The sequence below is a fragment of the Nostoc sp. 106C genome, assembly GCF_002154725.1.
Taxonomy (GTDB): domain Bacteria; phylum Cyanobacteriota; class Cyanobacteriia; order Cyanobacteriales; family Nostocaceae; genus Aulosira.
Window position 1 is genome coordinate 1 of the sequence record NZ_MTAW01000013.1, and the last position, 57,671, is coordinate 57,671.

A 57,671-nucleotide genomic window follows, 5' to 3' on the forward strand; every position below is an offset into this window, starting at 1 on the left:
ACTCGTTGATATTTATTCCTTCTTTATCTGTATCACAGTTTTAGTGAATTGGTATTAGAGTACTCCAAGTAAAAAAATACCCAATTGTCATTGCGAGCGAAACGGAGTGTAGCGTTCGCGTAGCGTCTCGCAGAGAAGCAATCTCAAACTCTGCGATTGCTACCCTTCGAGAACGCTCCGCGAACATTCCGCTTTGCTTCATAAAGCCCTTCGGGCATGGCTTCGCTTAGCGCAATGACAGGTTTTGGGTCATTTATTGTTTGGAACACTCTTAGGGCTGATGCGAGGAAAAATCATTCTGCAATATCCGCTAATGCGAAGAAACAAGCCTAAGTCCCAGCACGCCTGCCATAATTAAGCCGATACAGAAAAAGCGCCTAATTTCAGCAGGTTCTCCAAATAAAATTACACCCATCACAGCCGTACCTGCGGCTCCGATACCAGTCCAAGTAGCATAGGCAGTACCCACTGGTAATGTGCGGAGTGCTTTTGACAAGAAAGCGAAACTCAGTACCATACAAGCAACAGTAGCGATACTAGGGCCAAGCTTAGTAAATCCCTGTGTATACTTCAGGCCGATTGCCCATCCCATCTCAAGCACACCAGCAATCAGAAGGTAAATCCAAGCCATCGTTTTCTCCCCTATACGTTGCAGAAATTGCCAACTCTCACACATCTACCGCAGCTTTTGCTTTTATTTTTACACTTTTATATTTTTTATCTGCCTGTTCATGGTTTACCCTGTTAAGTGCAAGATGTGAGTCTACCTACTCCTCCACTCTCACCATCTCGACTTATGACCTATTCCATTGATGCCACCCATGACCCAAATTTACGCAGTTGGGTAGAGTCAGCAAATCAAGAAGATACCGATTTTCCTATCCAAAACTTGCCTTTTGGTGTATTCCGCACTCAGGGTAGCGCTGAACCTCCACGCATTGGAGTTGCGATTGGAGAAAAGATTTTAGATTTGGCTAGATGCGATCAACTAGGCTTATTTCAGGAACTTCCCGAACAGCTGCTAGCAGCATGTACAGCGCCTAATTTAAATTTATTGATGGGAATGGGAAGCCAAGCGAGATTAGCGTTGCGTCATCGCTTAAGCGAATTGCTGCGGTACGACACACAACAGAATCTTCCAGAAGCAGAAATTCTCATTTCCATATCTGAAGTTGAGCTTTTATTACCAGCAAATATTGGTGATTATACAGATTTTTACGCCTCAATCTTTCACGCTACCAATGTGGGAAAGCTTTTTCGACCTGATAATCCATTACTTCCCAACTATAAATATGTACCCATCGCCTATCATGGACGGGCTTCCTCAATTGTGCCTAGCAATACTTATATTAAGCGTCCCAGTGGTCAAATAAAAAAACCAGAAGATTCAGCCCCCAGCTTTACACTTTCTCAAATGCTGGATTATGAGTTAGAAATCGGGTTTTTCGTAGGTGCTGGAAATGAGCTAGGAAAAGCTGTATCTATAGAACAGGCAGAAGAACATATATTTGGATTGTGCTTGGTTAATGACTGGTCAGCACGAGATATCCAAGCGTGGGAATACCAGCCCCTAGGCCCATTTTTAGCCAAGAGCTTTGCTACAACAATTTCTCCTTGGGTAGTCACCTTAGAAGCTTTAGCACCCTTTCGCTGTCCAGCTTTTTGTCGCGCTCAAGACGATCCCCAACCCCTACCTTATCTCTCTTCAGCACTGGATACCAGTTTGGGTGGTATCGATATTACGCTGGAAGTTTGGATTCGTTCAACTCTGATGCAAGAACAAGGTTTGCAGCCGTTTCGTTTGAGCCGTGGTTCTTTCCAGCAGATGTATTGGACATTAGCGCAAATGCTTACCCATCACTCAAGTAATGGTTGCAACCTTCGTCCGGGAGATTTACTTGCTAGTGGAACAGTCTCCGGTGCTGAAGCAGGTTCCCAGGGTTGTTTACTAGAAATGACCCAGCGTGGTTCCAAACCTATTGAACTGCCTACAGGTGAAGTTAGAAAATTTTTGTTTGATGGAGATGAAGTTATGCTTCGCGGATACTGTGAAAAAGCAGGTTACAACCGAGTTGGATTTGGAGAATGTCGAGGTAAAATTTTAATTTCCTGACACCAAATCTAGCTAATTATGGTATTAATTAAACGAACCGAATTAAACAGGTTTTAAGCTTTTAACAATTTATTACGAATCACGCTAAATAAAGGGTAAAGCAAAAATCGCTTTAGCTTTTTATTTTTATTTGGGGCATTGTTATTATAATTTTGAGAAGGTAATTCCCAGATATCTTTTATTCCCTGTTCTCGTTCAACTAATAACTGGATATCAGGCGGTAACTGGGAATATTGTCTAACTGACCAAGGTTCTCCATCAGATAATTCTCTTTCTATTCTATGAAACATAATGTTCACCATTTTCAGGAGTAAGCTGTGATTGTTGGGTGTTCGTAGCTAAAGTCCGCAAGTCTTCCAGTAAGGGTCAAAGCCATATTTTCTGACTGTCGCCCGTGTACCATTAACTTCAAAAATGCGGTTAGTGCTATCTAATCCCGCATGAGTAGCTAGCGATCGCGACTTTTGTACATTCTTCATGGCTTCAGTTCTTTAATTACAAACTACAAATTATCAATTACGAATTGTTTGAAAATTCTGTCTTTTACTTACACTGGGCGATATCTTCGCTAAAAGTGCTGTCCCAAAGTTGCTTGACATAAACTTTTGCTGCAATTACACCTGCTTTGGAAAAGGTATCAGCAACTTTTTGCTGAGATGCTTAGGCGTAGCCTGCCGCAGGCATCGCCTCTTAAGACACAGGAAGTAATTCTTGGGGTTGCTGTTGTAGTCTCAACCACCTATGTATTTGGCAACACACGCAAAATTTTAGAGATCGGGGTAAGTGAGACGCGGGAATGCAGAGATATTTTGCCTTGTGCTTTTTAAATCCTTAACTAATCCAATAAATCCGGTTCTTCACGCACAATCCTGTTGTAGAGTGGTTGGAAGCTAAACCAGCCTCCAGAATGCGTTCCCACTTGGCTATGAGCTAAAGTAGCAGTTTCGTGGTCTATGGAAATGGGTTTACCTGCGGCTTGTGCTAAAAGTTGCGCTTGAGCCGAACGCTCGAAACTGATATACCACCAAGCGGCTTCGTCTACTGTCTGCCCTACAGTCAAAAAGCCGTGATTCCGCAGGATTACAGCTTTTTTATCGCTCAATGCTTCAGCAATTTTTTTACCTTCAGAAGTATCTAAGACCACACCCCTATATTCTTCAAATAGGGTGTGGTCTTGATAAAAAGCACAAGCATCTTGAGTGAGGGGATCAAGTAGGCGACCAAGGCTTGACCAAGATTTTCCATGCAGGGAATGGGCGTGTGCTGCTGCAACTATATCAGGTCTTGCTTCGTGAACCTGGGAATGGATAGCAAAGGCGGCGCGATTTACAGGAGCATCTCCTTTAACAACTTCGCCTTCTCTATTGACTAAAACCAGATCAGAAACACGGATATGACCGAAGTATGTTCCAAATGGGTTTACCCAAAAATGGTCAGTAAATTCTGGGTCACGCGCAGTAATATGACCTGCTGTACCTTCGCTGAAACCAAAACGGGCAAATAGGCGAAATGCAGCAGCAAGGCGTTGTTTACGGTAGAGACGTTCTTCTTCGACTCGTTCAAAAACTGGTGGTTGGGGTCTAGCGAATATCGGCATGGTTTTTCCTTTGTTCCTGATGTGGTGCGTTGGAATATCCAGAGCGAAAAGACCTGACACTTCCTTGTTCGGGGTTATATTGGTGTCGTAAAATGCTGCCAGTATCATTCCCCATGACATGAATAGAAATAGAGGGAGTAAATACTGTCGTCGCTTTGACAGAGTGAATGTCTCCATCAGGAGGCAATAGATGGTAAATATCGCCAGTTTTGACTTTATAAACACCGATACTTTCTAACTGGGCACGTCCTTCTAACTCACCGTTATCTAAACGACGGTAGACAGTTTCTTCTTGCCTACCTTTATACAAGCCTACAAGTCCCCAAGATAAATGGTCGTGGACAGGAGTAATAGAATTGGGCGGAATCACCAAACTAAAGATGGTAAGTGAACGATCCTGAGAACGATACAGCAGCCATTGTCCAATCCCGCCCCCCAATCCGCTATTAAGATTTGGTTGGGCAAATTCCTGTGGTAACCAATCTTGTTTTTTCAAGAGTGCGGAAAAATGGGGTACAAGAGCATTAAGGGTTTCTTTGCGGTTATGAGTTGTGCTAGAGCTAATTTTTTTAACAATAGCTACAAACTCACGTAAGTCAGGGCTATCAATAAACCATTCGTCTGCTTCTAAGGATTTGAGAACAGTTGTGTGAGCCATAGGATTTTGGGTGTGAGATTTGGGATTAAGACTTACGCTTTCTCGCTTGATCTGAGCGTTTGGTGCAGTTTTTGATCTAAGTAATGGTTACTGCTTGTTGTTCTTGGCGTTGCACTTGTTGCCTAACTAAGGGGATCGCATCTTCTACAGGATCAAACCACGAATCAACCAAGTAATTTGATTGGCAGAATACACTTGTCTGTAACGAAAGCTGTGCTGTTTTATAAAAGTCACCCCAATTTATTCCTTCATCTCAATGGTTTAGAGTTGAAGCAGCAGTCATATTTATGTAATACGAGAGATTTATAATCTACTTTAACTCGACTGATTTACCGTAGTTTATGAATTTAGCATACCATCTTTTGATTAGTTGCAAAAATCAAGTCAATATTTCTTTATTTGCGAATTAGCGATCGCTCGTCAGAGTATGCGCTAAATAAGGAAGCTGCATAGGTTCTAGATAAATAAGTAAAAGGCACAAACAAGGAAAGAAAAATTTTCGTGCGTCTTGTTGTATGCAGTTCATGACTTAAATCAATAGCTATTCAACAGAAGAAACCCACAGTAAATTCCTGGTTACAAGTACCAGGAAGCAACTTTGCCGACAAAAGTTCAAGCACTATTTAAAGAACAGCGCGATCGCTTTGGCTTTGTTTATACTGTGCTGCAATAAAATATACGGTAAACTTATCGGTTTGCCGTACATTATAATATTTAAATCCTAAAAAATATCGATAGTTGTTGACTCTAATGGCTCCTAGTAAAACGCTGCATCTACCCAACGAACTTTACGAATATCTCTTGTCTGTCTCTTTGCGAGAACCAGAATTACTCTTCAAACTGCGGGAAGAGACGGCGCGTCATCCCAGAGCAAATATGCAGGTAGCGCCAGAACAAGGTCAGTTTCTCGGTTTGTTAGTCAAACTTATTGGGGCAAAGAAGACTCTGGAGTTAGGAGTTTTTACAGGTTATAGTTCTTTGAGCGTCGCTTTAGCCTTACCACCTGAGGGGAAAATTATAGCTTGTGATGTCAGCGAAGAATTTACAGAAATCGCGCGTCGTTATTGGAAAGAAGCAGGGGTGTCAGAAAAAATTCACCTGCGGCTTGCACCAGCTATAGAGACTTTGGAAAAATTACTGGCAGAAGGTGAGGCAGAAACTTTTGATTTTGCCTTTATTGATGCCGATAAAGAGAACTATTATCACTACTACGAACTAGTGCTAAAGTTAATTCGACCTGGTGGGTTGATTGCTATAGATAACGTGCTTTGGTCTGGACGTGTGATACAAGCAGATGTTCAAGACTCAGCTACCAATGCTATCCGAGATTTTAATAGTAAGCTGCATCAAGATGATCGTATAGATTTAAGCTTGATTTCTGTAGCAGATGGACTCACTCTAGCAATCAAACGTTAATTCATCATGACAGATAAATTAGATGGCAAAGTTACAATTATTACCGGAGCTTCTGCTGGTATTGGTGAAGCCACAGCACTAGCACTAGCAGCAGAGGGCGCAAAAGTAGTTCTGGCTGCTCGACGAGGCGATCGCTTAGATGCACTAGCACAAAGAATAAAGAACAGTGGTGGCAAAGCATTGCCTATCATCACTGATGTTACAGATGAGACTCAAGTACAGAATTTAGTCCAGAAAACAAAGGCAGAATTTGGTCAAATAGACATCCTAGTCAATAATGCAGGCATTGCTGCTGTGGGTGCGATCGATGGTGGAAATACTTCAGATTGGAAGGATATGATTAATCTCAACCTGTTGGGACTGCTGTATGTCACTCATGCTGTATTACCAATTTTAAAAGCTCAGGGTGCGGGGCATATCGTTAATATTTCATCTGTAGCGGGTCGGACGGCACGGGTTGGTATTGGTGTATATAATGCAACTAAATGGGGTGTCAACGGTTTTTCAGAATCTTTGCGGCAAGAAGTTTGCAAACAAAATATCCGTGTGACTATTGTTGAGCCTGGTTTAGTTAATACAGAAATTGACGACCGAATTTCAGACCCTATTGCCAAACAAAGCAGTCAAGAACGCCGTCGTTCTATTACGCCTTTAGAAAGTGAAGATATTGCGGCGGCGATCGTTTACGCCGTGACACAACCACAACGTGTCAATGTAAATGAAATTCTCATCCGACCAACACAACAAGATTGGTAAGCTAATACTCATTTTTTATTAGAAAAGGCAGTCCCGATGAAACAAATTTCACGAGCGTTGCATGAAAGTGAGACTGGGATTTCTACTCAGCACTCAGCATTTTCAAGCTAGAGGGCAGGAGGCAGTAGCCAGAAGGGAATGCGCCTAAAAATCTGGCTGGGTTTGTTCTTCAACCCAGCCTACAGATTACAAGCCTATTCTGCCAGATGCTCGTGTATGTTTCTCCAGATATTGCTGATGATATTCTTCTGCTTTGTGGAATTGTGATGCGGGCGCAATCTGGGTCACAATTGGCTTTTTATTGTAGCGAGAGCTATTCTCAAGCCGATCCTTTGAAGCCCTGGCTAGTAATTCTTGTTCTGGAGTATGAAAAAATATTACTGAGCGATATTGAGAATCCATATCTGAACCCTGTCCGTCTGCGGTTGTAGGATTGTGCTTATTCCAAAACACACTCAGCAGTTCCTCATAAGATACTATTGCTGGATTGTATTCCACTTCCACTACTTCGGCATGTCCAGTTTTGCCGCGACAGACATCTTCGTAAGTTGGATTATCAAAGTTTCCGCCACTGTAACCAACTGCTGTAGAAGTTACGCCTTTTACTTGACGAAATGCGGCTTCGACTCCCCAGAAACAGCCTGCTCCAAATGTAACTTTTTGTAAAGTGGTGTTTTGCATATCTTTGACAACTCTTATGTATTGATGCTAAATGAAATTCTTAAAATCAGACAAATATTTGAAAATAAAATATTTGTCTGATTTTTCTATTGATTAGAATGGCAGACTATCCTGATCTGAGTCTGATATAATGCTGAGTTTTATCTAAGAATTTGAACAAAAATATAAATTGTCAATTAATATTCTAGCTGTTGCTAACCATAGGAATATTTCGCAGAATGCTGATGATTTCAATGGGGTCTAACCGTTTAGTATAATCTGGGTCAACAAAAGCATAAATGACTTTTCCATCTGGAGAAACTACAAATGTAGCTGGAATAGGTAGTTCAAAAGACTCATCACCGTTGTATCTGGGTAAAACATGACCTTTTTCCTGTAATATCGATCTGAGGTACTCGGGGATTTGAAACACAATTCCAAATTGACGAGCAATCATATTGCTGCGATCACTTAATACCTCATAGCTAAGTTCATGTTTTTCAACAGTTGATATTGTATGACGAGTAGTTTGAGGTGAAATAGCAATTAGTGAAGCTCCTAATGTTTTAATTGCAGGTAATGCCTGCTGGAGTGCTGCTAGTTCCAAGTTACAAAAAGGACACCAGGAACCTCGAAAAAAGGAAATAACTACAGGCCCACTAACTAAGAGTTTTTGTAATTCTATTGTTTGACCGAAAGCATTGGGCAGAATAAAATTAGGAATCAGATCTCCTATCTTTAAGCTTTGGTCAACAATACCTGAAGAAATTAGCTCATTTTTGAGATACTCTGTAAAATCCATAGTAATTTTCCTGACAGTTAAATTACACTTTTATCTACCTTTTTAGTGCTTCGTAGAGAAATACTGTTGCAGTAAAGATACTGAAAAGTAGACCTTGAGATTGACATTGTTACAGTAATTGTTTTACGTTCCAAGTCGTGACTATTATCTGCTGTTAGCGTTATTTTGATGCAAATTAAGCCATACATTTCATCAGGCGATCGCTTTAAATCTCTGTCTTTATTGAAACGAACGCCTAGAACTGATAGTGGCTCCCAGGGAAACATGTCTGCATTTACTTTACTCAATAAATTGCACATGCCTCATCATAAATGTGCCTGCAATATAGCTAGAGTCTGAGCAACTGTACATCAATAAGCCAATATTTAGATTGATTTGTCACTACAAAATTTTACTGGGGTTTCAATCCATCCCATAAAACAGAAATCATTTCATTAACGATGACTTCTCTTGGTGCAGCATCGGGTAAGGTAGTGGCGAGAGGAAGACTCTCGATCACAGACAGAAAGAATCCGGCTAGCAGTTGGGGACGAACTTCACGAATTTCGCCTCGCTGTTGTGCTTGAGCAAATATTTGACAAATAGGCTCAAAGATAAATTGCGAGGAGCAAGCTGACAGCCTAGCAGTATTTTCCTCATCCAACAAAGGCATATCTGTATGTACCATGCTCAAAAAATGGATGGGAGGCTGAGAAAGGAACCACGCACCAACTGCATGTAGTTGCGATCGCAAATCATCTTCATTTTGCCGAATTGCTTGCTGCAAACCCCGGCGATGGCGCTCAAACACGCGCTCAGTTACGGCTACAAAAAGCTGCTCCTTACTGGGAAAGTGATAATACAAAGATGCTTGACGTATTCCTACCGCATTCGCAATATCCCTCATGGCTACCGTATTGTAGCCATGCTTGCGAAATAGCTGTTCTGCTTCATCAAGTATGCGATCTCTACCACTAGATGAAGCTTGTTTTGGAGAGCGGCGATCGTCTGACACTCTCAAACCTACCTAACGTTTAGTAGTCAACTATCAAATATTATATTACACTGTCAAATAATCTGCTCATTTGTGAACCCAAATCAGCAGATTTATCGTCTGTGGCATAAATAACCTGATCCAGCAAATTTGAGGGCACAGTATTTACAAAAACAACAACCAGCCATTGATAATTGATCCCGTTCTGCCAAAATAAATCCGCTGAAGATTAACACTGAAATAGGAAAGATACTCCGAAACAGGGGCTAACTCACAGCCATTATTTCATGCCAGTAATTCATGATGAAGAGTTAATTCTGTAACCAATGAACCAATTATCTAATTCACCAGAATCATCTACCTTTTCCCGCCGCACACTCCTCAAGTGGTTCGGTATTGGTAGTATTGCTGGAGTAACCGGATACTCTCGTTTCAGTAAGCCACAACCAACGGTTTTTCAAAGAGATACCCTAAAATTACCACGGATGCTGAATCAAGATAAAAGTGTTGTAGTTATTGGGGCGGGATTAGCCGGTTTAGCCTGTGCATATGAATTGAGCCAACGGGGATTTGCTGTGACACTTTTAGAAAAGTCCCCTCAACTTGGTGGGAAAATTGCTAGTTGGCAAGTTGAAGCTGTTGGTGAAACATTCATTATGGAACATGGTTTTCATGGATTTTTTCCCCAGTACTATAATCTGAATAGTTTGGTCACAGAATTGGGAATCAACGAGCATTTTCAATCCTTAAATTTTTATGCAGTTGTTTACCGCGATCGCAAATATCAACCAGAGGTATTTCGTCCCAGCCGTTCAGCCTTTCCTTGGAATATTATAGATTTAGCGATCGCTTCTCCCAATCGCTTGCAATGGGGTATTAATCTAATTAACTTAAAACACTTACAAGTCTTTCAAGCAATTACTGGATTTCAGAGAGAAAAGAATTATCGACGCTTCGATAATATTTCCGTTGCTGATTGGGTAGAAAAGGAATTTCCCCGAGGTTTATACGACTTATATTTTCTCCCGTTTGCTAAATCTAGTTTGAATGCACCAGACTTGATGAGTGTGGGGGAACTCATGCAATTCTTTCACTTTTATTTTTTTGGCAACCCAGAAGGGCTAGCTTTTAATGGCACCAAAGATGATATGGGAACCAGTTTAGTCCAACCCATTGCCAAAGCAATTCTGAGTAATGGTGGTAAAATTATCACAGGTGCAACAGTAAGTGAGATTTCTGCTGTAGAAGGTAAGATTGATTCTTTAAAATATTTGATTGGTACTAATAAAAATAATGTACCTTTTTGGGTGAAGCGTAACTCTGTTGTGGCAGATGAAAAGATAGAATATTTTGGTGCTGCGGATGAAGTTTTTGCTGCACAGATTGGCGCTCAAGAAGCAATTTCTCTTACCTGTACGCACCAAGGTTGTACTGTTAAAAAAACAGATGATGGAAAGTTTCATTGCCCTTGTCATGGTGCAGTTTTTGCAGATGATGGTAAAGTTTTAAAAGGACCAGCGCAAAGAGATTTAAATAAATTCAAAGTAGTGCAACGGCAAGATGAAGAATTACAACTAGTAGCGACAAATCAAGAATCGACATTACCACAGACAATCACAGCCGATTATTATGTTTTTGCGACTGATGTACCGGGAGTACAGCAACTTTTTAAGCGGATTAATGGTGATGTTGAGCAAAAAGTGCGATCGCAAGTGGCAAATTTAAGCATCGCCGATCCTTTTGCTGTGTGTCGTTTCTGGTTCGATCGCGATTTTCACTGGGAACAAAGTAGTTTTACTTCTTTATCTGGCTACCAGCTAACTGATAGTATTACCCTATATCACCGCATTCAAGAACAATTTATTGACTGGGCAAAACGTACTGGTGGAAGTGTAGTAGAGTTACACGCTTATTGTTATAAAGAAAAACAGTTCCCTACCCAGGAGACTTTGTTAACAACATTTGAACAGGAACTTTACGAAATTGTACCGGAATTAAAGCAAGCAAAGGTACTGCATCGAGAATTAGTAAATCAACATAATTTTTCTGGATATCCACCAAATAGTTATGCAGAACGTCCAGAAACTAGCACTGGTGTTTCTAATTTAATTTTTGCTGGAGATTGGGTGAAAATGCCTTTTCCTTGTGGATTAATGGAACGGGCTGTAAGTAGTGGTTTATTAGCAGCTAATGAAATTTTATCTCGTGAGAGTTTGCAAAGGCGATCGCTTTTATCAGTGAATCCAGAAGGGTTATTACAAATTTAAAATATCATTGATAAAGACCACGCGGTAGGGGCACGGCACCAGTAAAATTATTGTATATATCGGAAGATTGCGGACGCCGTGCCCCTACGAAGCTATGTGGTTCCATACCTGGAAACTGGTGTAAATTATTGTAGTGGCGTGACCTACTTAAAATAGTGCATTAATTAGATGGGACTAACCGCCGATGTACGCCGTTGTACGCCGATAAACGGGATTTTTATTAATGTACTAAATTAGCTATACCACGCCAGTTTCATTTTCTGTGTAAGCTAAAAATTTAGTTTATTTACCTGAGTTTAAACCAATCACTCCAATGACAATTAAAATGATCGATATGAGTTTAAAGCTACTAATAGACTCCCGAAAACAAACAATACCGATGATTGCAATCAGCGTAGTTCCTAAACCTGCCCAAAAAGCATAAGCAACACTAACTTCAATTTTTTTTAGCGAAAGTGTAAGAAAAGTCAAACAAATTCCATAAGAAGTAAATACCAATATCGAAGGAATAATTTTAGTAAATCCTTGCGACAGCTTCATACAAGTTGTACCCATAACTTCAAAGAGTACTGCTGTAACAAGGTAAATCCAACTGATTAGCATGTTGATTTTAAATGCTAGGGCATTTAATTATCTCTAAGCAAATAATAAAAATCAATAAGTATAAATATTGATGTTATCTTTAAACTATTTTTCGGTGGCAATGATGTGTAAATCAATATTTTGTTGTCTGATTAGCTCCATTAATCGTTGTGTAAAAGAACCTTTAAACCACCTTCTCCATCGAGGCTGCTGGCTTTCACCAATGACAATTTGAGTGATGTGATGATTTGCCGCAACTTGAGCAATTTCTTGAGCGACGTTTTGACTCTTGACGTGTAAGAATTCGCCACCAAATTCTCTACATAATTTCTCGCACGTATCAATGTGTAAACTTTCTTGTTTGGTCAGGAATCGTTCAGGGTTTGCTACAAAAACGGCATAAAGTCGGGCATTCATGTAATTAGCAATGCGTGCTCCGCGACGAAGTAATTGCACGGAGTTAGGATAGGTAGAGACACATACCAGTACTCGCTCGTGGATATTACAGTTCTGCCCTTCCAAAGTAGAAGTGTTCGCTTCCTCCTCAACTGTATCGGCTACTTCTCGTAGTGCGAGTTCCCGCAAAGCGATTAAGTTACGACGCTGAAAGAAGTTTTCTAGGGATTGAGCTATTTTCTCAGGGGCGTAAATTTTGCCTTCTCGCAGCCGTTCTTCTAGCGTTTCTGGAGTGACATCAATAACTACAACAGCGTCAGCTTCGTCAAGCAGGCGATCGGGAATCCGCTCTCGCACTACAATACCTGTAATTCGTGCAACTAAGTCGTTCAAACTTTCCAAATGCTGAATGTTGACGGTGGAGTAAACATCAATTCCAGCGGACAAAATCACTTCCACATCCTGGTAGCGCTTTTCTCGTGAAGAACCAGGGACATTGGTATGAGCGAGTTCATCAACTAACACAAGTTGGGGAGAACGTTCCACAATTGCATCCGTATCCATTTCCTGCAAAGTAACGTTCTCTCGGATACTGATTATTCTTGGAATCACCTCTAGCCCTGTAGCTTTTTCAGCTGTGTCTTTGCGTCCATGAGTTTCCAAGATGCCAATCACAACATCAATCCCATCTTGCTTGAGCTGATGTGCTTCTTCTAGCATTTTGTAAGTTTTACCAACACCAGGAGCCATACCGATGAAAATTTTATGTTTCCCACGTCGGTAAGGACGGATGTAAGAACTGTCAACAGAGGTTGTAGAGTTATTGAACATGAATAGAAGATTTATCTAGGTCTTTAACGATTTCTTTTAAAAGACTGACTCCAATTTCGCCAAAAATACCTAGGAATCTTCCATCAGTATGTTGGTTAAGAAATATTTTAAACTGCTGATACGAGCATACGGGAAGCAACCTTCATCAAGACACTTCGGATGAGTTCCGTCACCAGACTTGTAAATACGCATGAACCAGTGCTGGACTCACCGCACTGGTTCACGCGTATCTCTACGATTAAGTTCACAAATTAATAGGAGTGCTCTATCTCATGACTTCCTTCAATTAATTTGGGTGCTTTTGTACTAGAACCATATAGCTCAACAAATCTTTTAAACAGCAACATAGTTTGATGATTTGAAGCTAAATTCATATTGAATAAACGCTCAATATTTTTCTCACCAAGATTGCGTAAATAAGGTAAATCTTCAAAGAGAGTTAAGCAAGAGGCAAAATGCAATAAGACTTGCAGTATTGGTTTGGGCCATTCTAAATCACTGTAGATTTCTATAAATAGTTGATGCTCTCTGTGATTTAAAGGTAAGGCATAAAACATCACAACTATTCTTTTATTGTTATAGACCGGAATACTCAATTCAACGGTATAGGGAGTATGTAAGATTAAATCCACCTCAACAATTGGTTGACGCCAAATTCTTAAAGCATTAAGTGGAGAATCTAACATTGTTTGAAATTTGATGACACCACCAATGGCTGTGGGCTGGAAGTGACTGATATTAATCACCCGCAAATTATTCAAACTAAATTTGTGAATGGTTTCTAAATGTTTTAAGTTCAATAAATGATATATTTGGCACAAGTAAGGAAAAGGTAAAATATATTCCTGACTGATCATGTGCCGTTTTTTCAACTCCAACTTGTTGTATTGAGTTGGACATAGATATCCTTGATACAAGGTAGAGTCTACATCATTGTTATCTAAATCATGTTCAGGTCTTAAATATAACCAACTCAAAAAGAAGAATGAGGCTGTAAATAGCTGAAATACTTCCAGAGTAGAGAGATAACCATCAGCAAAGGCTGCTAAACTTCTATCAGTGATTCCAAAAAGCCACGATGGAATACCAGCCAGCCAAATACCATTTTTGAGTTTGAGTATAAAAAGAGCAAGTTCTATTTCTAGAGATTGAGTTCCAGTTTTAGCGACTTCATCATTATCTTTTTGAATGAGATTAATAGACATAGTAGTTCAAAATTAGATATTGCTATTTTTAGGAATTAATAAATTCAATTACTTCGATCCTAACTATGCCTTATGTCAACAACCTCTACCTTCAGTTGTAAATACAATTGGCAAGAATTTTGGTTAACTTAATTTTGTATAAATGCTTTAACTGAAAACAAAAATAACCTTAGATGTGACGTGGAATCAAGGTAGTTTCAGGAATATCTATATTTTATTTTTTGTAGTAAAAATAACAATAAAATAAATTTTTTCCTATAAAAAAGAAGTCTATTTGCAAAATTAGACTAAAGGAATATATAAATAATTAGATAAAAACATTTATATGCTATCTATCACACAAAATTATCTGCTGCTTTAGGGGGATTACTAAGGAGTTAGCAAGTTATTAATCATAATATATAAATTGATAATGAGATAGCGATCGCGACTGTTGTTGAGAAGCCAGCGCAACTATTACTACCTCAACCTATAGAATTGCAAGCGCTAACGCTGTATTATTTTTAAATATTTTAGTAAGCATTTCTCTGAAGACGCCAGCAATGACTATCCGCTATGCGACTGAAGTTGACTTACCTACTATTGTAGCAATTTACAATGCTGCAATTCCTACCCGCATGGCTACTGCTGATTTAGAGTCGGTGACTGTGGAAAGCCGCCTCAATTGGTTTCGGGGGCGATCGCCTTCACAAAGACCGCTGTGGGTGGTAGAAGTAGAGGGTGTAGTTGCTGGCTGGCTGAGTTTTCAATCCTTTTATGGGCGACCAGCCTACAGTAAAACCGCCGAAATTAGTATTTACATTGCCCCAAACTTTCAAAGATGTGGTTTAGGGCGAAAACTCCTAGCGCAAGCAATTCACCAAAGTCCAAATTTGGGTTTAAAGACGTTAATCGGGTTCATTTTTGCCCATAATCAACCCAGTTTAAAGCTGTTTGAAACATTTGGGTTTAAACCTTGGGGACATTTGCCCAACATCGCAGACCTGGATGGTATTGAATGTGATTTAGTAATTATGGGGCTGCGAATTGGGGATGAGGAGACAAGGTGAAATAACAAATGACTAATGCCCTGTATCTATGTAGCTACGCCTAAAGGAAGTAAATATGTCGTGGATGGAGTTGAGCCTCGATACCACAAATGAGGCGGTTGATTGGGTCTGTAGCTTACTTGCAAAAAATAACTTTACCAGTGACCTTCATATCCAGAAATACACAGAATCAGGTTTGGGCAACGATTGGGCTTTTAGCATCTGCTTATACTTACCCTACGATGTCCATGCAGATAAACGTGGGTCAGAAATCGCCAAACTGCTCTCACCGTTAGAACGTACAGGAATTTCTACGGCTCTCCAGATGGCGATAGTTGAAGAAAAACCAGCAGATGCAGAACTAGCAAGTCACCTTGTACGCCGGATTGGGCAAAAGTTCGTTATCTTCTCTGCTGATATGCCATATAGTTCTGAAGCAGCGAATGAAATCATCTTAAGACTTAAACCCAGCCTAGCCTTTGGTAGCGGTTTGCATCCAGCGACTATACTCAGCCTCAAACTGCTGGAACGTCATATTACCCCTGCAATAAATGTTCTCGATTTGGGGTCAGGTTCAGGTATTTTGAGTGTGGCGATCGCAAAACTTGGTGCTAATGTTTTAGCTTTGGACAATGATACTATTGCTGTGCAAGCAACTCAAGACGCTGTATGTCTGAATGGAGTAGAGCAGCAAGTAACAGTAATGGAAGGAAGTCTGGGATCTGGTAGTGACTTCGGACATTGGCTAGGCGGAGATTCTATTAATAATGTGCCTAAAGTTGAGGCTAAAAATCAATTTGACCTGATCGTTGCAAATATCCCAGCTAGAGTACATATTGCCTTGGCTGCTGATTACCAAAAAGCACTGCGTCAGACTGATGTACATCGAGGACTGTTGATTGCCGCTGGTTTTACTATCGATCATGAGGAAGATTTGGTTATAGCATTAACAGAAGCAGGTTTTGAGTTTGCCGATTGTGAGCGACAAGATGAATGGGTTGCACTTGCTTATCGCTTACAGCAGTTTCCAGAGCCAAAGTAGGGGCACGGCAGCAGTAATATTACTGTATGTACCAGAAGATTGTGGATGCCGTGCCCCTACCGCGTGGTTTATGAACTTAGCACATCCGCGAGAATATTTAACGCAATTTGAATTTGGTTGCTATCGATAATTAAAGGTGGACAAAAACGAATTGCGGCTTTACCACAACCAAGCAATAGTAAACCCCGCAAGAAAGCTTCTTGAATTATGCGATCGCGCATTTTACGATCGAGATTACCTTCTTCATCTAATATATCCACCGCTACCATTAAGCCTTTACCTCGCGGTAAGGATAGTCTGGAAAATCTCTGGTGTAATTGGCCAAGACCAGCTTGTAATAACTCTCCCATTTGGCAAGCGTTAGTCATCAAACCCGCTTCCAACAGTCGAAGTGTGGTAATACCAGCAACGCAAGCCACTGGATTGCCGCCAAATGTGGTAGCGTGGGCACCAGGAGGCCAAGTCATTAACTCAGGTCTAGAGAGAATCGCACCCAAAGGCAGACCACTGGCAATACCTTTAGCTGTGGTAATAATATCCGGCATCACGCCCCAATGCTCGATCGCAAATAAACGACCTGTACGCCCCATACCAGATTGCACTTCATCCACTACCATCAAGATGCCATAGCGATCGCATATATCGCGAATCCGTTGCAAAAAACCTTCTTCGGGGACGATGTAGCCTCCTTCCCCTTGAATTGATTCAACTACAATTGCTGCTACCTCATCTGGTGGTAACATCGTCGGGAATAGCTGCTTTTCCAAGTAATCCAAGCTAGCGTGAGTACCGTAGGGAATATGAGTCACTCCAGGTACGAAAGGACCAAAATTGGCTCGCTGCACTGCTTTAGAACCAGTCAAAGACATTGCCCCATAAGTGCGTCCGTGGAATGCGCCCAAAAATGCCACAATCTGCGATCGCTTAGTGTAATATCGAGCTAGTTTAATTGCGCCTTCGTTGGACTCTGCTCCGGAGTTAGTAAAAAATACTCTAGCACCTTGGGGAAAAGGGGCACGAACTGCTAATTTTTCCGCCAGTTCTACCATCGGTTCATAATAAAAGTCAGTCCCCGACATGTGTAGGAGTTGCGCTGACTGGGCTTGAATTGCAGCGACAACTTCTGGGTGGGCATGTCCAGTGTTGGTAACAGCAATACCTGCTGTCATATCCAAGAAAACATTGCCGTCAACGTCTTCCACCATACAGCCTTCACCCCTAGCTATGACTAAGGGATAATCTCTAGTGTAAGAAGGAGAAGTTACAGCGCGATCGCGTTCTATAATTGCTTGGGCACGAGGTCCTGGCAAAGAAGTTACTAAGCTGGGGACACGTGGTAAACCCAGATTTACAGAGATACTTAACATACTTTAGATTTTTTTAAGATAATGTCTGATTAAAAGCCTAGCTTTCAACTATTGCAGTAGCATTTGTTTCTCTTTGTAAAAGATTTATACTCAGCCTGCGTACAGTAAAGCAGCAGCCCAAAAATAGGCTAGTCAGCAAAATTCTACTAAGTTAAAGATTGAGGTAAACGCATCATATAAATAGACGGGGTGACACTAAGAGATTCCCCAAAAAATCTTTCCTGTCTCCCTGTGCCGGACAATCTTATATCATGTCCGCTAAATTTACCATAACAATAACTTCACTATAAGAATGCGTTTTGATTCCTGAAATTATTTGCGTAGGGAGGAAACAGAGAACAGGGAAGAAGGAATAAAACTGTACTGAGTTTTTTTCAAAAATCAAATATGAGTCCTATATGTATTGTTGTGTTTGCTGAGTTGTAAGGGCACAAACAATTTTGTGCCTCTACCATCTAGTCTGTCAATTCAGTACTCAGCACTTTTCATTGAACTCCTCTAAGCATATCGATTTGGCAATTTGGCAGATATTTTAATTGTCAAGTTGATATCTTGAGATTCGCGAATGTCTTTGTGCGACAATACCGACTTGCAGAATCCCTCGGCTAACTACCGGGGGTCTTTTTTTTAAGGGAACAGGGAACCCATTGAAGATCTAAGCTTTCCTGCCTCCTGCCTCCTGCTTGCACTAGCTATGTGAATCTGAGCGTTTACGAAATAACCCTGTCATACTTAAGCCAGTAATCAACAAGCCGACTAATCCCAAACCATTTAACAGTGGATAGATTTTTTCTAAATGAATGATTTCTAGGGTATGAATATGCAGAAGAAATTCACCGAATTCGTCTTGGTGCAGCCATTCATGGGCAATGGTAAAACTCATACCTGTTAGCACAGTTAGAAACAAGGGCAGACATAAAATAATGGCAATTTGGCGATGATATTTGCGAAACGCTCGTTTCATAAGTAATTTCTAGTTAAGTAACCTTTAGGTTATCAAAATCATTTGTCAAAGAGGGCATATTTTTGTGTATGCTTTGTGGCTAAGCCTCTGAGCAGTGCATTTTTGGAAATTAACATGGAACGTGCCATTTCCGCCCTAGGAATATTAGTTTTCATAGGTATATCCTACGCTCTCTCTGTAAATCGCAGTGCTGTACGTTGGCGAACTGTGGCTTGGGGTTTGGGTTTAGAATTTACATTTGCACTGCTGATTCTCAAAACTCCTGGCGGTTTGGCTGTATTTAAAACTCTAGGGGATGTGGTCAGCAATTTTTTGGCTTTCTCTGATGTTGGTGCCAAATTTGTCTTTGGAGATAATTTCAAAGATCATTTATTTGCCTTTCAAGTGTTACCCACTATTATCTTTTTCTCTGCTTTTATTAGTGTCATGTATTACTATGGCATTTTGCAGCGAGTGGTAAGTGGGATGGCTTGGGTAATGATGAAGACGATGAAAACATCAGGATCTGAGTCTTTATCTTGTGCAGGTAATATATTTTTGGGACCAACAGAGTCAGCACTAATAGTTAAACCCTATGTCGCAAGCATGACTCAATCAGAACTCCATGCCGTCATGACGGGTGGTTTTGCCACAATTGCTGGGGGAGTATTGGGGGCTTATTTATCGTTTGGTATCCCAGCAGAGCACTTGATAGCCGCTTTCTTTATGACTGCGCCCACCTCTTTAGTAGTATCAAAATTACTTTATCCAGAAACGGAAGTATCTGAAACTGCTGGTCATGCAAAGCTTGATGTAGAAACAAATTACATTAATGTGATTGATGCTACTACTACAGGGGCAATTGATGGTGTGAAGCTAGCAGTTAACGTCGGGGTAATGATTATTGCCTTTTTAGGGTTACTGGCTGCCTTTAATGCCTTGCTGGGATGGTTGGGGGGATTGGTGAGTTTACCGCAGTTGTCATTGCAGTGGATTTTGTCTTTGATTATGGCTCCTGTCGCTTGGCTGTTGGGTGTACCTTGGACTGATTGTCGGCAAGTAGGAGCATTGTTAGGTACAAAGACAGTTCTCAATGAGTTTATTGCTTTTTTAGATTTAAAAACATTAATTGCCAATGGGAAAATTTCCCAAAGAGCCGTAATTATTGCAACTTATGCATTATGTAATTTTGCGAATATTGGCTCAATTGGGATTATGATTGGTGGTATTGCAGGTATGGCACCCAATCGCCAGCATGACTTAGCTCGTATGGGTGTGAAAGCCATGATTGGTGGACTGCTCGCTAGCTTTATCACCGCTGGTATTGCCGGAATGCTGGTGTAAAAAAAACATTTCTACTTTTTTTTGATATAACCCAATGTCCAGTTATTAGCTTGTTCTAATTCATTTCCTTTCCCTTGAACAATCAGCAAAAGAGCAATTCTTGTATTTAAATATCCTTTAACTAAATAATGTCCAGGTTGCGCATAAGCACCATTACTATAGGAGTTATCGATAGGATCTACAATTCCGCATTCGGTACTGTGATCGGGTAATGTAACCTGCATCAAGTTGTCAGTTTGAAATTCTTTGGAAACTGAAAATACACCATAGACATGATGTTGACCGCGCCAAGGCTGAATTACTATTTTTTTTGGATATAAGTATTGTTTCCCTTTGGCGGCAATAAATTCTGATGGCTTGCACGCAGTAATCTGCGATCGCTTGTTGAAATAAGAAAAGCCAAGGATGCCAACTAAGCTCAGTGCTAATGGTATAAAAATAACTTGGTGTTTGCGCACGTGTTCGATCCAATACTAAGTTTTTCGGTTATATTCTAGCGATCTGAGTAAAAGAGCGATCGCTATCAACTAACTCATTGTCAGAAATTCACAATTCGCTTGTTGAAAATTCAAAATGAAAAACCTAATGTGCGTATGTATCCTATCTACTAACTATATACAAACTAAATTTGAAACTTTCACTTTCAGCTCCTGGTTCGCTCATTTTTTGTAACTGCCCAGGTAGGAAAGTTAGGGATATTCCCGTGAGGGAAGAAAGATGGTAATGTTCACTGAATTTCAGGGAATATTCGTCCCCTGCGTGCGGTACGAGTGGGTTTGGTTTCAGTCATGGCTGATTATATTCGGAATCGCGATACTTATATTTTCTCTCATCCACACATCGCAGATTAAATTCGATGAAAAAAGTCTCGCGTTCGGGGGTGTAGTTCCTCCTCTCCCTCCTGTCTTACTCTTGTGTGCGAGCGCGTTCCTGCTTTTCTGCTTCCAGAATCGCTAATAAAAGGGCTTCTTCCTGAATTTCAAACTCTTCTTCGGGAATTTCTCCCATATCAAAAGCAAGTTGCAGTGCAAGAAGCTGCTTACTGAGATTTTCTTTATCATCAATTTCAGTACTTGCTTGTTCTAAAATTTTTTCCCCAAGCCACGTTACCCCCATTAATGGGCCAGTAATCGGTAATAGTAAAAAGCGCAGAACCATATCATTTTACACTTATGTGGATTTATTAAAGCTGTCCTCGCAAGACCGTAATCATGCTGATGACATAAATATTAGACATTACTTAATCTTATGTTGATGCCAAAATACGTTGGATTTGAGTCCAGTTAAGGCTTATTGGCATCCGTATTTTACATATCCGATGTACAAAAAATTACTTTTTTAGAAAATTCTTATTGAGGAGGTACTTAGAGTTTGACAACAGTATTAAATGCATCTCCCCAGAGATTTGTCAATACCCCTGCTATTCAACGCATCGCTCAACGTGCTTTGCGCTATCTACAGTCAGGTTTTTCAGTACATTTACGTGGTGCGGCTGGAGTCGGAAAAACTACTCTGGCAATGCATCTAGCTGATTTGCTCAACCAGCCTATCATCCTCTTATTTGGAGATGATGAGTTTAAAACCTCAGACTTGATTGGTAATCAGTTAGGCTACACCCGCAAAAAGGTTGTTGATAACTTCATCCACAGCGTTGTGAAAGTTGAGGATGAACTGCGACAACACTGGGTTGATGCCCGATTAACCCTAGCTTGTAAAGAAGGATTTACGCTGGTTTACGACGAATTCAATCGATCGCACCCGGAGGTAAATAACGTTTTACTTTCCGTACTTGAGGAGAGGTTGTTGGTATTGCCAACAAATCAACAGCGAGCAGAGTATATCCGGGTTCATCCCCAGTTTCGGGCAATCTTAACATCGAACCCTCAAGAGTATTGTGGAGTTCATGCAACTCAGGATGCTTTGATGGATCGTGTGATTACCATCGATATGCCTCCACCTGATGAACTAACTCAGCAGGAGATTGTAGTTCAGAAAACGGGCATAGATTCTGAGAAAGCAGACAAAATCGTGCGCTTAGTGCGGATGTTTTGGAGTCGCTCTGGCTCTGGGCAAGGCGGTGGCTTACGTTCCTGTCTGATGATTGCTAGAATTTGTCACGAACACGAAATTTCCGTAAACTTTGAAGATCCTAACTTCCAAGATATTTGTGCCGATATCCTGCTTACTCGCACAAATCAACCTCGTATGGAAGCAACTCGGCTACTGGAAGAGGTTTTGCGTGAATTGTATCGTAGTACAAACACTCAATCTCAGCCAGCAGAAGAGATAACACCAGACAGTCAAAATCAGATTGTATTGGAACAACGAGTACCTTACGAGCATGAAGTCTACAACTACCTATGCAAGTCTCCAGGAAGGCGTTTCTCTGATTTGGCAGCAGAATTAGGGATCGAGCGCAGTCAAATTGTCGCAGCACTCAAGTCTCTCAGAGAGCAGGGAGTATTATTGCAAATGCAGGGTAATGCAGAACTGCCGAACCTATCACAAGTGGCTTTTGATTCTGGCCATTTAATAAACAAATGAGTACTCATACTAACCGGGGAGTTATCACCGCAACTCAGGGTTCTACCTTGGCAGATATTCTCGAACGGGTTTTAGATAAAGGCATTGTGATCGCAGGAGATATTTCAGTTTCCGTCGGCTCTACAGAACTACTCAACATCCGGATTCGTTTGTTGATTTCTTCTGTTGATAAAGCCAAAGAGATTGGAATCAACTGGTGGGAGAGCGACCCCTATCTGAATAGTCAAGCTCGTTCCTTATTAACAACTAATCAACAACTTCAAGAGCGTGTTGCCAGTCTAGAAACAGAACTGCGATCGCTCAAAGCACTCAATCCTCTTAATCATCAGAATGCAGGCGATTAGCAAATCAAAAGGTTCCGATTCCGGTTTAGCACCGTTGTTACTGACGGTTGTCGAACTGATACGCCAACTCATGGAAGCTCAGGTGATTCGGCGTATGGATGCTGGCAACCTCAGCGACTCTGAGTTAGATCGGGCAGCCGAAAGCCTGCGACAGCTAGAACAACAGGTTGTTAAGCTTTGCGAGGTATTTGATATTGACCCAACCGAGCTAAATATTAACTTGGGTGAAATAGGAACTTTACTTCCCCAATCTGGAGGATATTACCCTGGCGAAACCTCTAGTCAACCCTCTATTCTAGAACTCCTCGATCGCCTATTAAATACGGGTGTGGTAGTTGAAGGTGACTTGGACTTAGGACTGGCTCAATTAAGCTTAGTTCATGCCAAGTTAAGACTAGTACTCACCTCTAAACCCCTGTAAATTTTTTATCTACATTCTTATTGGTAAGACATTGTTATGAGTTATGGCTTTTACATTTATGGAATTTTGACCTTGCCTGCTCCGGAAGATTTAAGTTTAGAAGGGTTAGATCGGCAACCCGTACAAATTAAAATTTTGGATGATTTTGCAGTAATCTACTCCGAAGCACAGCAAGAGCGTTATTTAGCAAGCCGTCGTAATCTGCTAAATCATGAGAAAGTCCTTGAGGAAATCATGCAAGCAGGCGATGTCTACGACGGGCTACGCCAACGCAATTTACTACCCGTGCAATTTGGACTTTTGGTTGCAAGCTGGGAAACGTTTTCACAACAATTAATTCGTCCTCATCAAGAAGAATTGACGCAATTGTTAGCAAAGTTATCGGGCCGTCGAGAAGTTAGTGTCAAAGTTTTTTGGGATACCGAGGCAGAAATTCAGGGGTTGTTAGCAGAAAATCCAGATATCAAAACCGAAAGGGATAAATTAGCGGGTCAACCTCTGAATATGGAGCAGGTGATTCAAATAGGACAAGCCATCGAACAAGGAATGAGCGATCGCAAACAAGGCATCATCAATTTATTTCAAGGTACGCTCAACTCCATTGCGATCGATGTGGTGGAAAATACTCCCCAAATGGACACAATGATTTACAACGCAGCTTACCTAATTCCTTGGGAGGCAGAATCCCAATTTAGCGAACAGGTTGAAGCACTCGACCGTCAATTTGAAGAACGTTTGCGAATTCGCTACAACAATTTTACTGCCCCCTTTAACTTTGCTCGTCTACGATTATTCAGTTCTAACTAAACAGCAATAAAAATTGAAAATCAAAAATTATTGAAACTTGGGAATTTTTGGGAAATTAAATTTTTCTTACTTTATAGCAACAAGACACAACAAGATTTTTCACCCAGTCCCCAATCCCCAATCCCCAATCCCCAGTCCCTATTTAAGTAAAATCAATGGACGACATATTTAAAGGATTTGAACAGCTATTAGAAATTGCCAAAGCTTTAGAAGAAAAAGTAGAAAAAGGCGAATTAAAAACTTCTATTCAAATTCGCTCTCATAATCTCAGTAGTATTCCTCGACAAGGCAATATTCCGAGAAAAAATAGTTCCAGCCGAGTTCGCTCCAATTCCACCGATGCAGCAACACCAATGGATGATGCTGAAGTCACTCCCCCATCACCTCGGACAAACTCAAAAGCTTCTTGGCAAGCTGTCGGCGGCTTGGGTGATGTTCTCAAGGAAATCAGAGAATTAGTCGAAATTCCCCTGAAACGTCCAGATTTATTGGCGAAATTAGGATTAGAGCCTCCGCGTGGGGTTTTGCTAGTTGGGCCTCCCGGTACAGGAAAAACTTTAACAGGCCGTGTTTTGGCAGAAGAGTTAGAGTTAAACTACATTGCCATCAATGGCCCAGAGGTGATGAGCAAGTATTACGGGGAAGCAGAAGCTCGTTTGCGAAGCATTTTTGAGAAAGCAACTCGTTCTGCTCCCTGCCTGATATTTATTGATGAAATTGACAGTCTCGCCCCAGATCGCAGCCAAGTGGAAGGTGAAGTTGAAAAAAGACTAGTGGCGCAGTTGCTTGGGTTAATGGATGGATTTGCCAAAACTGAGGGCGTACTCGTACTAGCAGCAACAAATCGTCCCGATTATCTCGATCCGGCGCTGCGTCGTCCGGGACGCTTCGATCGCGAAGTGCATTTTCAAGTTCCCGATCGCAATGGACGACTGGAAATTCTCACGATTTTAACAAGTGCCATGCCCTTGGAGACTGCGGTTGATTTAGGAGCGATCGCTGATTTAGCTGTCGGTTTTGTTGGTGCCGATATCAAAGCACTTTGTCAAAAAGCAGCCTACATTGCCCTGCGTCGTCAAGTCCCCTCGCTCAACAGTTCCATTCCTGAGAACATGACTGTCATGCAGCAGGATTTTCTCGAAGCAATTAAAGAGATAAAACCCTCAGTTCTCAGGTCTGTAGCAGTTGAAGCACCGAATGTCAGTTGGGATGACATTGGTGGTTTGGATGATGTTAAACAAAAACTGCAAGAATCTGTAGAGGGCGCACTCCTCTATCCCGAACTATACGAACAAACCAAAGCCAAGCCTCCGCGAGGGATTTTATTGTGGGGGCCGCCAGGAACCGGAAAAACATTACTTGCAAAAGCGATCGCTTCCCAAGCTAGAGCCAACTTTATTGCTGTGAATGGCCCGGAATTACTCAGCCGATGGGTAGGAGCCGCAGAACAAGCAGTCAGAGAACTCTTTAGCAAAGCTCGACAAGCAGCACCTTGCGTTGTGTTTGTAGATGAAATAGATACCCTAGCACCAGCACGAGGACGATTCAGTGGTGATTCTGGAGTTAGCGATCGCGTTGTCGGTCAACTGCTCACCGAATTGGATGGGTTGCATGAATGTCCGAAAGTATTGTTAGTCGGAGCAACCAATCGTCCAGAAACTCTCGATCCTGCCTTACTTAGAGCCGGAAGATTGGACTTACAAATCAAAATCGATCTACCAGATAGAGCCAGCCGATTAGCGATTTTACGAGTTCACAATCTAGATCGTCCCCTGGTTGATGTCGATTTAGAAACTTGGGCGACAGTTACCGAGGGTTGGAATGGCGCAGACTTAGCTTTGTTGAGCAATCAAGCTGCTTTAAGCGCAATTCGTCGATACCGCGCCCAAGGATTAAGCGACTCCAGTCTGATTCAGATTACCAATGATGATTTTCAAGTTACATATCAAATGCTTGCGAATCAGCACCAATCTGAATAGTGATTCATCTTATAGATCCCCGACTTATTTAAGAAGTCGGGGATCTGAACACCCCCAACCCATCGAAAATTTATGTCAATATACGCCTATGCTCTTTTAGTACCGATCGCATCACCGCTTGTTCTACCTGTAGGGATGGAAAGGAATACTGAACTTGTTTACTCTTCTGGTGTAGCTGCGATCGTAGAGCCGGAAATCTCACTGGAAGCATTACAAGCCACAGATGAGCGTTTACTTCAAGCTGTATTAACCCACGATCGCGTAATTCTAGAACTCTTTCAACAAACTCCCCTTCTTCCCCTACGTTTTGGGAGCGGTTTTAACTCTGTTGAAACACTACTGAAACATCTAGAAAAACACCAAGAGCAGTATCTAGACACCCTAACTCAGCTAAGAGACAAAGTTGAGTACACTTTAAAAGCTACACTTTGTAATTTGCCTGATGAGTCTGACACTATTGATGCTAGGGGGAAAGCCTATTTATTAGCTAAAAAACAACGCTACCAAACACAGCAAGCATTTCAAGCACAACAATCCGAACAGTGGGAACTCCTGAACCAGTTAATTCTCAAAACATATTCAAATGTTATCTGTGAGACTCGACAGCCAGATGTGCGGCAAATTCACTTTTTAGCACAGCGCAACAATTCAACGGTCAGTACGCAGCAATTTTCTCTTTGGCAAGTACAATCCTCGCATTGGCAATTAGCACTGAGCGAACCTTTGCCACCCTATCATTTTATCAAAAATACTATCATATAAATTCATAAAAAATAATATTTAAAACTTTCCAAGAAAAAATCATCTCGTCTTGATTTTTTCTTGAATTTTTTTGTCTAAAAAAATGTTGTAAACTTTTCAGTATTTTTTGATTCTTTGCTATTTAACTTATATTTTTGGGAAAACTAAATACAGGAAGAATAAAACACATTGTGTAAGTTTTACCTACTGCTCGCGCGGAGCAAGATGAAACCAATAATTAGATTTATGTGAGGAAAATAAAATGGCTGTTGAAAAAGTTAACTCATCTTCAAGTCTGGCTGAAGTTATTGACCGCATTTTAGACAAAGGAATTGTAGTTGATGCTTGGGTGCGGGTTTCTTTAGTTGGTATTGAACTGCTAGCAGTCGAAGCTCGGATTGTAATTGCTTCAGTTGAAACTTACTTAAGATATGCAGAGGCAGTTGGTTTAACATCTCAGGCTGCTGTTCCATCTGCTGCTTAACACTACATTAGAAAAGGGGAGTCTTCATGGCTCCCATTTAATGTTTCTAGTTAACAAAATAGGAGATTTCAGCTGATGGCTCTTAAGAATTTATGGGAACAAGAGCGACAAGAGCGATTGCAAATAACTGCTGAACGCCGTCAACAAGTTAATCAGTGGAAACAGCTAACTCAACAAGAATTGCAGCTGCAAGCAGATTTGCTTCATCAAGAATTGAGCAGTTCTGTTACTAGCCTTCACAATAACAGAAAGTTACAACAACAGCAATTTCAGCAAGAGATTGTAGAGCGGCAATTAGAAATATTGCAAATAAAAACAGATGTCTGCCAACGCCAGCAAGAATACCGCCAACAGCGGGCAGCAAAGGCTCAAGCATTATTCCAAGATTTGCAAAATTTCCGGGCAATTTTACATAAAAATGTCTGGGGCGCTCACAATCACCAACAAGTAGTTGCTCCGCCTCCTGCTAAAACAGAGAAATTAGTAGCAACAGTTCCAAAATTGTCAATTTCCCGTTCTTCAATTAAAGCCACTGGTTTTCGTCCTGCTGTCAATACCATGACTAGGAAAGTGCCTGCGTCAAATGCAGATACGCTTAGATCCAAAGTGCAGCAATATATTCAGCAAGCTGAAGGAGCTACTCTAATAGAAATTGAAGAGGTGATAGGCTTAAGCCGGGTGCAAACGATAGATATCTTGCGCTCCTTGATCAAGCAAGGGTTACTAGAACAACGCGATCGCCAATATTTTATTCGGCAACAAGCAATTTCTTGACAAACTTGATTCAAGCTCATTTTTTGTAATTGCAGACTAGTACAACAAGGCAAAAGTCAAAAGTCAAAAGAAAGAATACTTATGCTGCAAGCTTTTTAACTATTCAGATTGTAGGTTTATTTCCGCCGACTTGTACTAGCAGAATGCGATCGCTTGTGTCTTTTGCCTTAAGCAAGCATAGTACGCAATCGATAAGCATTAAAGCTGGCCTATGCTTTGTAATATTCAATATTTCCATCTTTTTAAGGTCTGTATTGACAAGCAAATGTCTCAGTATATGTAACGTTGCCTAAGTAATATAGATAACCTAGTTCTAATTAAAAAAAGAGCTTAAATCTTTGTTCGAGCTTCCAGCTTTGAACTTTAAAAATGTCCGGATTGGAAAGGGATATCACAAGCTGAGATAGCTCAATCGAGGTTTTGGACTGTGCTATTGGCGATCGCACGATGAGGTTAATAAGCTGGATTGTTTGGGGAATTCTAATGTGAATCAATTGATCGAGCAACTTCAAACTAAATTATTCACAGGCAGGCTGAATCTTGGAGCCAGGGATGGGCCAACTTGGACGCTATATTTTCGTTTAGGACGATTAATTTGGCAGGCTGGCGGTTCTAATGCCGATGAGCGATGGCGACGATACTTGTCGCAATACTGTCCTAATTTGGATGTGACAAAGTTGGAGGGGCTTGTCTCTCCCCAAGAAAATTATCGCGAGTATTGCATTCTTGCTAAATTGCGAGAACAAAAATTAATCGAACAACAACAACTTGTTAGCCTGATTACAAACTTAATAGCTGAAGTCTTGTTTGATATAATGCAGTTCGTTGAAGCCAGAAGAAATGGCAACAATCCAGCAGGACAATTGTCATATACTACCGTTGTTGGTGAAGTTCCGGGGTTTCTCCTGGCTGTAATACCAACTGAGGAAGTCTGGAAACAGGCTACACAAGCCTGGCAAGAATGGCGAGATGCAGGACTGGCAAGTTACTCGCCTAATTTATATCCTGTCATTCAAAAACTTGAGCTACTCCAAGGACAAGCATCCTCTAAAGTGATTATTTCTCTAGTTGATGGCACAAAAACTTTACGAGGTATAGGGCAAAAAATCGGCCGGGATGCTTTAGCTTTGACTCGGGTATTGATGCCATTGGTAAAAGCAGGAGCGATCGCTTTCTCACTCACTCCAAGCCCCAGAAAAATTGGAATTAGTCAAGAAACTGGCAACCCATCGAGTGCAGTTAATAATCCCAATTCTTCACTGAAGACAGAAGAGAAAACTGTTATACAAACTGCTCCCCCAGCGGCTAGCAAACAAATTGTCACTCCGTCGAGTGCAGCTAATAATTCCAATTCTTCACTGAAGACAGAAGAGAAAACTGTTATACAAACTGCTCCCCCAGCGGCTAACAAACAAATTGTCACTCCGTCGAGTGCAGTTAATAATCCCAATTCTTCACTGAAGACAGAAGAGAAAACTGTTATACAAACTGCCCCCCCAGCGGCTAGCAAAGCAATTATTGATGTCTCAAGGCCTTTAGTAGCCTGTGTTGATGATAGCCCTACAATCTGCCGTAGTTTGGAGGAAATTATGACCCATCAAGGTTATCGCTTTGTTGGCATTCAAGACTCTTTGACGGCAGTTTTAAAGCTAATTAAAAGCAAGCCCGACTTCATTTTTTTGGATCTTTTGATGCCAAAAGTGAATGGCTATGAAATTTGTTCTCAAATCCGTAAAACCCCAAGTCTCAAAGATGTGCCGGTTGTCATCTTAACGGGGAAAGATGGAATAGTAGATCGGATGCGGGCAAAATTAGTTGGGGCAAATGACTTTTTAGGTAAACCTGTAGAGGCAGAAAAAGTACTCAATATGCTTCACAAGTATTTAACCGTTTAAGTTGAAGCGACAGTCATACCACTGGCTTCTATACATCCCTTTTCAAAACAGTTAATCGTAGGGAAATCTCTCTGTTCCCTAGTCCCTATTTTTAAGCTAGATTTTGGGTTCTATTAAGCTATTATGTCGCAATTATTCTTCTAATTCTCAATTAAATAGTTAGGAATAAAAATGAAAAAAGTTCTATTAGTTGAAGATAGCCTCACAGAATCCGAAAAGATGACACGTTATCTGGAGCAAGGAGGATATTCAGTTTATGAAGTTCGCAGTGGTGAAGAGGCTCAACTGCGGTTGAAACAACAAAAACCTGACTTGATTTTACTGGATTTGATTTTACCAGGCCAAAGTGGATTTGAGTTCTGCCGCAAGTTGAAAGCCGATCCGATAACAAAAGCAATCCCGGTAGTGATTTGCTCAACTAAAAACACAGATGTTGATAGAACTTGGGGCAATATGAGTGGTGCCGATGCCTATTTAGTCAAACCTGTAGATGAAAATACCTTGCTCCAGACTGTTAGTAAATTTATTCGCTAAAGGAAACTGGGGCAATGGTACAGAGCAATGATAGCTTTAGAGCGCTACCCATTAATAGCCAATTTCCACTTGAAAACTCTTCCCAAGGAAACAACCAGAGGTTTTTAAGATTTCCGTTAAATGGAAAGGTAAATGGGTTACTCCCACTAGCCGATCTGCGGGGAGTAATTCAAGTTGCACTCACAGAGATTTTACCAGTGCCGCAGGTAGCAGAATTCTTGTTAGGCATCATGAATTGGCGGGGAGAAGCTATCTGGATTCTTGATTTAGGAGGTTTACTGGGAGCAACACACTGGTGTAGGCGAGAAAATGTACGCAACTCTGGCATGGCGATGCTTGTTCAAGTCCAGAATCAAACTGTCGGGCTATTGGTGGAGCAAGTCAATACCATTGAAGTTTACGATTCCCAAGAGCGATTAGCGATTTCGGCATCGATGTTACCCACCCGACTCAAATCGTTCTTGCAGGGTTACTTTATGGATGCTCAAGGTAGCCCTTTGATGTTAGTTGACACCTATGCTGTGATTCAAGCCCTTCAGTCTATTTAAAACTCTGCATTCTACTTATTAACTCCGACAACCTTAATAGCAAGAAAGATTATGGTAACGCAACCCAATCTTACACCCAACCAACCACACTCAAATTTCAGCAACGGTCATAAGGATACTGGTAATGGGCATACCGTTGATGTACTAGCTAAACAACAAATCTCCTCTACTCTAGAAGAACTGCGAGCTGAACTGGATCAAGCTGATTGGGTGGAAACAGGGCCATTGCGAGACAGAATCCGCAAATTAAAAGAACTGGTAAGTGTGTTGCCTTATCAAGACGGAGGAGATGGATTCGAGGTAGAGCAAGTACAGGCGATCGCCAGCAAAATCCGTCAATTTTCCGATCTAGAAACCTTGCTTACTACTGCTGTCATAGAGGTACAAAGCGCCCTGCAAGCCGATCGCGTGGTGGTGTATGAGTTTACGAATCCGACGCTGGGGATAGTTGCTGCGGAGTCGATGAGGGATGGCTTTACCCCAATGCTCAAGGAAAAACTGCCCGCCATCACTTTTGGGTTAGGTTCTGTCAAGCTTTATCAACAAGAAAAATTAGTAGCAATTCCAGATACCTACACTGCTGGCTTGTCCCCTTATCAAAAGCAGCTCGTGGATCGGTTTCAGATCAGAGCTTGTTTGAGCTTGCCGATTTTAACAAAAGATGGGGTTTGGGGTTTATTGGTAGTGCAACAATGTACTGCACCTCGCCAGTGGCAGAATGCTGAAATTCGGTCATTAAAATTGCTCGCGCAGGAATTAGAAGCGCAACTGCAAGTTGCCATGATTCAAGCTACATTGCAACAAGAAGTAGAAAAAGACCAAATCCTTACTGGTGTAGCAAATAAAATTCTCCAGTCCAAAGATGTGGATACCATCTTTCGCGTTGCCACCCAAGAAGTACGACAGTCCTTAAAATGCGATCGCGTGGCAATCTATCGTTTCAATCCTGACTGGAGTGGAGAATTTGTTGCTGAATCTGCTGGATCTGAGTGGGTTTCTCTGTTAGAAGAACAGCGAAACAATCCAGCAATTGTCAAGAACGTTAACTATTGCAGTGTTAGGAACTTTGCAGACGAAGGGGGATTGGCTGGGACAACAGGGCGATCGCACAGTGCAGATAGCTACATTCAGCACACCCAAGGCAAAACTTTCCATCGCGGACAGATATATCGAGTCACTAATGATATATACAGCGCTGGTTTTTCAGACTGCTATATCAAAATTTTAGAAGCCTATCAAGCCAAAGCATACATTATTGTTGCTATCTTCCAAGGAGAACAATTGTGGGGCTTGCTCGCAGCCTATCAAAATTCGCAGTCTCGTCAGTGGAAAGATAGTGAAGTGCGAATGATGGTGCAGGTTGCAACTTTGTCTAGTATTGCTATTCAACAGTTGCAATATCAGCAACAACTTTATAACCGTTCTGAAGAGTCAGCCAAACTTGTTGAACGAGAACGTACTGTTTTCCGCATTATCGAAAAGATTGGGCAAGCAAAGGATATTCACAACATTTTCCGCACTGCAACCCAAGAGTTGCGGCGATTTTTAAAATGCGATCGCGTTGTCGTTTATCAATTTTATCCCGACTGGAGTGGGGAAGTTATTGCTGAATCTGTGGCTGCTGGTTGGTTGTCACTTTTGGAGATGCAGGAACAAGACGGCATTTTGAAAACAGGTCTGATATCTTCAGAGCGTTGTAGTGTTAAGGATTATGGCTCCCCTGCAAAACTTGATACCGATACATATCTCAAGGAAACCCAGGGTGGAATGTATACCAAAGGAACGCGCTTCCGCAAAGTCAACGATATTTATGCTGCTGGTTTTTCATCTTGCTATATAGAAGCATTAGAGAAGTTCCAAGCCAAAGCGTACATTATTGTTCCTATTTTCCGCGCTGGTAAGCTTTGGGGTTTGTTAGCAGCGTATCAAAATTCTGATGTGCGGAAATGGACTGAGGAAGAGACTGGCGCTTTATTGCAGATTGGCGAACCTTTAAGCATTGCCCTCCAGCAAGCTGAATATATCGAACAGCTACGGTTAAAAAATTTAGAAATGACCCAAGTAGTTGAAGTCGAAAACGCACTTGCACGAATGGCGGATCGAATGCGTCATTCCCAACAGCCAGAAACTATCTACCGCACTACCTTGGCAGAATTGCGGCAGTTGTTTAAATGCGATCGCCTCGCAATATATCGCTTCAACTCTGACTGGAGTGGTGAATTTATTGCCGAATCTGTAGGAAGTGACTGGGTGCCTCTGATTGGCCCCGATATCAAAACCGTATGGGAAGACGAACACCTACAGCAAACCCAAGGCGGACGCTATCGCCACAATGAAACTTTTGTCGTCAATGACATCTATACTGTTGGTCATGCCCAGTGCCATATTGACCTGCTGGAACAGTTTCAGGTTAAAGCCTACACCATCGCCCCGATTTTTGTTGGCAACAAACTTTGGGGTTTATTAGGAGCTTACCAAAATAGCGGCCCCCGCCAGTGGAATTCTGAAGAGGTGCGATTACTGACTAAATTGGGCATTCAGTTGGGATTAACCGTGCAGCAAGCCGAGTACATCGAACAACTGAAAACGAAGAATGCTGAGTTGGCGCGGACAGCAGAAGAAGAACAAGTGCTGACGGCGATGGTGGAAAAAATCCGTCAAGCCCAGGATACAGACACTATTTTCGAGAATGTGCTGCCAAGTTTACGCAAACAACTACAGTGCGATCGCCTAGCAGTATTTCGCTTTAATTCCGACTGGAGTGTGGAGTTTGTTGCTGAATCCGTAAAAGATAAATGGTTGTCTTTAGCTGGTTCCGACATCAAAACAATTTGGATGGACGATCACTTGCAAGAAACTCAGGGCGGACGCTATCGCAATCACGAAACCTTTGTTGTCGATGATATTTACGCTGTCGGTCACGTTCAGTGCTACCTAGAAATATTAGAAAAAATCCAGGCCACAGCTTACGCGATCGCTCCTATCTTTACTGGCAGCAAACTCTGGGGCTTTTTAGGAGCATACCAAAATACTGGCCCTCGGCAGTGGAAATCCAAGGATGTGCAACTGTTGCGAAAACTAGCTTTGCAAATGGGTATAGGCTTGCAGCAAATTAGGTATATCGAACAGCTTAAGAACAAGAATGCAGAGTTAGCGCGAACCGCAGAAGGGGAACGAGCCTTAACAAGGCTGGCGGAAAAAATTCGCCAAGCTCAAGAGCTAGATACAATTTTCCGCAATGCCCTACCAGAATTGCGATCGCACTTGGAATGCGATCGTCTTGCGGTGTATCGCTTCAATCCAGATTGGGGTGGGGAGTTTATTGCCGAATCCGTAAGTCGTGAATGGGTGGCTTTGGTTGGCCCCGATATCAGGACTGTATGGGAAGACGAACACCTCCAACAAACCCAAGGTGGACGCTATCGCCACAACGAGACGTTTGTAATCAATGACATTTACACTTCTGGTCATGCCCAGTGCCACTTGAAAATTCTCGAGCAATTCCAAATTAGAGCCTATATCATCACCCCGATTATTGCCGGCAACAAGCTCTGGGGTTTGTTAGGAGCATATCAGAACGACGGGCCACGGCAATGGCAAGATAATGAAATCAACTTGGTAGCCAAAATTGGTACGCAGTTTGGGGTTGCAGTCCAGCAGTCGCAATACTTACAACAAACCTTAAACAAGAATGAGGAACTGACAAAACTGGCAGAACGGGAAGTAGCAAACGCCCGATTTTCCTATCGCTTGCCAAGTCGGTTAACAGAGATGGCTCAAAGTGATGGTGATGTTCTGGAATTTGTCCAGTTTGCTACTCATGAACTTCGTCAACTGCTGAAAGTAGATCGAGTTGGGGTTTACCGTTTTGAGCCTGATTGGTCTGGAGAATTCGTTGTTGAGTCTGTAACCGGGGATTGGCCGAAGCTTGTGGGGACTAGCCTTGCCAGAGTTAGAGATACGTTTCTCCAGTACAACAAAGGCGGGCGTTATGCGCGCAAAGAAAGTTTGCGGGTTGACAATATCTATACCATCGGTCATGACGAATGCCACATCCAATTGTTAGAAACGTGGGGAACTAAAGCCTACATGATTGCTCCGATTTTTCAAGAAGATCGGCTATGGGGGCTGATGGGAGTTTATCAAAATAGCGCAGCGCGCCAGTGGGAGCAATCAGAGGAAGATGTTCTCAACCAAGCCAGCGTCCAGATTGGTATTGCCCTCAATCTTGCAGAGTACCTAAAACAGGTGCGTACTCAAGAGCAGCAGCTAGCAGAAGCAGCAGAGCGCGATCGCACTGCAAGGGAAAAACTGCAACAAGGAGCAATACGCGTTCTCATGGCTTTAGAACCATCCTTCAGAGGCGATCTCACCGTTCGCGCGCCCCTATCTGAAGATGAAATTGGAACAATTGCTGATGGTTACAACACTACGATCCAAAGTTTGCGAGATTTAGTCCGACAAGTGCAGATTGCTGCCAGCAGGGTGAGTGAAACTTCCAGCAACAACACCACCTCAGTAGTAAAACTATCTGACCAAGCTCAACAGCAAGCAGAACGCCTCGAAAACGCTCTGGAACAATTACAAATGATGGTAACTTCCACCCAGGTAGTCGCTACTGATGCCCAAAGAGTAGGACAGGCGGTTCAAAGAGCTAATAACACCGTCCAAGCTGGCGATTCTCTGATGGAAAAAACCGTAGATGGCATTTTGGAGATTCGGGAAACGGTGTCGGAAACAGCGAAGAAGATTAAACGCCTCGGTGAAGCTTCTCAGAAAATCTCGAAAGTAGTGAGTTTGATTGAAAACTTTGCCACTCAAACTAATTTGCTAGCACTCAATGCGGCGATTGAGGCTACCCGCGCCGGAGAATACGGTAAAGGCTTTGCGGTGGTTGCCGATGAAGTTCGTTCCTTGGCTTATCAGTCAGCGAGTGCCACCACAGAAATTGAGCGACTTGTGCAAGAAATTCAAAGTGGAACCAACGAAGTTACCGCAGCAATGGAAGTCGGGATTACCCAAGTTGTCCAAGGCTCGAAATTGATCGATGAGACTCGTTATTCTCTGAGTGCGATCGTGGCAGCTACCAACGAAATTGGTGGACTGGTACAAGGAATTACTCAAGCAGTTTCCGCTCAAAGCCAGCAATCTCAGATATTGACAGAAGCGATGATGGATGTTTCGGCGATCGCCCGCAAGACTTCGCAAAGTGCAATGCACATTTCCGAGTCTTTTGAGGAACTACGGATGACTTCACAACAACTGGAAACCAGCGTTAGCCAGTTCAAAGTTGACTAAGTAGGTCGTGGTGAATATTTATTCTCAGGATAAGGCATGGGGCAGAGGGGCGGAGGGGCAGAGGGGCGGAGGGGAAAGAACTTGTACAAAAACTCTCCCCTGCTCCCCTGCTCCCTTGCCCCCCTGCTCCCCTGCCTGCCTTAACAGATAAATCTCCTTGACACCAAGCGTATTATGAACACCTATCCCAGTAATCAAGAGCAGTTAGAGCAGGCTTTTCTGGCTGAAGCGGCAGAGTTGTTGCAAACTATTGAGCAGAGTCTTATCGGTTTACTTGATGAAAAAACAACCGAAAAAGTTCACGCCTTGATGCGAAGCGCCCATACTCTCAAAGGGAGTGCTGCCAGCGTTGGACAAGAAACGATTAAAACAATTGCCCATCATTTGGAAGATGTATTCCAGGCGTTATACCCACAAGAACTGGAAATCGATCCAGAATTGGGTGCTTTGCTTCTAGATGCTTATGAGTGCCTGCGAACTCCCTTGAGCGCAACCTTGATGGGCTTATCCTACAACGAGGCAGAAATACTCGATAAAACTGCCTCAATCTTCGCCCAACTCCAACATAAACTAGGCGACTTTTTTGGTCGTGAGGCTCCGCTTCCCAGTTCGGAAGAACTTGGCTTTGATGTGGTAGAGTCAATTTTTTCCGGGAGTGTAACCCAGGATTTGCAACAGCTAGAAGCTGACATCCAAAGCCAAGATTTGCAACAAATTCAGACAACACTCAACTCTCAAGCAGAATTTTTTGCCGAACTAGCAGCATCTTATAGCTTATCTGGATTGGAAGAGATTGCTCAAGCGACCCTAAACGCCCTCAAAGCGCATCCAGATAAAGTACGGCAAATCGCTCAGGTGGCTTTAGAACATTTTAAAGCGGCTCAAGCAGCAGTACTTGCAGGCGATCGCACTCAAGGGGGAAAAATATCTCCACAATTGCGAAAATGGGCAGGGTTAACTACTCTTGTCCCAAAACCTCAAGGGCAGCCAGTTTCAATAAATGCCCAACCAACACAAACAACTACAACTGAGAATCAGCCATCCCCCCTTCTCAGTGCCAGCGAATCAGAATCAATTTGGTCGTTTTTCCCGAAGCGAACCGATCGCTCTGTAGCGAAAGCACCAGAGGTACTCGAACCAATTTCTCAGGATTCGGTAGTAGCCCCCTCTGCCATAGATCGGATTTTACAGTCAATCTGGATAGGAGACCAAGAGACATCCTGCCGCTACTCAGATTCAGAACGGCCAGCCTCTCCACCACCAGCACCAAGCCTCCAGGCTCAGTCATCGGCATCACTTCCCAGTATCCGAGTGGCGATCGAACAGCTTGATCGCCTCAGTCATACGATTGGGGAATTGCTCATCAACGAAAACCAACAAAACCTACAATCTAACCACATCCACAAAGTAGCTCAAGAGACTCTACTACAGTTTTTGCACTGTCAACAACAACTTAGTAAAGTTTCTACTTGGTCGGATCGACAACTGCTTCCCGAACGCGCAAACCAGCGATACCCACGTTGCTCAATTGTCCGTCCTTCCCCAACTGCCCAGGCACAATCTAATTTTGATGCCTTAGAAATGGATAGCTATAGCGAGTTGCACATTCTCCTGCAAAATCTGACAGAAGACATGGTGCAATTAGGAGAACGGATTGAGACTTTTAATACTTTAGTTCAGCAATCTCGCTTCAGTCTCGGCAAGCGCAAACAACTGCTCTCAGGAGCGCAGGAAGATTTGCTGCAAGCGAGAATGGTGCCCCTGGGAACAGTGTTAAATCGCTTTCCCCGCCTCTTGCAACAGATGGTAGCAACTTATCATAAGCCTGTTGAACTCAAGCTTGGCGGCACCAAGGTACTGGTGGATAAAGCCATTTCCGAGCAGTTGTACGATCCTTTGCTACACATGATTCGCAATGCCTTCGATCACGGCATTGAACCAGTAGAAACCCGTAGACAGCAAGGTAAACCAGAAACCGGAACAATTACAATTCAAGCCTATCACCAAGGCAACCGCACTACTATTGAGGTACGGGATGATGGTCGAGGCTTTAACTGGGAATCCATTCGTCATCGAGGTATAGAAAAACACTTTTTAACATCGGAACAAGCCGCCTACGCCTCCGAAGACCAACTAGCAGAGTTATTATTTGAACCGGGCTTTTCTACCGCTAACCAGGTTGGTGAGTTATCTGGTCGCGGTATCGGCTTAGATGTCGTTCGCACGCAATTGCAAGCTTTACAAGGTTCGATTTTGGTGCGATCGCTTTCAGGGCAAGGAACCACCTTCACCCTGCAATTGCCTCTGAGCTTAACAACAGCACGTTTGCTCGTTTGTCAATCTCAAGGTATTACTTATGCCTTGCTGTCTGAAGGAATTAGCCAGGTTTTATTACCGCAGCCAGACCAGATTCAAGTGCAGCAATCTTTACACGGGCAAGGCATCCAAAAATTCTGGCAGTGGGGAGAAGGACAAAATCAGCAACTAGTTCCCATCCGCCCGCTTGCCAATTTGCTGGATTACAAATATCCTTTATTCACCCAAGACCACAATTTAACCCTCAGTCCTTTTCCAGTCAAACAACGCAACACCGTCGAACCTCTGCTACTGTTGCAAACAGAGCAGCAATACCTGTGTTTGCAAGTCGATCAGATTTTAGTCGAGCAGGAATTAGTAATTAAATCCCTCGGCAGAGTCCTGAGTTTACCTAGTTACATCCAAGGTTACAGCGTGTTGGGAAATGGTAGTCTCACCCTCATCGTTGATCCGTTGGAGTTAGTTCGTCAAACCTGGGAGGCAGATATGATGTCGGCTTCCCCGGCATCAAGTCTTGCAACTAAACTATTGCCCGCGCCAGAGCCAGAACAGGCTCTAGAGGGACAGCAATTGGAGTTAACTATAACGCAACCGCAGCAACAGCCGATGGAAGTGAATACAGCCGTTGCTCAACCTAACCGACAGACGGTGTTAGTGGTGGAAGATTCGGTTGTCCAAAGGCAAAGTTTAGTGCAGACGCTCCAGAAAGCCGATTATCAAGTGTTGCAAGCAGGCGATGGTCGAGAGGCGATCGCGCAAATGCTTCAAAACGGTGATGTCAATCTAGTGATTTGTGACATTGAAATGCCACGTATGAATGGATTTGAGTTCTTAGAACACCATCGCCAAGATGAGCGTTTGGCAGAGATTCCTGTGGTGATGCTGACTACCCGTAGCGGCCAGAAGCACCGCCAATTAGCTTTAGCTCTAGGGGCAAAAGCTTACCTGACCAAACCCTATTCAGAACAGAATTTCCTAGCCGCGATCTCCGAATTGGTTAATACCTAAGAGAAGGCAGGAGGCAGAGGGGCAGAGGGGCAGGGGAGCAGAGGAGTAGATGGAGATGGAAAAAGAACCAATTAAAAATCATCAAGACTTGAAAGTTTATCAAATGGCATTCGATGCAGCTATGAAAATCTTTGAACTCTCTAAAAAGTTTCCTGTCGAGGAGCGGTATTCATTAACCGATCAGATTCGTAGATCGTCACGTTCTGTTTGTGCAAATCTAGCTGAATCTTGGAGAAAACGTAGATATGAAGCAGCTTTTGTGGCTAAACTCAATGACTGTGAAGCAGAGGCAGCAGAAACACAAACATGGATTGAATTTGCTGTTAAGTGCAATTATTTGGATGTTGAATTAGGCAGAGAATTATATGGAATCTACAATCGCATCTTAGGTGGTTTGGTAAATATGATTACTGACCCTTCACCTTGGCTAATGAAGCGTTAATATTCTTTCTCCCCTGCCCCCCTGCTCCTCTGCCCCCCTGCCCCCTAACACCGACCGACTTATGCTTAACACTCCCTTTCCGTTTAAGCGATTATCTGGCACTGTGACCGAAAGCGACTCATTACGAGTCGTTGTTTTTGCGATCGCAGACTATTTATTTGCCCTGCCAGTTGGTGCAGTTCTCAAAGTGATTGCTTGTCCTCCTATTAGCAGTACGGTTGAAAGTGGTATCGGGATGGTCGATTTGGGAGCGCAAAGTATCACAATTGTGGATTTGCGCCAGAAGTTAATTCCGGAAATACAAAGCCAACAAACGCACCAAGTTCTCTCTGCGGTTGACACTTCAGGACGCTTTTTACTTCTGACTCAAACCCGCACTGGAGAACTTTGTGGCATTCCTGTGGACAAGCCCCCTGCTTTAATCGATATTCCTTTGTCAGCTGTGCGTCCAGTGCCTTGGTCTTATCGGCAAGTAGCGGAGTTAAACTTTGTTAGCCACATGGCTGTCTTGTCTGTAGCTCCAAACGAAGAACCACTCAAAGTCCTGCTTCTAGGCATGAACCAGATATTGGCTGAGAAGTTGGGCTTGCCCGGAACAACCTCAACCTTGTCTCCTGGAGTGACACCATGCGAACAACGGCAAAGATTTCTGCGTTTTTCCTTGAGCGATCGAGGAAGTGGATTGCTACCATTCCACTCAGTAGTAGACATGATTCATATCGCTAGCCAAGAAATTTCTCCAGCCCCGGCCTTACCAAGTTGGATTTTAGGTTTCTATAATTGGCAAGGACAGATGTTGCGGCTGGTTGACTTAGAACATTTGCTTGGTTATGCACCGCTTTTTAAGCGACAGTCACGACCAGAAAAGCCAATAGTTCTGGTTGTTGAGCTTCAAAATCAGGTAGTCGGGTTTTTAGTCGCTCATGTCTTAGATGTAGAGTGGCAGGATTTACAGCAAGTACAATCGGCACCAACCGACTTTTCCCCCAACAAACTACTAAATTTTGTTCGAGGTATTCTGCCAGGCGATCGCTGGATTTTAGACACCAAAGCGATCGCCCAGACATTGCAATGGCAAACCCACTGATTTAACTTGATGCTGCCAAGGAGTTTTCTGTGACGATCGCAACTTTAGACCCTAATTTTGAAACCCAGCCTGACAATCAAATCCAGATAGAAGAAATTTTGGCTAATGTGGCTGTACTCAAAGCAGTCTTTCAATCTGCTAAGGGGCCAAAGGTCGCTCAATTGCAGCACAAGGTAAGTCAAATCGAAGCTTTTATCCAAGCTTTGACTAAGGATTCGCCCAGCGATAATGATGACAATGTGCAAAGAGCTTTTCACCTCCAGCGAGAACAACTGGCGGCAATTGCTCGGCAAATGCAGCAGGCAAAAGGCCAAACTGCACTTTTGGAAGCTACAGTCACCGCCCTGCAAGATGTTCTCAACGCCGATCGCGTCCTGATTTATCGTTTTGAGGCAGATAATCGCACTCGAGCGATCGCGGAAGCTATACAACCGGGTTGGACATCCTTGCTCAACCAATCCCTACCGATAAATTTGTTTGTTACTAAACCCGATATTAGTGACCCAACTGAAGTATTAGAACTAACCCCGCGCCAACAGCAATTTTGGCAACGCTTTCAGGTGCAAGCGAGTCTGTGCTTGCCCTTAATTGTCAAACAACAGCCTTGGGGTTTGTTAGTTATTCAGCATTGCCTTGCACCCCGACAATGGCAAGAAGCAGAGCGCAGTTTGCTGCAACAAGTAGGAATGATGTTGACAATTAACTTGCACTCGGCTGAAATAGTAGCTCCACCTATTCAACAGCTGTCACCGCCTCCTGAAAAGGTTGAATCCTGCGATCGCTCACAGTTATTATTGCCATTGCAGCAGGTGAGCCAAGCCGTACAAGAAGGAGTAAGAATCGTCGAGCAAGAGCGCGAGTATTTAATGTCTATTCAAGATACTGTTGCTTTTACAAATAAACAGCTGCAATACCTTGGTGAATTTTGTCAGCAAGCTTCTGGCTTTGTTGGTCTTGTGGAAGGCTTGAGTAGCAAAATTCAGATTTTGTCGTTAAATACAGCTATTGAAGCAACAAAAGCTAGCGAACAGGAACAAGGTTTGCTAGCTGCTGCCGAACAGGTGGAAATTCTCGCCCGCCAAGCCCGCGAAAGCACCCTAAATATAGAGGAATGGTTTCAAGAACTCCAAGTGGTAGCAGCAGACGTTACTTCTGCTATCGAACCGTGCGATCGCCAAATCAGTGCAGGGCTGGAGTCAATCGCGCAAATCCAGGAGCAATTGCGAGCGATCGCCGAGATTGCTGCTTGTACCCTCAAATCAATGTCGAAGCCATAGAATTGTCACAAACCAGGAGTTTCGATGAGTACCGATTTTGTCCCCCAACCGCAGAACGACGATCGCTTTCTAGAAGAAGCGATCGATCTGTTACTGTTCTTGGAGCAGGAGTTGCCTAACTATACAAAAGACAGTAACCCTGGTACAGCTTTGGCTCTCATGGAAGCTGCTGGCTCTCTGCATTCTATTGCCATAGCAGCCGAGCTAGATACGATTGCTATAGTTGCGGCTGCACTAGAAGAGATTTTTCAGCTTTTGTATCAGTATCGAGCAACTATTGACGGCACAATCGCCTCTTTGTTGTCGGAAGGATTAGACTGCCTACAAATGCTGCTGATGGCATTTTTAACAGCCTCGAAAATTGACGAAGTAGAAATTCTTGAGCGCATGTCTGCTATTGTTGCTCGTCTGCAAGCAGAGTTTGGCGATTCCCAGGAAACAAACCTTGAGACATCGGGACATCAACCAGTTATTCAGTTTGGCGATTCCTTGGCCGAGGTAGAATCTTCTGCGGCTCTACCAGAGCAAGTTATAGTTAAAAACCAGGAAAGTCTTGACAGAGAACTAGTAAGTGAAACCAAACATGACCTTAGTAGCTTTGGTCAGGTAAATACTGAGCAGCTTCCCGTTAAGGTAGGAGAACTAGCAAACCTAGAGGAGGGAGATTTTCAGGCTTGGTTGGGAGATTTTTTCCTGCCTGCTGAGACATCTGAAGCATCCCTAGTTAAATCTTCGAGCGATCGCCATACACTTTCTTTGCAAGAATCCATTCCCATCGTTGTTGCAACCAGTATTCCAGCCGCCACACCCATTAATATTGAACATCTCGAACAACTAAACGCACTGATTGCAACATTACTAATTAACTATAATCAGCAAGCTTGTCAGGAAGAACAACAGCAACATACGATTGGGCAGTTGCTCCGACAAGTTAAACGATTACAACGCCTGTTGGACAATCTACAGGAATGGTCAGGACGTTTAGCAGCAATTTCAGATACCCTTTCCCCTCTAGCCGCTTCTCGCTCTGGGCAATTGTACAGTACTCTGCAATCTGTTTTAGCCCAAGCATCTCAGGTGGCATCAACTGTTCATTCCCTGAATAACGATCGTTACCAACTCAAACAGGAACTCATACAGCAAGAAAATTTACTTAATCGTTCTGCCGATTTAGTCAAAAAAGTTACAACTATTCCTTTAAAAGAAGCCTTAGAACCCTTGCATCGGCTTTGGTCTCAGTTACAAGCTCTACAAGATAAGTCGGCTAGACTACATTTACAAATTAGCGATATCCAAGTCGATCGGGCGTTAAGCGATCGCCTCCGTGTCCTGCTGTTGCATATAAGTTGCTATCTGCTAGAGCAAAGTATAGAGTCTTGCCAAACACGCCAACAACTAGGTAAAAATAGCAACGGTATTATCGAAATTCAAGTTTACCAGCAGGGAAATCAACTAATTATTGATGGCTGTGATGATGGCGCAGGACTTAACTTATCTCAAATCTATCAACAGGCTTTAGCTCAAGGATTCGCCCTGACAAAACCAGGGGATATCCTACAAGTGAGCGAGCTGATACTTGAACCAGAGGTTTCATCTGTTTTGTGCGATCGTGCTGCCTTAGAGTTAGGAGCAGAATTAACTGAAGTTTGCAAGCAATTAACAGCTATTCAAGGAAGAATAGTATTGAAGTCTAAAGCTGGACATGGTACAGCCTTCTCCCTCCAAATTCCTCTAGATCAAAAAATTGCTCAACTTATCGTCTGCCAAGCCAACTCCAGAGTTTATGCATTTGTTGCCGATTCCGTAGAGCAGATTTGTCTATCCCAGTCCGAACAAATTCTCCAAACTCAAGCGGGACGTATGTTATTTTTGCAGTCTTCTGGCAGCTTTGGTGGCTTCCTTAGTGGCGATCGCGAGCATCCAACAACAGAAATGCTCGTTCCTATCCACTTATTGACTGATGTGCTGATTTGTCCTAATCGCCTTCCCACCCCAGTTACCACTTACAGTACAGATACACTAAATGATTTCAAGCAGAATAAGCCGTTATTAGTATTTCGTTACTTGAACAAACGATGTGCTTTAGAAGTAGATTGCATTATCGGCAAGCAATCCTCTGCAATCCATCCTCTAGGGGAAACAACCCCAGTTGCTCCTTATATCCTAGGAACTAGCCTTCTTGCTAATAGGCAACTTAGCCTTGTTTTGGATGGTCGCCTTTTCACAAAATCTCTAACTTAAACTGTATTGATATTTAACCTCAATTAAAGGATTTTCAAGCAATAAAATCAGCAGTTAAGTTGATCCGCCTTTAATACCAATTCTGTATGAAGATGCGCCAAATTACGACAAACTTATAAATGGGTGCATTGACTAATTGTGTGATGAGTCGTCCATTCCAAATCGAGATTTCACAAAACAAACAAGAATTGGAGAAAGCTCTCAGACATGCGACAACGGCAAACAGCAAAGAAAGATTGCAAATGCTTTATTGGCTAAAGAGTGGTCAACTCAGCAGCAGGCGATCGCTTGCAGAACGTTGAGGGCGCGATCAAGCAACCATAACTCGTTGGGTGAGAAAGTATAAAGATCGAGGAATTAGGGGGTTGCTTGAAGTCAAACATGCACCCGGAAAAGTTCCTCTGATCAGTGGTTCATACCATTTGATAAAAAATATGATGTGGATGTAGTAGCGCGGCAAGTCTAAAATGTTGGGTTGAATCATCAGAGACTATTTTTATTGTTTGGGATTTTCTAGATTTTTTGAACCCAACGTTTTACGGTTGACGCGCTACTACGCATCTAAGCTGCTTAAAAGGCTTATTCTGTAATTATGTCGATATTCCCATATAACACGACATTAAAAAGGCGATCGTAGGCACAACCGAGCAAGGTATCCAGATTTTATATCGTTACTCATCTAGAAATCCAAGCCTCTCGCTGTTGTCCCTGAATCAACTGTACAGTTCCAAACCTTTCCTCAATCTTGCGCGGCAGAGTGTATATGCCAAAGACGTAAACACAATCTTCTTCTGGTTGAGTTGTCAAAACACTTACTCTAGCTTTGTAATCTTGTAAACGCTCGATGAGAATAGATGCACAAATTTCAACATCTTCCATCAGATCATATACTTCCTTTGAAAAGGTGAATCTCTTCTCCAAACTGTTTACAATTTGGTTAATAATCTTTTGTTAAGGCAACGGATTGGTGAAGTGGTAAATGTATGTTCGGCAGCACTTTCCATCTTGTAGTTGCTCTAACTGAGGGATATTTCTCAAGCGGATCTGGCTTGGGTCATACTTCATTTCGTTCCACCAGTAAAAAGAAAGTACTATCCCATGAATAACTTATTGAGATAACTGCGCCCGAGCAAGGAAGTTACGAAGAATAGGCAAGCTGAAATCTTAGTACTTAGTATTCCAATGTTATGGTGTTGAATTTGGGTGTATTGTCCTCTAAGTCAGTATTTGCTTGCTGATGGGTGATGTTCTCTTCAGCAATGATTTGACTATTTAAAATAGCAAGACGCTGCTGAATCTGATGTCGGCGTGCTTCGAGTTTCTGTAATTCCTGCTCTAAACGCTCTTTTTCCAGCATCATTTTGTAAGCATTTAAGTAAACTCTTGCTTGCGAACGTTGAGGAGGCATTGAGCTAAGTTTGGCTTGAATTTGTCCGCGATTTGGAGTGCGATGCATAATAAATTTCTCTTTGGGTATGAAAGTATTTAGTCTAATTAGCCGTTAAAATAAACAGGCGGCGGCTGCTTGGATGCGTTCTAAAGGCTGAACTGAGCGAGGAAGCATTGGTAAGCGAACCATTGTCAAACCTGGAAAATCGCAATTAATGGTTGCTGTAGAAGTAAAGCGGTTGAGAACAACGTAATTCTGGCTCACACCTATTTCTTGCAGAGATTTGAATAGGCGTTGTTGTTCGGCAAGTACACTAGCTTGGTTAAGTGTAACCCCAATAAACTCTGCTTGTTGTGGGTCTTTTAGCACTTTTTGGGCTTTGACTACGCGCTGTCGCAAAGTTCGTAAACGCCCCATAAACTCTGTACGACCAAGAACATTTTGATACTTGATCCAGAGTTTGAAAATCCAAGCTAGCCAGTCTGACAGTGCAGTTGGCATTTCTAGAAAACGCAGAAGATGTCCTGTAGGAGCTGTGTCTAAAATAATCAAGTCTTCTTCTTGTTGCTCTAGCAATTCCATTACTGTTAACAAGGAAAGCATTTCATCAATCCCTGGTAAAGCTTGCTCGACAATTTTGCGCCAAGCAACAGGAGCATAGGCCATTTCAATGGCTTCGCTTGTTTGGGTTTCGCCACTCATCATTTCGGCCAGTTCCCACAGGTAATCGGCTCTGAATCGATCGAGAATGCGATCGCTATCTACTTCCTGACCTCGAAGATTAGGAGTTATTTGATACGGTTCGTGTCCTAAACTCAAACCAAAGGCATCACCCAAGGAATGGGCTGGATCGATGGAAACCATGCGAATTTTGCGATCGCGATGTTGTTGAGCCATCGCCCAACCAATGGCAGCTGCTACTGTGGTCTTGCCTACTCCACCTTTACCGCCAATTAGTAACAGGCGACGACCTCTGGTGAGAAAATCTCCAAAGTTAGGAGGAATTGTTTCAGGCCATTGAACTGGGAGTAGATCGATAGGAGATAGCGGTTCTAGCTGAGGAACATGAATTTGCTCGATCAGATGGCTGAGGGCTACAATCCCTAAAGGCTCTTTATCTTGCTGTGGCACGATAAAAATCGGCTTTTCGTTAGCAAGAGCCGTATACTGACCGATCAGCGGTTGTTGTTCTTGGTAACGATCTGGGTCAGTCGCACTAGCAAGGACTTGGTTGATAAACAATCCTCCGCAAGGCATCTGCATGATTTGTAAGGCTTCTAGAAATCGTTTTGACTCCAACCAACTCATTGGTTCAGCGATCGCAACTAACAAACAAGCTGTATGCTTAGGATCTTGAAGCAGACGACGACCTTGCGATAGTTCTGCTTTCAGAGTTTGCAAAAATTCGTCAGCGCGATCGCGTGTGTAGCTCCCAGCGAAGGTTTTGCTAATATACCGATGCTTTTCTTGAAACAGTTCCAGAGAGTGGAGGAAAGTGTCTAAAAAATCCATCAATCCAAACAAGTTGAGAGTATGACCGCTAGGAGCCATATCTACTACTACTCGATCTACCTGCTGCTCGTTAAAAAGACGTTGGATCTCTAACAAACCCATCAACTCGTCCAGTCCAGGCCAATTTAAATCCCAAACTGGATGCAAGTCTTCTCCTTCAACAAAACTACCCCGCTCCACTAAAAGTTCTAATACCTGACCGTAACGTTCTTTAAACTTTTGTAATAGAAGCTTTGCATCCAACGCTCTTACTCGTAGATTAGGTAGTTCCGCTATGGGACGAGGAATATCATCAACGCTAACTTGTAAGACATCTCCAAGAGAGTGAGCCGGATCGGTTGAGATTAAAAGAATTTGCTCGTTGACAAATTTCTGCGCCCAACGATATGCAAAGGTGCAGGAGATTGTTGTTTTTCCGACTCCACCTTTGCCGCTAAACATAGCAAGGTGTAGGTTATCAAAAAGTTCCATCCCGTTTGTCATTTAGGGCATTTTAGGATAAATTTACTACATATTTTTAAAATTAGCTTAAGTAATTTCGCTGAATAAAGATATTTAAAACTAGTGGTCTATCGCATTAATTCTGAGAGCTTAGATCCCCGACTTCTTCAAGAAGTCGGGGATCTGACCACCGCTAACTTTATTCGGTAATTAATTTTTTTGAGGTGCTTACAAAGATTAGCCGAAGAACTATAACTGAGGGAAAGATTTAGGCAGGGGTGTCCAAAGGTAAGGAGATAAGATGGTTAACAGTTCTGAAGGCGATATAAATATTGGATCTCATGTCCAAGGTATTTCTGAATACAACTTGTTTTCTGACAGTAAGTCTGAGGACATTCATCGTCGTCCGCTTAAAATAGGCTCTCCCTACTTAGGACTAAAAACTTTTGAAATTCAAGATAAAGCCAAATTTTTTGGTCGGGAGAAGTGGATTGCTAATCTCAGCGATCGCTTAAAACAAGATGATGTAATCTTGCTTTTGGGAGTAGCATACAGTGGCAAATCATCTTTGATTTTGGCAGGTTTAATTCCTTATTTAGGATCTCGTAAAAATTCCTTAATCACTATAACTTTTCAACCAAATAAAAATCCTTTTCAATCTCTTTACGAAAGTCTTAATTTTAACCAGGAAAAACAATCAAAAATAGCAGATAGCGGTCGAGAAATCAGAGAAGATACGCTAATTAAAATTGTCAGATTTATCAAACAAAATTATCAGTATGTTCTGATTTTTATTGACCAATTTGAAGAACTGTTTACGGAAACTCAAAAGCCGGAACGTGACAAATTTGTTGCTAGTCTCTTTGAACTAATTCAGCAGCAGGATAGCTCTGTCAAAATTGTTTTAACAATGCGATCTAATTTTTTGGATAGATTTAGTGAGTATACGCAACTTGCGAAGCTCCACGACCGCTATAGTTGTATTCTCACTAGAATGAGCGATGATGAATTAAAGTTAGCGATCGCTAAACCTGCTGCTAGAAATGGTGTGACTTTTGAACAAGGTCTAATTGAGCAAATTATTGATAATTTTCACCAACAAGATGATTCTTTACCATTTCTGGAATATGCTCTGGATTTACTGTGGAAAAGCGAAAATATTCAAAACCGGGTTCTGAAAATAAAGACTTATAAAGAACTAAAAGAGCAAATATTTGGTTATTTAAGCAAACAAACTAATCAATTTATTCATCCTAATGTTGAATGGTACGATACTCATTTGAGAGAAAAGGAACAAGAGATTCAAAAGTTAAACCTTACACTGACTGAATTAAAATTGCGCGAGCAATCCGCTAGGGTTTTGAATTTACTGCCTGTCCAACCGCTAGAGGGTTTGGTGCTGGCAATTCAAACAATGGGTGAGAATCTAGACAAATACCCAAACCAGCTTTTAGCTTCTGTTTTGGGAAGCTTAAAGGAAGCAACGAACACACCTACAGAGGTAAATATCTTGCGCGGACACGAGCAAGAGGTTAATTGTCTAGCCTTTAGTCCTGATGGCAAGTTTATTGCCAGTGGCAGTAGTGATTCTACGGTGTGCTTGTGGAATATTATTGGCAATCCCACTGCTGAATTTTTATTAGGGCACGAGCAAGAGGTGAATTGTCTAGCCTTTAGTCCTGATAGCAAGTTTATTGTTAGTGGCAGTATTGACGGAATTTTGTGTTTATGGGATCTACAAGGTAATCTCATTACTCAACCGTGGCAGGGACATGAGGAAGGAGTTATTTCCGTCGCCTTTAACTCAAATGGCAATTCCATTGTCAGTGTTGGTTTTGACGGAACAGTGTGTTTGTGGGATTTACAAGGTAACGCCATTACTCAACCTTGGCGCGGACATAAGGAAGGAATTATTTCCGTCGCCTTGAGTCCAAATGGCAATTCCATTATCAGTGTTGGTTTTGACGGAACGGTGTGTTTATGGGATTTACAAGGTAACACCATCGCTCAACCCTGGCACAAACATGAGGCAAAAATTATTTGCGTCGCCTTTAGCCCCGATAGCAAGCTTATTGTCAGTGGTAGTAGTGATTCTACAGTGCGATTGTGGGACATCCAAGGTAATCCCATTGGTCAACCTTGGCGCGGGCATGAAGGACGTGTAAATTCTGTAGCGTTTAGCCTTGATGGTAAGTTTATTATTAGTGGTAGCTGCGATCGCACAATACGCTTGTGGGATATTGACGGCAACCCCATAACTCAACCTTGGCGTGGACATGAAGGACAGATTAATTCCCTAGCCTTTAGCCCCGATGGCAAGCTGATTATCAGTGGTGGCGATAAAACTGTGCGTTTGTGGGAGCTACATCAAATATTACAAGAACGGGTCATCGGGCGATCGCAGCGCAAATATGAGAATTGGGTCAATTCTGTTGCCTTTAGCCCTAATGGCAAGTGGATTATCAGTGCCAGCAATGATTCGACAGTCCGCTTGTGGGATATTGACGGCAACCCCATCGGTCTACCTTGGCGCGGGCATGAAAAAGAAGTCAATTGTGTCGCCTTTAGCCCGGATGGCAAGTGGATTGTCAGTGCCAGCAATGATTCGACAGTCCGCTTGTGGGATACCAACGGCAACCCCATCGGTCAACCTTGGCGCGGGCATGAAAAAGAAGTCAATTGTGTCGCCTTTAGCCCGGATGGTAAGTGGATTATCAGTGCCAGCAATGATTCGACAGTCCGCTTGTGGGATACCAACGGCAACTCCATCGGTCAACCTTGGCGCGGGCATGAAAAAGAAGTCAATTGTGTCGCCTTTAGCCCGGATGGCAACTGGATTGTCAGTGCCAGTAATGATTCGACAGTCCGCTTGTGGGATAGCAACGGCAACCCCATCGGTCAACCTTGGCGCGGACATGAGTATTGGGTAAATTCCGTAGCCTTTAGCGTTGATGGTAAACTGATTGCCAGTGGTAGCCTTGATGGAACAGTGCGTTTGTGGCGCTGTGGCTGGCAAGAGTGGTTGCAAGTTTGCTGCAACAGGTTACTTTACCATCCAGTCTTTCAAAATCCTAAAAATGGCAGTGATGTAGAAGTTGCCTACCAAACTTGTCAAAAATATGTATGGAATCCACAATGCTCTAAACAGTTGAACAACCAAGGTGCAGCAAAGCTAAAAGAGAAAGCTTATTCAGCAGCTTTAGAGGACTTCAACCAAGCAATTCAACTTAATTCGGAATCTACTTTTGCCTATTATAACCGGGGGCTTACCTACACCTACTTAAAAAAGTATCAGGCAGCAATAGAGGATTTTGATAAAGTAGTTGCCGCAGTCCCAGCCTACGCTACTGCATATTACACTAAAGGAATTTGCCACGCCCAGCTAGGTAATAACCAGGCAGCAGTTGAGAACGTTCATCAAGCTGCTGATTTATATCAACAACAAGGAAAAGAAGAAATGTATCAGAAGATGCTGCAATACCTATCTAAATTGAAAGTATATAGCAATCCTAAATGATTCATAAGAAAACACCATATTCATGGAGTTTAAGGAAGTCAAAAATTTGACAATTAAGCGACAATTCAAATAAAGCTTATACATCACCTCAAACTGGAATAGATTGGGAAGTCTGAGAAGTTTCGCTGGATTGAACTAATTCTTCTTCTAGTACCTGAATGCCTCCACTAATACGGAGTAAGGTAGTTTGCAGATTTGCTTGTTTGATCTCATAATCTGCTAATATTCTTTGACCATCTTCAAACTCTAATTTGAGGGATTGAAGACGTTGCTCTAGCTGTTCTTTTATCTGATTACTGACTTTTAAATCTTGATTAATAACTCCAGTTTCTTTATTAATTACTTCAGATATTTTGCTGAGATTTTCTAATATTTCGCTTATCTTGCTGTCTTCTTCTTGTAGTACTTGAATTGCGCCGCTGATGCGGAGTAATATTTTTTGCAAATTTGCCTGTTTAGTCTCATAATTTGCTAGGATTTTGTGCCCATCTTCAAATTCTAATTTCATAACTTGAAGACGTTTTTCTAGTTGTGTTTTCATGTAATCTATATCTCTATTTCGCTGTTAAAATTCGGAAATTTACAAATAGTTCTTTTTACCTGCCTAATAAAAAGTTTAAATCACATTATTTTTCAAGTTTATAGCGTCCTATAATTATGAATATACCGTAGCTATTATCTATCATTTCTCCTGGTAGATTAATGTTGATGATCCATTTATTGTCTTGCTCTGCCATTGAGTAAACTTGGCATGTGTTTAAGACAGCTTTTCCTTGAGAAACGCTATAGCCTACTACTGTTCCAAAAAGACAACCAATAGTCCAATCACTACTACTTCCCCAGCTATTACCTTTTTTTGTGATACTTATTGTCAACGAATCGTGACCTTTAGGAACAATGACAGGAAGCAGATATAACTCAGAACCGCTTGTTAATTCTATGCTGATCTTGAAACTACTTACTTCATTATCTATTCGAGTTATTCTTCCTTCACCAATTTTTCCTCCAATTGCTACGTTACCCTCAACCAGCAATCCATTAGCAGGTGCAGCATTTGTCCCTGCATAAGTAGAGCCGATCGCAACTCCTCCTGACACAGCCAGCTGACTTTGCGGATTGTTTGTGCTGATGCCAACATTGCCATTAGCTCTTAAGGTCATAATATTTTTTGGAACAAAGGAACCATCTGTTAGCCACAAATCCAGTTGTGTACGGGAATCTGTAGAACTTTTGTCCGAAGCATCATATCGGCTGAGGCGAAAGTCAGCCATATTTCCATATGTTTCATAGGCAACACCGTCACGAATCAATGCCAAGACAGACTCAGGCGGAGCAAGGTTTTGACGAGAGTTATTTACATTTGGTGATTTTGATTTGACAAACAGCTTGGTAGAATTCGAGTTCTGGAAATAATATGAAATGCTTGATGAATCGAAACCAATACCGACATTGCCAGCAACATAGAGGTCTTTATCAATTGTCAGCGATCCAGTCATGGTGTCACCGCCTTTGCTCAACAAACCCGTTGTTAAGGGTTTGAAGATGACACGACAATCATCCTTCACAGTAAATTGACCGCCTTTGTACTCCACCAAGGCTAAACTACAGTAGCGATGTAAAATCCCGTGCGGTGGTTGGGGTTTGTTACTAGGCGATTCGTTATTGGCAGTCAGGTTGCGAGTTGGAATTAACCAGTAGTCGCCTGTTTTATACTCAGCGGAACTTTGTTTGTCTTGAAGTTGATTTTCAAACCTGACCTTAATCTCACTCTCCAGCGTCTTCCAAGAATCTGACACCGAGATCTCGCCAGAATCCCAACGCCGTACTATCATTGGTGGCTCAAAATCTGGTGCTTTGCCACCTGGCCACTCTTTCACAGTCAGTGTGTTTGCTGTAACAGATGCCAACTCTACCAAAAGTCCAGGTTCACCAGAAAGGGTTTGTTTTTCAGTAGTTATCTCTACCCAGTTACCTGCTGCAAAAGCCGTTTGAATATCTTGTCCTAGACGACTAACAGGAATGTAGTTGTCTGTAATTTTGTTCTCAACACGGGTAGCAATTGAGCCATTATCCCGCGACCATTTGAACGTAGCGTCAGCGTCACCAACCTTACCGCTTTTGTGAATTTCCACACGGTAGAGTTGATTTTCTAGGTTTGCTCCCGCTCCTAAGATCGCCGATAATTTACCTGTGCTGATAGGGTTCTCCCAGCTAGGTTTCCAGTCAGGAGGGGCATATTTGCTTTTATCAGCACTGTCAACTTTTTTGAGTTTCACTTGCCAAACATTCTTGACTCGCGTGGCTGTATCAGCACCACCCAAAGCAGGTTCCCGAATCCCTGGATCTTCCAGTGCTGTGATGTGGCGTTGCCAGACATCAAGGTAAGCTAAGTAAATACCTTCTTCTGTTGGAAGTTTTGCACCTGGATAGTCTGATTGAGCAGTAAACAGCACAGACTGGTCATTCTCAAAAAGCATACCCTCGACGTAGTATCGCCCTTCACCGATTTTGAGATTTGTTTTATCATCTGCTGTGATCTCAAATCCAGCATACTTTTCTGGTGCGCCACTCTGACCGATAAAATCGGTGATTTCAGCAGCAATTCGATGCTCTGTAATATCAAGTTGTTCGTTCCAGTCTGCATCTAGTTGGACGCGCCCTTGCTGCATCAACACGCGGCTAAAACGTTTTTGGGGATTGAAGGTAAACCGAGAAAAATCGCCTTTCATAATATTTCCTTTAATAACTTCAAGACATATAGAAAATTCCAGCTTCTGAGCCAGCAGGCAAATATTCTTCTAAGCTGAGACGAAGATAAGCGGTGCGTTGAGATTGGTGAAGCAGATGAAATGCGCCCATCTCACCGCCATCATCTGCACCTGTGGCAATTTCTGGGGCACAGGTCAGTGCTAGTTGGGCGTATCCTGGATCGCCATACTGTACAGAGGTGAACAGGGGTTTGATTTGGCGATCGCCATCGCTACCCTCAAGAGGCTGACAGCAGTAACGGCGTGGAGTTTGGGAATCTTCTGGCAGATAACTGAAGCGGACACTGCCTGTTTGGCGATTTTTCACCGTAACAAGTGCTGTAAATATTACATTAGATGCTAGTGTGAGTTCGTGGAGTTTAACTTTACCAAAGATTGTAGTTCGCTCTAAAGTGGTGCGTGGGTGAGATTTGCCGTCTGCGGTGTTGGTAGCGATCGCATAATCCAAATCTGCCTTATTACGCAATTTTTTTGTATCTATAGTTACATCATTTGCGACTTTCCTCAAGCTAGATACATCATTTAAAATGCTGTCTACGATGCTGTCTTGCAATGTTAAACTGACAATCTGCTCTGGCAATTGTAAAGCACCGACAATGCTATGAGAGATAAATATTTGCAAACTGGAAATATCCTGTTTTGATTTTTCTACCTGCACTCCACCAATCAAAGTACAGTGAATGAAGTTCAGTCTCAGCCCTGTTTGAATGCTGACTTTACCATCAATTAGTATTCCATTGAAGGTCAACGCGGCATCGGGATTGTCATCTGCAACTTTGACTCCTAACGGAGTTTCACCACAACTGATGATAGGACGCATTCCGTTGGCTGCTTGAATCGTCAAGCGACCAGCTTTTTTCAGGATGATGATTAGCTCAGTGAATTCATGCACTTGGTTATCAGCGATTTCAATGATTCCAGATGGATGATCTTGAGCTAAATATTCTCGTAAAGCATCCTGCAACGTTTTTCCATCTTGACTGACAACACAGTACCAAGGAACAGAATCATTCGTTGCTAAAGTTGGCTGGCGGTCATAGGGGCCGCCACCAATGTCACCACTGAAACTGTAGCAGTAGCTAACGTTCACAGCTTGGGTTGGTGGTTCTTCGAGAGGGAAAGCTATTCGTCCCAATTTGACATCTACAGCGACTTTACCTGATTCGGGACTTTGCCAGTTACTTAAATCCATACTCACCACCTGCATCGGTGAAATATTTGAGATGTTGAAGCTGCGATTGGGGCCGTAATATTGGCTGTCTGGTGGTTGTTGGTCTGGTCGTGCGTCTTTGTATTGCTGTTGATATGCTTTTAAATCGGCTGCAAATGCTTGTTGAGCGATCGCACCAGGTAAGTTAATTGCTTCAGCAAATTGAGTAATTTCGGTTTTGGTTTGGGGTCGATTGAATAAAGTTGTCTGATAGCCAAGGGGGTGAAAGGTATACCCGATAATTTTGTTTCCTGCTGAATCTTTCACAGGGTAAGCGGGACTGTTGGTAATTGGATAGCTTTGCAGTCGCCAAACAAACAGACCCAGATTCGAGATGTTGTATTTGCCGCGCATCGCAGCGAAGGATTGCTGAGATTTTATCCCATCTGGACTGATGCGACGTACATCAACTAAATGAGCGATCGCATCAAACGGCGAATTTAACTGTTCTAAGTTTGCTCGGTGACGGATGTCGATGGTACTGCCTTTACCCAGACGGATATGATTGATATTTTGGGTAGCACTGAGTAGCTCAAAAAATTCTACTACCTTGGCTCTCCAGCCAGTCACATCAAATGTGATATTTTCCAGGATGGCAGGAGTACCTTTGCGGCGACGATAGACAATTGTATTAGCAACGTATGACCGTTGACTCCATAACAAACTTTTTTCATCATTTAAACCCTCAATCCCCAATAAGTCAGCGATGTAGGGAACCACCCACTCATCACAGGTTTCGATAAACCAGTTTTCATATAGCCCATCAATATCGGCCTCAATTGTTCGCAGTTGGTTTTCCATAACTGCAAGTAAAGCCCGCAACGGTTCTCCCTGCGCCAAATCTCGTTGGCGATAGATAGCTGGGAGGAGATGATAAAGACGTTCTGACTGATTCATGAACCTTTGTTGAGTGTTATGCCTTGAGGATTAATTAGTAATAACTGAGATGGCAAAGTTAGTTTTTCACTTGTATTCCAAGAGGCTGTTTTTGCTTCTAGAGATGAAGGAATTGATTTGGCTTTATTGTCAGATTTTAAATAAAGAAAATTCAAATTCACCGCTAATACACCTGCGACATTTTGGATAATTTCAATAACTTCTGAAGCGGCTACTGCTTGTCCAAATTCACGTTTAGCGAAACTAAATATTTGATTGAGGGTGCTTTCTATAATCTGCTTGACATTGTTTTCCTGGTAACGTGGGTCAATCCATACTGTTGCTTCTATGTTAAAGTACAACGGTTCGTAGGATTGAATCTCCACAGCTTGTAAGGGATTACTCATATGAGAAACAATTGCTTGTTTCAGGTTAGTAAAAAGTGCAGAATTAGATTCAACTTGTTGTCCATCATCAGCAGCAATAGTGATGTGTATTAATTTTGTTTGCCCTGTCCAGAGAATGACAGCTTGAGCTTTGCCAATACCCGCAAAACTTTGAGTAAAGTTTTGAAAGTCTCGTAAAGAAACAATGCGCTCTAGTGTGCGGACGGTGCGGGGAGTGTTATCGCGGATATGCAAAGAGGTTTCGCGATTGCCTGCACCTGTGGCATCATACAAATTAGTAACATCACGAATTCCTAAGGGTCGATTTTGCAGCAGTATCAAAGAACCTGCTTTGACTTCTCCAACTTGACCAATACCGCTACGGTAGGTAGCCACGACATTTTCCTGTCCACTGGGTAAGCGAGAACCATGAATCCCATCACCGAAGATAATAATACACTCGCCTCGGTCGTCAATTTGTACAATGTAGCATTGGCTACGGGCGTCTTGTTCTTCTAGAGATGAAACTTCTTGCCACAGCACATTATTCACATAGACTTGTAAAGTACTTTTGCTACCACTGGCTGTAGCTGCTGAGATATAAGTTAAAGGTGGTTTTTTCAGCTTAAATCTTTGGTTAGCTTGTCCGCCATTACCACTACCAAGGACTTCTTTTTCTACAGTTTCACCGTGAGTGGCTGGGACAACATTGGCATCAATAGTCACACTAGCAGTATCATAATCATGATGAAGGTCATGGCTTAGGGTAAGAGTTTGAGAGTCATCCATGCTACCAACAAAAGCAATTTCGGTATTAGTTTTGTCCTTGATGATGACTGTGCGTCCTGGCT

Annotated in this window: 48 protein-coding genes (1 of these 48 running past the window's edge); 26 read left to right on the forward strand and 22 right to left on the reverse strand. The window is 42.4% G+C overall.

The annotated features are described in order from the left end of the window. Positions 1 to 310: 310 nt before the first annotated feature. A complete protein-coding gene (sugE, locus tag BV375_RS00095) occupies positions 311 to 631 on the reverse strand; it encodes a quaternary ammonium compound efflux SMR transporter SugE (protein ID WP_086756106.1) in 321 nt (106 codons plus the stop codon). A gap of 165 nt (positions 632 to 796) precedes the next feature. Here sugE and fahA point away from each other — a divergent pair, with 165 nt between their 5' ends. Beyond that, on the forward strand, positions 797 to 2,113 hold the full coding sequence (fahA, locus tag BV375_RS00100) for a fumarylacetoacetase (RefSeq protein WP_086755952.1): 1,317 nt from the start codon (positions 797 to 799) through the stop codon (positions 2,111 to 2,113). Positions 2,114 to 2,166: 53 nt separating this feature from the next. On the opposite strand, the gene BV375_RS00105 is transcribed toward fahA, so the two are convergent. The 4 genes from BV375_RS00105 to BV375_RS00115 all read right to left on the reverse strand — a co-directional run bounded on the left by BV375_RS00105 (position 2,167) and on the right by BV375_RS00115 (position 4,368). Beyond that, positions 2,167 to 2,403, reverse strand: coding sequence for a hypothetical protein (locus BV375_RS00105; protein ID WP_086755955.1), 237 nt, complete (start codon positions 2,401 to 2,403; stop codon positions 2,167 to 2,169). A 48-nt stretch (positions 2,404 to 2,451) separates the two neighbouring features. Next, positions 2,452 to 2,592: a hypothetical protein gene (locus tag BV375_RS36420; RefSeq protein ID WP_166507333.1), complete on the reverse strand. Its 141-nt coding sequence runs from the start codon at positions 2,590 to 2,592 to the stop codon at positions 2,452 to 2,454. A gap of 356 nt (positions 2,593 to 2,948) precedes the next feature. Beyond that, positions 2,949 to 3,710, reverse strand: coding sequence for a class II aldolase/adducin family protein (locus tag BV375_RS00110; protein ID WP_086755957.1), 762 nt, complete (start codon positions 3,708 to 3,710; stop codon positions 2,949 to 2,951). Beyond that, on the reverse strand, positions 3,694 to 4,368 hold the full coding sequence (locus BV375_RS00115) for a hypothetical protein (protein ID WP_086755959.1): 675 nt from the start codon (positions 4,366 to 4,368) through the stop codon (positions 3,694 to 3,696). The genes BV375_RS00110 and BV375_RS00115 overlap by 17 nt, the downstream gene beginning before the upstream one ends. A 750-nt stretch (positions 4,369 to 5,118) precedes the next feature. Here BV375_RS00115 and BV375_RS00120 point away from each other — a divergent pair. Beyond that, a complete protein-coding gene (locus BV375_RS00120) occupies positions 5,119 to 5,784 on the forward strand; it encodes a class I SAM-dependent methyltransferase (protein WP_086755961.1) in 666 nt (221 codons plus the stop codon). A gap of 6 nt (positions 5,785 to 5,790) precedes the next feature. Then, complete coding sequence (locus tag BV375_RS00125; protein WP_086755963.1) at positions 5,791 to 6,540, forward strand: SDR family NAD(P)-dependent oxidoreductase; 750 nt, start codon at positions 5,791 to 5,793, stop codon at positions 6,538 to 6,540. A 186-nt stretch (positions 6,541 to 6,726) separates the two neighbouring features. Here BV375_RS00125 and msrA read toward each other — a convergent pair whose 3' ends face one another. The 3 genes from msrA to BV375_RS00140 all read right to left on the reverse strand — a co-directional run bounded on the left by msrA (position 6,727) and on the right by BV375_RS00140 (position 8,996). Beyond that, complete coding sequence (msrA, locus tag BV375_RS00130) at positions 6,727 to 7,221, reverse strand: peptide-methionine (S)-S-oxide reductase MsrA (protein WP_086755965.1); 495 nt, start codon at positions 7,219 to 7,221, stop codon at positions 6,727 to 6,729. A gap of 184 nt (positions 7,222 to 7,405) precedes the next feature. After that, the gene (locus BV375_RS00135; RefSeq protein WP_086755967.1) at positions 7,406 to 8,002 is read right to left on the reverse strand and encodes a peroxiredoxin-like family protein; all 597 of its coding nucleotides are present in this window, start codon (positions 8,000 to 8,002) and stop codon (positions 7,406 to 7,408) included. A 391-nt stretch (positions 8,003 to 8,393) separates the two neighbouring features. Next, a complete protein-coding gene (locus tag BV375_RS00140) occupies positions 8,394 to 8,996 on the reverse strand; it encodes a TetR/AcrR family transcriptional regulator (protein ID WP_086755970.1) in 603 nt (200 codons plus the stop codon). A 305-nt stretch (positions 8,997 to 9,301) separates the two neighbouring features. Here BV375_RS00140 and BV375_RS00145 point away from each other — a divergent pair, with 305 nt between their 5' ends. Next, the gene (locus BV375_RS00145; RefSeq protein ID WP_086755972.1) at positions 9,302 to 11,242 is read left to right on the forward strand and encodes an FAD-dependent oxidoreductase; all 1,941 of its coding nucleotides are present in this window, start codon (positions 9,302 to 9,304) and stop codon (positions 11,240 to 11,242) included. Between the two features lie 282 nt (positions 11,243 to 11,524). Here BV375_RS00145 and BV375_RS00150 read toward each other — a convergent pair whose 3' ends face one another. From BV375_RS00150 to BV375_RS00160, 3 genes are all read right to left on the reverse strand, one after another. Then, positions 11,525 to 11,845, reverse strand: a complete 321-nt coding sequence (locus BV375_RS00150; RefSeq protein WP_086755974.1) for a multidrug efflux SMR transporter — start codon at positions 11,843 to 11,845, stop codon at positions 11,525 to 11,527. A gap of 84 nt (positions 11,846 to 11,929) precedes the next feature. Then, entirely contained in the window at positions 11,930 to 13,051 is a 1,122-nt protein-coding gene (locus tag BV375_RS00155; RefSeq protein ID WP_086755976.1) for a universal stress protein, read from the reverse strand. A 251-nt stretch (positions 13,052 to 13,302) separates the two neighbouring features. Next, positions 13,303 to 14,256: a hypothetical protein gene (locus tag BV375_RS00160; RefSeq protein ID WP_086755978.1), complete on the reverse strand. Its 954-nt coding sequence runs from the start codon at positions 14,254 to 14,256 to the stop codon at positions 13,303 to 13,305. Positions 14,257 to 14,798: 542 nt separating this feature from the next. Between BV375_RS00160 and BV375_RS00165 the strand changes: the two genes are divergently transcribed. Next, positions 14,799 to 15,305: a GNAT family N-acetyltransferase gene (locus BV375_RS00165; RefSeq protein ID WP_086755980.1), complete on the forward strand. Its 507-nt coding sequence runs from the start codon at positions 14,799 to 14,801 to the stop codon at positions 15,303 to 15,305. A gap of 55 nt (positions 15,306 to 15,360) precedes the next feature. Beyond that, on the forward strand, positions 15,361 to 16,326 hold the full coding sequence (locus BV375_RS00170) for a 50S ribosomal protein L11 methyltransferase (RefSeq protein WP_086755982.1): 966 nt from the start codon (positions 15,361 to 15,363) through the stop codon (positions 16,324 to 16,326). Between the two features lie 68 nt (positions 16,327 to 16,394). Here BV375_RS00170 and BV375_RS00175 read toward each other — a convergent pair whose 3' ends face one another. Together BV375_RS00175 and BV375_RS00180 are read right to left on the reverse strand one after the other, a co-directional pair. Beyond that, complete coding sequence (locus BV375_RS00175) at positions 16,395 to 17,693, reverse strand: acetyl ornithine aminotransferase family protein (RefSeq protein ID WP_086755984.1); 1,299 nt, start codon at positions 17,691 to 17,693, stop codon at positions 16,395 to 16,397. A 688-nt stretch (positions 17,694 to 18,381) separates the two neighbouring features. Beyond that, entirely contained in the window at positions 18,382 to 18,657 is a 276-nt protein-coding gene (locus BV375_RS00180) for a peptidase (RefSeq protein WP_086755985.1), read from the reverse strand. Positions 18,658 to 18,771: 114 nt separating this feature from the next. Here BV375_RS00180 and BV375_RS00185 point away from each other — a divergent pair, with 114 nt between their 5' ends. Further along, the gene (locus tag BV375_RS00185) at positions 18,772 to 19,980 is read left to right on the forward strand and encodes a NupC/NupG family nucleoside CNT transporter (RefSeq protein ID WP_086756109.1); all 1,209 of its coding nucleotides are present in this window, start codon (positions 18,772 to 18,774) and stop codon (positions 19,978 to 19,980) included. Between the two features lie 11 nt (positions 19,981 to 19,991). On the opposite strand, the gene BV375_RS00190 is transcribed toward BV375_RS00185, so the two are convergent. Together BV375_RS00190 and BV375_RS00195 are read right to left on the reverse strand one after the other, a co-directional pair. After that, complete coding sequence (locus BV375_RS00190; protein WP_243713784.1) at positions 19,992 to 20,438, reverse strand: hypothetical protein; 447 nt, start codon at positions 20,436 to 20,438, stop codon at positions 19,992 to 19,994. 448 nt (positions 20,439 to 20,886) lie between these two features. After that, complete coding sequence (locus BV375_RS00195; RefSeq protein ID WP_086755990.1) at positions 20,887 to 21,138, reverse strand: gas vesicle protein GvpG; 252 nt, start codon at positions 21,136 to 21,138, stop codon at positions 20,887 to 20,889. Between the two features lie 213 nt (positions 21,139 to 21,351). On the opposite strand from BV375_RS00195, the gene gvpN reads away from it, so the two are divergent. The 18 genes from gvpN to BV375_RS36425 all read left to right on the forward strand — a co-directional run bounded on the left by gvpN (position 21,352) and on the right by BV375_RS36425 (position 45,022). Next, positions 21,352 to 22,524, forward strand: coding sequence for a gas vesicle protein GvpN (gene gvpN, locus BV375_RS00200; protein ID WP_086755993.1), 1,173 nt, complete (start codon positions 21,352 to 21,354; stop codon positions 22,522 to 22,524). Beyond that, complete coding sequence (locus BV375_RS00205; RefSeq protein WP_086755996.1) at positions 22,521 to 22,868, forward strand: gas vesicle protein; 348 nt, start codon at positions 22,521 to 22,523, stop codon at positions 22,866 to 22,868. Before gvpN ends, BV375_RS00205 begins: the two co-directional genes overlap by 4 nt. Then, positions 22,855 to 23,289: a gas vesicle protein K gene (locus tag BV375_RS00210; protein WP_086755998.1), complete on the forward strand. Its 435-nt coding sequence runs from the start codon at positions 22,855 to 22,857 to the stop codon at positions 23,287 to 23,289. Before BV375_RS00205 ends, BV375_RS00210 begins: the two co-directional genes overlap by 14 nt. Before the next feature lie 36 nt (positions 23,290 to 23,325). Beyond that, positions 23,326 to 24,096, forward strand: a complete 771-nt coding sequence (locus BV375_RS00215; RefSeq protein ID WP_086756000.1) for a GvpL/GvpF family gas vesicle protein — start codon at positions 23,326 to 23,328, stop codon at positions 24,094 to 24,096. A gap of 155 nt (positions 24,097 to 24,251) precedes the next feature. Beyond that, positions 24,252 to 26,075 (forward strand): AAA family ATPase, encoded by a 1,824-nt coding sequence (locus BV375_RS00220; protein ID WP_086756003.1) that lies wholly within the window; start codon positions 24,252 to 24,254, stop codon positions 26,073 to 26,075. A gap of 72 nt (positions 26,076 to 26,147) precedes the next feature. Beyond that, a complete protein-coding gene (locus tag BV375_RS00225) occupies positions 26,148 to 26,837 on the forward strand; it encodes a GvpL/GvpF family gas vesicle protein (protein WP_086756005.1) in 690 nt (229 codons plus the stop codon). A 241-nt stretch (positions 26,838 to 27,078) separates the two neighbouring features. After that, positions 27,079 to 27,300 carry a gas vesicle structural protein GvpA gene (gene gvpA / locus BV375_RS00230; RefSeq protein ID WP_086756007.1) on the forward strand — a complete coding sequence of 74 codons (222 nt, stop codon included), beginning with the start codon at positions 27,079 to 27,081 and terminating at the stop codon, positions 27,298 to 27,300. A gap of 75 nt (positions 27,301 to 27,375) precedes the next feature. Beyond that, positions 27,376 to 28,074: a gas vesicle protein GvpC gene (locus BV375_RS00235; protein WP_086756009.1), complete on the forward strand. Its 699-nt coding sequence runs from the start codon at positions 27,376 to 27,378 to the stop codon at positions 28,072 to 28,074. 485 nt (positions 28,075 to 28,559) lie between these two features. Then, the gene (locus BV375_RS00240) at positions 28,560 to 29,969 is read left to right on the forward strand and encodes a response regulator (RefSeq protein ID WP_086756012.1); all 1,410 of its coding nucleotides are present in this window, start codon (positions 28,560 to 28,562) and stop codon (positions 29,967 to 29,969) included. A gap of 171 nt (positions 29,970 to 30,140) precedes the next feature. Continuing rightward, positions 30,141 to 30,503, forward strand: a complete 363-nt coding sequence (locus BV375_RS00245; RefSeq protein ID WP_086756014.1) for a response regulator — start codon at positions 30,141 to 30,143, stop codon at positions 30,501 to 30,503. A gap of 14 nt (positions 30,504 to 30,517) precedes the next feature. Then, the gene (locus BV375_RS00250; RefSeq protein ID WP_086756016.1) at positions 30,518 to 31,051 is read left to right on the forward strand and encodes a chemotaxis protein CheW; all 534 of its coding nucleotides are present in this window, start codon (positions 30,518 to 30,520) and stop codon (positions 31,049 to 31,051) included. A gap of 51 nt (positions 31,052 to 31,102) precedes the next feature. Further along, positions 31,103 to 36,349: a GAF domain-containing protein gene (locus tag BV375_RS00255; RefSeq protein WP_086756018.1), complete on the forward strand. Its 5,247-nt coding sequence runs from the start codon at positions 31,103 to 31,105 to the stop codon at positions 36,347 to 36,349. 174 nt (positions 36,350 to 36,523) lie between these two features. After that, entirely contained in the window at positions 36,524 to 39,673 is a 3,150-nt protein-coding gene (locus BV375_RS00260; protein WP_086756020.1) for a hybrid sensor histidine kinase/response regulator, read from the forward strand. Between the two features lie 55 nt (positions 39,674 to 39,728). Further along, complete coding sequence (locus tag BV375_RS00265; protein ID WP_086756112.1) at positions 39,729 to 40,115, forward strand: four helix bundle protein; 387 nt, start codon at positions 39,729 to 39,731, stop codon at positions 40,113 to 40,115. A gap of 61 nt (positions 40,116 to 40,176) precedes the next feature. Further along, positions 40,177 to 41,202 carry a chemotaxis protein CheW gene (locus BV375_RS00270; protein WP_086756022.1) on the forward strand — a complete coding sequence of 342 codons (1,026 nt, stop codon included), beginning with the start codon at positions 40,177 to 40,179 and terminating at the stop codon, positions 41,200 to 41,202. Between the two features lie 29 nt (positions 41,203 to 41,231). Continuing rightward, positions 41,232 to 42,479, forward strand: coding sequence for a GAF domain-containing protein (locus tag BV375_RS00275; protein ID WP_086756024.1), 1,248 nt, complete (start codon positions 41,232 to 41,234; stop codon positions 42,477 to 42,479). Between the two features lie 24 nt (positions 42,480 to 42,503). Then, positions 42,504 to 44,720, forward strand: a complete 2,217-nt coding sequence (locus tag BV375_RS00280; RefSeq protein WP_086756026.1) for a hypothetical protein — start codon at positions 42,504 to 42,506, stop codon at positions 44,718 to 44,720. A gap of 143 nt (positions 44,721 to 44,863) precedes the next feature. Then, complete coding sequence (locus tag BV375_RS36425; RefSeq protein ID WP_166507334.1) at positions 44,864 to 45,022, forward strand: hypothetical protein; 159 nt, start codon at positions 44,864 to 44,866, stop codon at positions 45,020 to 45,022. 373 nt (positions 45,023 to 45,395) lie between these two features. Here the strand turns inward: BV375_RS36425 and BV375_RS37870 are convergent, their stop codons facing one another. From BV375_RS37870 to BV375_RS00300, 3 genes are all read right to left on the reverse strand, one after another. Next, complete coding sequence (locus tag BV375_RS37870) at positions 45,396 to 45,599, reverse strand: hypothetical protein (RefSeq protein WP_243713785.1); 204 nt, start codon at positions 45,597 to 45,599, stop codon at positions 45,396 to 45,398. A gap of 292 nt (positions 45,600 to 45,891) precedes the next feature. Continuing rightward, positions 45,892 to 46,176, reverse strand: a complete 285-nt coding sequence (locus tag BV375_RS00295; RefSeq protein ID WP_086756028.1) for a hypothetical protein — start codon at positions 46,174 to 46,176, stop codon at positions 45,892 to 45,894. A 45-nt stretch (positions 46,177 to 46,221) separates the two neighbouring features. Beyond that, the gene (locus BV375_RS00300; protein WP_086756030.1) at positions 46,222 to 48,093 is read right to left on the reverse strand and encodes an ArsA family ATPase; all 1,872 of its coding nucleotides are present in this window, start codon (positions 48,091 to 48,093) and stop codon (positions 46,222 to 46,224) included. Positions 48,094 to 48,364: 271 nt separating this feature from the next. Here BV375_RS00300 and BV375_RS00305 point away from each other — a divergent pair, with 271 nt between their 5' ends. Then, entirely contained in the window at positions 48,365 to 51,580 is a 3,216-nt protein-coding gene (locus BV375_RS00305) for a hypothetical protein (RefSeq protein WP_086756032.1), read from the forward strand. An 88-nt stretch (positions 51,581 to 51,668) separates the two neighbouring features. On the opposite strand, the gene BV375_RS37875 is transcribed toward BV375_RS00305, so the two are convergent. From BV375_RS37875 to BV375_RS00325, 4 genes are all read right to left on the reverse strand, one after another. Further along, complete coding sequence (locus tag BV375_RS37875) at positions 51,669 to 52,121, reverse strand: hypothetical protein (protein ID WP_243713786.1); 453 nt, start codon at positions 52,119 to 52,121, stop codon at positions 51,669 to 51,671. A gap of 85 nt (positions 52,122 to 52,206) precedes the next feature. After that, positions 52,207 to 54,309 carry a DUF6519 domain-containing protein gene (locus tag BV375_RS00315; RefSeq protein ID WP_086756034.1) on the reverse strand — a complete coding sequence of 701 codons (2,103 nt, stop codon included), beginning with the start codon at positions 54,307 to 54,309 and terminating at the stop codon, positions 52,207 to 52,209. 19 nt (positions 54,310 to 54,328) lie between these two features. After that, positions 54,329 to 56,455, reverse strand: a complete 2,127-nt coding sequence (locus tag BV375_RS00320; RefSeq protein ID WP_086756036.1) for a phage tail protein — start codon at positions 56,453 to 56,455, stop codon at positions 54,329 to 54,331. Next, positions 56,452 to 57,671 carry the final stretch of a putative baseplate assembly protein gene (locus BV375_RS00325; RefSeq protein WP_086756038.1) on the reverse strand. The gene runs 1,528 nt beyond the window's last position, so only the last 1,220 of its 2,748 coding nucleotides appear in the window; its start codon lies beyond the right edge, outside the window — the gene reads right to left on this strand; it ends in the stop codon at positions 56,452 to 56,454. Before BV375_RS00325 ends, BV375_RS00320 begins: the two co-directional genes overlap by 4 nt.

Excerpts from the sequence above, each read along its gene's own strand:
- BV375_RS00270 (WP_086756022.1), top strand. The coding sequence starts at position 40,177 with ATGCTTAACACTCCCTTTCCGTTTAAGCGATTATCTGGCACTGTGACC.
- BV375_RS00195 (WP_086755990.1), bottom strand. The coding sequence starts at position 21,138 with ATGGTTCTGCGCTTTTTACTATTACCGATTACTGGCCCATTAATGGGG.
- BV375_RS00115 (WP_086755959.1), bottom strand. The coding sequence starts at position 4,368 with ATGGCTCACACAACTGTTCTCAAATCCTTAGAAGCAGACGAATGGTTT.
- BV375_RS00215 (WP_086756000.1), top strand. The coding sequence starts at position 23,326 with ATGAGTTATGGCTTTTACATTTATGGAATTTTGACCTTGCCTGCTCCG.
- BV375_RS00110 (WP_086755957.1), bottom strand. The coding sequence starts at position 3,710 with ATGCCGATATTCGCTAGACCCCAACCACCAGTTTTTGAACGAGTCGAA.
- BV375_RS37875 (WP_243713786.1), bottom strand. The coding sequence starts at position 52,121 with ATGAAAACACAACTAGAAAAACGTCTTCAAGTTATGAAATTAGAATTT.
- BV375_RS00185 (WP_086756109.1), top strand. The coding sequence starts at position 18,772 with ATGGAACGTGCCATTTCCGCCCTAGGAATATTAGTTTTCATAGGTATA.
- BV375_RS00125 (WP_086755963.1), top strand. The coding sequence starts at position 5,791 with ATGACAGATAAATTAGATGGCAAAGTTACAATTATTACCGGAGCTTCT.
- BV375_RS00205 (WP_086755996.1), top strand. The coding sequence starts at position 22,521 with ATGAGTACTCATACTAACCGGGGAGTTATCACCGCAACTCAGGGTTCT.
- BV375_RS00245 (WP_086756014.1), top strand. The coding sequence starts at position 30,141 with ATGAAAAAAGTTCTATTAGTTGAAGATAGCCTCACAGAATCCGAAAAG.
- BV375_RS00210 (WP_086755998.1), top strand. The coding sequence starts at position 22,855 with ATGCAGGCGATTAGCAAATCAAAAGGTTCCGATTCCGGTTTAGCACCG.
- BV375_RS00150 (WP_086755974.1), bottom strand. The coding sequence starts at position 11,845 with ATGCTAATCAGTTGGATTTACCTTGTTACAGCAGTACTCTTTGAAGTT.
- BV375_RS36420 (WP_166507333.1), bottom strand. The coding sequence starts at position 2,592 with ATGAAGAATGTACAAAAGTCGCGATCGCTAGCTACTCATGCGGGATTA.
- BV375_RS00255 (WP_086756018.1), top strand. The coding sequence starts at position 31,103 with ATGGTAACGCAACCCAATCTTACACCCAACCAACCACACTCAAATTTC.
- fahA (WP_086755952.1), top strand. The coding sequence starts at position 797 with ATGACCTATTCCATTGATGCCACCCATGACCCAAATTTACGCAGTTGG.
- BV375_RS00280 (WP_086756026.1), top strand. The coding sequence starts at position 42,504 with ATGAGTACCGATTTTGTCCCCCAACCGCAGAACGACGATCGCTTTCTA.
- BV375_RS00160 (WP_086755978.1), bottom strand. The coding sequence starts at position 14,256 with ATGTCTATTAATCTCATTCAAAAAGATAATGATGAAGTCGCTAAAACT.
- BV375_RS00300 (WP_086756030.1), bottom strand. The coding sequence starts at position 48,093 with ATGGAACTTTTTGATAACCTACACCTTGCTATGTTTAGCGGCAAAGGT.
- BV375_RS00155 (WP_086755976.1), bottom strand. The coding sequence starts at position 13,051 with ATGTTCAATAACTCTACAACCTCTGTTGACAGTTCTTACATCCGTCCT.
- BV375_RS00260 (WP_086756020.1), top strand. The coding sequence starts at position 36,524 with ATGAACACCTATCCCAGTAATCAAGAGCAGTTAGAGCAGGCTTTTCTG.
- BV375_RS00225 (WP_086756005.1), top strand. The coding sequence starts at position 26,148 with ATGTCAATATACGCCTATGCTCTTTTAGTACCGATCGCATCACCGCTT.
- BV375_RS00105 (WP_086755955.1), bottom strand. The coding sequence starts at position 2,403 with ATGTTTCATAGAATAGAAAGAGAATTATCTGATGGAGAACCTTGGTCA.
- BV375_RS00265 (WP_086756112.1), top strand. The coding sequence starts at position 39,729 with ATGGAAAAAGAACCAATTAAAAATCATCAAGACTTGAAAGTTTATCAA.
- BV375_RS00315 (WP_086756034.1), bottom strand. The coding sequence starts at position 54,309 with ATGAAAGGCGATTTTTCTCGGTTTACCTTCAATCCCCAAAAACGTTTT.
- BV375_RS37870 (WP_243713785.1), bottom strand. The coding sequence starts at position 45,599 with ATGGAAGATGTTGAAATTTGTGCATCTATTCTCATCGAGCGTTTACAA.
- BV375_RS00120 (WP_086755961.1), top strand. The coding sequence starts at position 5,119 with ATGGCTCCTAGTAAAACGCTGCATCTACCCAACGAACTTTACGAATAT.
- BV375_RS00320 (WP_086756036.1), bottom strand. The coding sequence starts at position 56,455 with ATGAATCAGTCAGAACGTCTTTATCATCTCCTCCCAGCTATCTATCGC.
- BV375_RS00135 (WP_086755967.1), bottom strand. The coding sequence starts at position 8,002 with ATGGATTTTACAGAGTATCTCAAAAATGAGCTAATTTCTTCAGGTATT.
- BV375_RS00235 (WP_086756009.1), top strand. The coding sequence starts at position 27,376 with ATGGCTCTTAAGAATTTATGGGAACAAGAGCGACAAGAGCGATTGCAA.
- BV375_RS00220 (WP_086756003.1), top strand. The coding sequence starts at position 24,252 with ATGGACGACATATTTAAAGGATTTGAACAGCTATTAGAAATTGCCAAA.
- BV375_RS00295 (WP_086756028.1), bottom strand. The coding sequence starts at position 46,176 with ATGCATCGCACTCCAAATCGCGGACAAATTCAAGCCAAACTTAGCTCA.
- msrA (WP_086755965.1), bottom strand. The coding sequence starts at position 7,221 with ATGCAAAACACCACTTTACAAAAAGTTACATTTGGAGCAGGCTGTTTC.
- BV375_RS00305 (WP_086756032.1), top strand. The coding sequence starts at position 48,365 with ATGGTTAACAGTTCTGAAGGCGATATAAATATTGGATCTCATGTCCAA.
- BV375_RS00170 (WP_086755982.1), top strand. The coding sequence starts at position 15,361 with ATGTCGTGGATGGAGTTGAGCCTCGATACCACAAATGAGGCGGTTGAT.
- BV375_RS36425 (WP_166507334.1), top strand. The coding sequence starts at position 44,864 with ATGAGTCGTCCATTCCAAATCGAGATTTCACAAAACAAACAAGAATTG.
- BV375_RS00165 (WP_086755980.1), top strand. The coding sequence starts at position 14,799 with ATGACTATCCGCTATGCGACTGAAGTTGACTTACCTACTATTGTAGCA.
- gvpA (WP_086756007.1), top strand. The coding sequence starts at position 27,079 with ATGGCTGTTGAAAAAGTTAACTCATCTTCAAGTCTGGCTGAAGTTATT.
- BV375_RS00145 (WP_086755972.1), top strand. The coding sequence starts at position 9,302 with ATGAACCAATTATCTAATTCACCAGAATCATCTACCTTTTCCCGCCGC.
- BV375_RS00250 (WP_086756016.1), top strand. The coding sequence starts at position 30,518 with ATGGTACAGAGCAATGATAGCTTTAGAGCGCTACCCATTAATAGCCAA.
- sugE (WP_086756106.1), bottom strand. The coding sequence starts at position 631 with ATGGCTTGGATTTACCTTCTGATTGCTGGTGTGCTTGAGATGGGATGG.
- BV375_RS00180 (WP_086755985.1), bottom strand. The coding sequence starts at position 18,657 with ATGAAACGAGCGTTTCGCAAATATCATCGCCAAATTGCCATTATTTTA.
- BV375_RS00175 (WP_086755984.1), bottom strand. The coding sequence starts at position 17,693 with ATGTTAAGTATCTCTGTAAATCTGGGTTTACCACGTGTCCCCAGCTTA.